Here is a 56174-nt window from a genome sequence, read left to right as displayed (position 1 = left end):
GAGGAGATGATCATGAGTGGCGAGTACGACGACCTCAAGCGGCGCATGGACGGGGCGATCGCGGCCTTCAAGCACGATCTCGCTTCACTGCGCACCGGCCGCGCCTCCAGCAACCTGCTCGACGCCGTCCAGGTCCAGGCCTACGGCACGACGATGCCGATCAACCAGGTGGCCAATGTGACGGTGCCGGAGCCGCGCATGATCTCGGTTTCGGTCTGGGACAAGTCGATGGTCAGCGCCGTCGACCGCGCCATCCGCGAAGCCAATCTCGGCTTCAATCCGATCGTCGACGGCACCAATCTCAGGATTCCGCTGCCCGAGCTCAACGAGCAGCGTCGCAAGGAACTGGTCAAGATCTCGCATGGCTATGCCGAGAACGCCCGCGTCGCGGTTCGCCACGTCCGCCGTGACGGCATGGATTTCCTGAAAAAGGCTGAAAAGGACGGCACGATCAGCGAAGACGATCATCGCAAGCGCTCCGACCAGGTTCAGAAGCTGACCGACGAGATGATCAGCAACATTGATCACCTGCTTTCCGATAAGGAAGCTGAAATTATGCAGGTTTAGGGTCGGTTTCTCACCGGCTCGAAAGCGAGACCATGGCAACGCCCGCGCATGTCGCGATCATCATGGACGGAAATGGACGCTGGGCCAAGGCGCGCGGCCTGCCGCGGCTTGCCGGCCATCGCGCCGGCGTCGAGGCCCTGCGCAAGACGGTGCGCGCCGCGCCTGAGCTCGGCATTTCCTACCTGACGGTCTACGCCTTCTCATCGGAGAATTGGTCGCGGCCGAAATCCGAAGTCAGCGACCTGATGGGCCTCCTGAAGCTCTTCATCCGCCGCGACCTCGCCGAGCTGCACCAGAACGGCGTGCGGGTGCGGGTGATCGGCGACAGGGAAGGGCTGCAGCCCGACATCACGAGCCTGCTGCAGGAGGCTGAATCGCTGACAGCCGGCAACGAGGCGCTGACGCTGGTCATTGCCTTCAACTATGGTGGCCGCGACGAGATCGTGCGCACCGCGCGCAAGCTCGCCACCGCCGTGGCGCGCGGCGAAATGACAAGCGATGCGATCACGATGGAGAGCTTTGCCGGGTCGCTCGACACCGAAGGCATTCCCGATCCCGACCTGGTGATCCGCACCAGCGGCGAGCTCAGGCTGTCGAACTTCCTTCTGTGGCAGGCTGCCTATAGCGAGCTTGTCTTCCTGCCCTGCTACTGGCCGGATTTCAGCCGGGAGCATCTTGCCGATGCCCTGCGGGACTTTGCCGGTCGCGAGCGCCGTTTCGGCGGGCTTGCCGCCCGCGACGTCGCCTCCTAGGCGCCGTCCAAATGAGCAATCTCCAGCAGCGCGTCATCTCGGCCATCGTGATGGCGGCGGTCACGCTCACGCTGACCTGGCTTGGGGCGCTGCCGTTCCGCCTGTTCTGCGCGGCGATCGCGGCAGCGATCTTCTACGAATGGACGCGCATGTGCCGTTCGGCAGCCGGCGCGACGCTCGGCTTTCTGCCGGAAGCGCTGATCGCCACCTTCATTGTCGCGCTGATTGCCGGCCTGCCGGCGCTGTGGCTGCTGCTTCTGGTCGCAGGTCTCGCTGCAATCGTCGCCGTCGCCGCGCGGCTGAAGGGAGCGGCGCAATGGGAGGCATCGGGGCTGGCCTACGCGGCTTTGTCCGGCTTTTCGCTCGCCCATCTGCGCGATGACAACCACGCGGGACTGATCGCCATTCTTTTCCTGTTCGCCGTGGTCTGGGCGACCGACATAGGGGCCTATTTCGTCGGCCGCGCGGTCGGCGGCCCGAAGCTCGCGCCGTCGATCTCGCCCGGCAAGACGCAGAGCGGCGCGCTGGGCGGGGCCGTCGGCGGCGTGGTTGCGGGACTGGCACTGGCAATCGTGGCGGGGGCCGGCAATCTCGCGATGCTTGGCCTTGCCGCTCTGGCGCTCTCGATCGTCTCGCAGATCGGCGACCTCTTCGAATCCTGGGTCAAGCGCCGGCACGGCTGCAAGGATTCGAGCAATCTCATTCCCGGCCATGGCGGCCTCATGGACAGGGTCGACGGGCTTGTCGCGGCGGCTTTCGCCCTGTACGTCATCGGTTGGATCGCGGCGGGCGCCGACCAACCGGCAATGGGGCTGTTTCCGAACTGAATGGCGTCGCCACTGGGCGAAAAACGACGCGTGCCACGGATTCGCCCGGATTGATGCCACAGTCGCGGCAGACCGTCGCGCTGGGCGAATTTGAGGGCATGACTTGAACGAGATTCTTCACGCGCTCTTCAGCACTCAAGGGTTTGTGCTAGGCACCCTGGTGCCGTTCCTGTTCGTGCTCACCGTCGTGGTGTTCGTCCATGAGATGGGCCACTATCTGATCGGCCGCTGGTGCGGCATCGGCGTGAAGGCCTTTGCCATCGGCTTCGGCCCCGAACTCTTCGGCTTCGACGACCGCCACGGCACGCGCTGGAAGCTTTGCGCCATACCGCTTGGCGGCTATGTCAAATTCGTCGGCGACATGAACGCGACATCGAGCCAGCCGAGCGCCGAAGCGATCGAATCGTTGACCGAGGCCGAGCGCGAGGTCGCTTTCCACACACAGCCGATCTGGAAGCGCGCGGCGACCGTGGTCGCTGGACCGCTGTTCAATTTCCTGCTGACGATCGCCGTGTTCGCGGTGCTGTTTACGCTCTACGGCCGCCCGGTCATGGAGCCGACCGTGGCCGAAGTCACCGCCGGCAGCCCGGCGGCGCGGGCAGGCATCCAGCCCGGCGACCGATTCGTCAAAGTCGACGGCAGCAAGGTGGAGACCTTCGCCGACGTTCAGCGCCTGGTCTCGGGCCGAGGCGGCGACGCCATCACTTTCACCATGTTGCGCGATGGCAAGGAGATCACCGTCACGGCGACGCCGGAGCCCATGGAGCAGCAGGATGCGCTGGGCAACAAGGTCAAGGTGGCGATCATCGGCGTCGCCAACAACGCCGAGCTCGGGCAGCCGCGGCTGGTTTCCTACACGCCCGCGGGGGCGCTGGTGGCGGCCGTCGAGGAAACCGGGCACGTCATCGAGCGCACCGGCCAGTTCCTGAAGCGTTTCGTCATCGGACGCGAGGACAGATGTCAGCTGGGCGGGCCGATCAAGATCGCAAAAATGTCGGGTCAGGCGGCCAAACTCGGCTTCGAGTGGCTGGTGCAGCTTGTGGCATTCCTGTCAGTCGGGATAGGGATTCTCAATCTTCTGCCGATTCCCCCTCTCGACGGCGGCCACCTCTTGTTCTACGGCGTGGAGGCCGTCATAAGGCGGCCCGTGTCGGAGTGGATGATGGAGATGGCCTACCGGGCCGGCCTCCTTCTGGTGCTCGGGTTCATGGGCTTCGTTTTTTGGAATGATCTGTTTGGGTGCTGAAATCATGAAGAAATTTGGCTTCGGCCCCGACCATATTGAGACGCCGTTTACCATGCGTGGGGATATGCGTGACGCGAAAGCCACGCATCAGGGTTAAGTAAATACAAATTAACCGGGAGCCTTGCGTGTAGGGAAAATCCGGTTAATACGGTAAGGGAAAATACCGCACGTCCGGTTTTCTCGCCGTGGGGACTACGAGAAAAAGGTACAAAAGCCCGATGAAGGCAGCATCCAAGTTTTTGAGCGCCGCGTCCGCGGCGGCTTTGTCCGCCGCCCTGGTTTTGCCAGGCGCGCTCGCAGTGCAGTTCGTTGCCACATCGGTAGCCGAAGCAGCAGTCGTCAGCAGGGTCGAGGTCAGCGGCAACCAGCGTGTCGATGCCGAAACCATCCGCAATTACATCTCGATCAAGCCTGGCAAGGCGTTTTCAAGCGCCGATATCGACAGCGCCGTGAAGGCTCTGTTCGGCACCGGGCTGTTCTCTGACGTCCAGATCAATCAGGTCGGCTCGACCCTGGTCGTCAAGGTTTCCGAATACAAAGTCGTCAACCAGGTCCTGTTCCAGGGCAACAAGAAGCTGAAGGACAACGCCCTTCAAGTCGCCATTCAGCTGAAGCCGCGCGCGACCTTCTCGCAGCAGGCGCTCGATGCCGACGTCGAGGCGGTCAAGGCTGCCTATCGGCGCATCGGCCGCGACGATGCCGCCGTGACCACGCAGATCATGGACCTCGGCGACAACCGCGTGAACGTGGTCTTCAACATCACGGAAGGCGGCCGCACCCAGATCGCGGCCATCAACTTCGTCGGCAACAGCGCTTTTTCCAGCCGCCGCCTGTCGGACGTGATCAACACGAAGCGTTCGTCGTGGCTTTCGTTCGTGCTGCGCGATGACGTCTATGACGAGGACAAGCTGCGCGCCGACCAGGAGCTGCTGCGCCGCTTCTACTACAACCACGGCTATGCCGACTTCCAGGTCGTTTCCGCCGTCGGTGAGCTCGACGACACCACGAACAAATACACGGTCACGATCACCGTGCAGGAAGGCGAGCGCTACACCTTTGGCGACATCAGCGTCGAGAGCACCATTCCCGAGGTCGACTCGAAGTCGCTGGATTCGGTGGTCGAAACCCACAAGGGCGATGTTTACAACGCCAAGGACGTCGAGGATTCGATCGTCGCTCTGACGGAGAAGGTCGCGGGTTCGGGCTATGCCTTTGCTCAGGTGACGCCGCGCGGCGATCGCAATTTTGAGAATCATACGATCTCGGTCGTCTACACCATCGACCAGGGCACCAAGGCTTATATCGAGCGCATCGAAATCCGCGGCAACGACCGTACGCGCGACTATGTCATCCGTCGCGAATTCGATGTCAGCGAAGGCGACGCCTTTAACCAGGTTCTCATCCAGCGCGCGAAGAAGCGGCTGGAAGCACTGGATTACTTTGAGAAAGTCGACATCTCAACCGTTCCCGGATCGGCACCCGACCAGGTCGTGCTGGTGGTTGACGTGGTCGAGAAGTCGACCGGTGAGTTTTCGATCGGCGCCGGCTATTCGACCGGCGGCGACACGCCCGGTCCGTCCGTCGAAGGTTCGATCACCGAGCGCAACTTCCTCGGCCGCGGCCAGTACATCAAGCTGTCGGCCGGCGGCGGCAGGCACTCGCGCGACTACGCAATTTCCTTCACCGAGCCTTATTTCCTCGGGCGGCGCATCGCGGCGGGCTTCGACATCTACAAGTCGACCCGCGAATATAACCACTACGACACGGACGTCACTGGTGCGACGATTCGCTTCGGCCTGCCGATCACCGACAGCATTTCGACTCAGCTGGCGTACAATATCTCGCAAGAGAAGTACTCGATCGCCGACGGCTGCTTGACCAGCGGGATCTACGATCCGAGCAAGTGCACGATCTCCCCGGCGATCCGTGACGGCGTTGCCGAAAGCCCGTGGGTCAAGTCCTCGGTCAGCCTTGGGCTGGTCTACAACACCATCGACGACATGAAGAATCCGCATGAGGGCCTCTACGTCACTGGTACGACCGAGTTCGCGGGCCTTGGCGGTGATGCCAAGTGGGTGAAGGTTACCGGGCGTGCAAGCGTGTACCAGACCTTGTCCGAGCAGCTCGACCTGGTCGGCCTGGTTTCGGGCGGCGCGGGCTATATCGCAGGCTACGGCAACGGCGATCTGCGCATCTTCGATCACTTCCAGAGCAATGACCGCATGATCCGCGGCTTTGCCTATGGCGGTATCGGCCCGATTGCCAGCGACAACAGTGGTGACCATCTCGGCGGCACGACTTATTTCAATGCCTCGGCCGAAGCCCAGTTCCCGCTGCCGGTCATTCCGGAAAGCTTCGGCTTGCGTGGTGCGGTGTTCGCCGATGCCGCAACGCTCTATGGCAACAAGCTTGATCCAAGCTTGGTAAAGGCGGGCTCGGCTGACATGCATTTGCGTGCTTCGGTCGGTGTCGGCCTGATGTGGGCTTCGCCGTTTGGCCCGATCCGCATCGACTATGCGATCCCGGTCGAGAAGCAGCCGGGTGACGACGTGCAGGAATTCAACTTCGGCATTGCGACCCGTTTCTAATCCGCGGGTCACGATGTTTCCGTGCCGCCTGACGGCCCGGAAGAGACTGATCCGACCTAGCTGGATAATGTTTGTGGAATGACCGACCCGGTGTTCTTCGCGCCTTCGCGCCGGTATACGGCTGGCGAGGTCGCGAATCTGACCGGCGCCAATCTCGTAGATACCTCGCAGGCTGATGTCGCCATCGAAGCGCTGGCGCCCGCCAATGAGGGCGGCGATAGTGCGCTCGTCTTTGTCGACGGCAAGCGCAATTTCGCCCTGATGCAGTCGCTCAAGGCGGCTGCCGTCCTGTGTCCCGCCGACTTCGCCAGCAGAGCCCCGCAGGGGATCGCGGTGCTGGTGCATCCGCGTCCGCAGCAGGCCTTCGCCATGGTCGGGCGGCTGCTCTTTCCGCAAGCCGCCACCCCGGGGCCGATGACCGGCGAAACCGGCATTTCCCCGCAGGCGCATATCGATGCGTCCGCGCATGTCGAAACCGGTGCGATCGTGGAGGCAGGCGCCGTGATCGGTCCCGACGCTTCCATAGGCGCCGGCACGGTCATTGCACCCCACGCCATCATCAGCCGTTCCTGCAAGATAGGCCGCGACGGCTACGTCGGTCCGGGCGCCAGCATCCAATATGCACTGATCGGCAACCGCGTCATCATACATGGCGGCGCAAGGATCGGCCAGGACGGGTTCGGCTTCGTGGGCGGCGCCAAGGGACCCGAGCGCGTGCCGCAAATCGGGCGCGTCATCATCCAGGACGACGTAGAGATCGGTTCCAACTCGACCGTCGATCGCGGCGCGATGTCCGACACCATCATTGGACAAGGCACCAAGATCGACAATCTGGTGCAGATCGCCCACAATGTTCGCATCGGCCGCAATTGCATTATAGCCGGGCTTTCGGGTATTTCCGGTTCCGTCGTCGTGGGCGACAACGTCACCATGGGTGGCGGTGTCGGCCTCGCCGATCATTTGACCATCGGCCCGGGAGCCAAGCTTGCGGCGAGAAGCGGATTCATGAGCAACGTGCCGGCGGGCGAGGTCTGGGGAGGCTATCCGGCGCAGCCGATGGCGGAAGCCATGCGTGAGATCGCGATGCTGCGCAGGCTGGCCAGGACGCGCAAGCAGAGCGACGGAAATGGCTGATATGATTGCGACGACACTCGAGGCGGTTGACATAATGGGGCTCATGAAGCTCCTGCCGCACCGCTATCCGTTCCTGATGATCGATCGCATCGTCGATATCGACGGCAACGACTCGGCCGTCGGCATCAAGAACGTGACCATCAACGAGCCGCATTTCCAGGGTCATTTCCCGGAACAGCCGGTGATGCCGGGCGTCCTGATCATCGAGGCCATGGCTCAGACGGCCGGCGCGATCTGCATCCGCAGCCTCAACACGGAAAAGCCGTCGCTGGTTTACTTTCTCACCATCGACAACGCGAAATTCCGCAAACCGGTCGGCCCAGGCGACCAGTTGAAGATCCATGTCAAGAAAATCAAGATGCGCGGCAACCTGCTCAAATTCGCCTGCGAGGCCATGGTGGACGGCGCGAAGGCGGCGGAAGCCGAGATCTCGGCCATGGTTGCCGGCTGACGGTTCGAAATGCTTATGAAAATCCAGACATCAATCCATCCTTCCGCGGTCGTCGAAGACGGCGCCCAGATCGGCGAGGGCGTCCGCATCGGGCCGTTCTGCCATGTCAGCGCCGACGCGGTTATCGGTGACCGTGTCGAACTGGTCAGCCACGTCGCGGTGATGGGCGCGACCACCATCGGCGCCGCGACCAAGGTCTATCCGATGGCGATCCTGGGTGGCCCGCCGCAGAACACAAAGCACAAGGGCGGCCGCACGACGCTGGTCATCGGCGAGAACTGCACGATCCGCGAAGGCGTCACAATGCATGTCGGCACCGATACCAGCCGCGGCGAGACGACTGTCGGCGACAACGGCAATTTCCTTGCCTATGCTCACATCGCCCATGATTGCGTTGTCGGCAAGAATGCCACCTTCGCGAACGGCGCGACGCTTGGCGGTCACTGCGAGATCGGCGACAACGTCTATATCGGCGGCCTCAGCGCCGTTCATCAATTCGTGCGTGTCGGCGACAACGCCTTTCTCGGCGGGTGCTCGGCTTTTGTCGGTGATGTCATTCCCTATGCGATTGCCGTCGGCAATCGCGCCAGCCTGCGCGGCTTGAACATCATCGGCCTGAAGCGCTCCGGCCTGCAGCGCTCTGAGATCTACCTGCTGCGCAGGGCCTACAGGATGATTTTCGACCGGTCCCGGACCGTTGCCGAGAATGTCGAAATCGCCAAGGTGGAATTCGCCTCGTCGCCAACGGCCATGAAGATCATCGATTTCATCACCAGTCGCGGCAAGCGGCACTATGCCGTCCCGTCGCTCAAGGGCGGTGGTGGCGATGACGATGGCGATGACGAGGGCTGATCCCACCGGATCAGCGCTTGAACTTGCGCCGGGCTCCAGGGTCGGGATTATCGCCGGTGGCGGCAGCCTGCCGGTGGAGGTGGCCGATGGTCTGGCCGCGCACGGCTATCCGCCCTTCATTCTGTTGATGGAGGGGGAGGCTGACCGCGAGCAACAGCTTGGCCGGTACGAGCACGTCACCATGGCGCTCGAGCAGATCGGCTCCCTGGTGTCCACGCTGAAACGCCACGGCGTAACCCATCTGGTCCTTGCCGGCGAAATCAAGCGCAGGCCAAGGCTGAGCAACATGCGTCCCAGTCTCGGGCTGTTGGCGATCGTACCGTCGGTGATCGCTGCATTGGCCCGTGGCGATGACGGACTTTTGAAGGTGTTGACGCGGGGGCTCGAAAAGCGGGGCATCAAGGTGGTCGGCGCGCATGAGGTCGTCCCCGAACTGACGGCCGGTGAAGGCACGTTGACGGCGACCGGGCCAAGCAAGTCCGACTGGCGTGATATCGAGGCGGGCCGTGCGGCTGCCAAGGCCATCGGCGCGCTCGACATAGGCCAGGCGGCGATTGCGATCGCGGGGCGGGCCATCGCGCTGGAAGGCGTCGAAGGCACCAAGGGCCTGCTCGAAAGAACGCGCGAACTGCGCGGACACGGCAGGCTCGCGGGCAAGACGCGCGGCGTGCTGGTCAAATGCGCCAAGCCCGGTCAGGAGTTGCGCGCGGATTTGCCGTCCATCGGTCCCGAGACGATCGAGGCCGCGCATGCCGCCGGCCTGGCCGGGATAGCCGTCGAGGCCGGCCGCTCGCTCATTCTCGAAGGCCCGACGACACTATCACGAGCCAATGCGCTTGGCTTGTTCATCGTCGGATTCCGCGCGATGGAACCGACTGATGACCGGTGAGAAGCCGCTCAAGATCGCCATCGTCGCCGGCGAGGAGTCGGGCGATCTGCTCGGCGCCGACATCGTGCGTGCGCTCGAGAACGCCACCGGTCGCAAGATCCAGCTTGTCGGCATTGGCGGCCGGCATCTGCAGGAATTGGGGCTGACACCGCTCTTCGACGGCAGTGAGATCGCGCTGATGGGCTTCAGCGCCGTCTTGCGCGACCTGCCGCGGCTGATGCGGCGGATCAGCCAGACGGCCGCCACGGTCGCGGCCGAGCGGCCGGATTGCCTGATCACCATCGACAGCCCGGACTTTTCGTTGCGTGTCGCCAAAAAAGTCCGCGCTGGCGCGCCCGCCATCCCGATCGTCCACTATGTCTGCCCGAGCGTTTGGGCATGGCGTCCGGGCAGGGCGGTGGCGATGAAGCCCTATGTCGATCATATCCTTTGCATTCTGCCTTTCGAGGTGAAGGCGCTCGCTCGCCTCGGCGGGCCGCCCGGCACTTACGTCGGCCACCGGCTGACGCAGGATCCGGGCGTGCTTGGCGCGGCCAAGGCGCAGAGCTTGCCTCGCGACCTGTCGGAGGACCGCGTCAAGACGTTACTTGTGCTGCCCGGCTCGCGCCGCGGCGAGGTGCGCAGGCTGATCGAACCGTTCGGCAAGACGGTGTCGGTCTTGCGTCAGCGTGGCCACCGGTTGCGCCTGCTATTGCCGACGGTACCGCATGTCGCCGACCTGGTCAGGATGTCGGTCGCGACGTGGGACGAGAAACCCGAGATCATCACCGATCCGGAGCGCAAATGGCAGGCTTTCGGCAAGGCCGACGCGGCTTTGATCGCGTCGGGAACAGTTTCGCTCGAGCTGGCTCTTTCCCGTGTTCCGATGGTTTCCAGCTATATGCTTGACCCGATCGCCAGACAGTTGGCGCAGCATCTCGTGACGACGTGGTCGGCGCTGCTGCCCAACCTGATCGCCGATCGCGCGCTGGTGCCGGAGTTCTACGACCAGTATGTCAGGCCGGAGAACCTGGCGCGCCAGTTGGAAGCCCTGTTTGCCGATACCGGCCTGCGCGCCTGGCAGATATCGGGCTTCGCCGAGATCGCGAGGCGCATGGCAACCGAGAGACCCTCCGGCGAAATCGCCGCCGGAGTGGTTCTGGGGTGCATCAAGAAGGCAGTAGGCAGTAGTAGGCAGTAGGCGCCTTATTCCCTACTGCCCCACTGCCTATTTCCGATCCCTACCGCTTCGCGATCGGCACGTAGTCCCGTTCCGTGGCGCCTGTGTAGAGCTGGCGCGGGCGGCCGATCTTCTGGTGCGGATCCTCGATCATTTCCTTCCATTGCGCGATCCAGCCGACGGTGCGGGCAACCGCAAACAGCACGGTGAACATTGTGGTGGGGAAGCCCAACGCCTTCAGCGTGATGCCGGAGTAGAAATCGACGTTCGGATAAAGCTTCTTCTCGATGAAATATTCGTCGGTCAGAGCGATCTTCTCCAGCTCCATCGCAATGTCGAGCAGCGGATCGTCCTTGATGCCTAGCTCGCCCAGCACCTCATGCGCGGTCTTCTGCATGATCTTGGCGCGCGGGTCATAGTTCTTGTAGACGCGATGGCCAAAACCCATCAGCCGGAACGGGTCGTTCTTGTCCTTGGCGCGGGCGATGAATTCCGGGATGTGGTCGACATGGCCGATCTCGCCCAGCATGTTGAGGGCCGCCTCGTTGGCGCCGCCATGCGCCGGACCCCACAGGCAGGCGATGCCGGCGGCAATGCAGGCAAACGGATTGGCGCCCGAGGAGCCGGCAAGCCGAACGGTCGATGTCGACGCGTTCTGCTCGTGGTCGGCGTGCAGGATGAAGATGCGCTCCATGGCGCGGGCCAGCACCGGGTTGATCTTGTATTCCTCGCAGGGCACCGCAAAGCACATATGCAGGAAGTTCGCCGCGAAGTTCAGCTCGTTCTTCGGATAAATGAAGGGCTGGCCGATGTGGTATTTGTAGGCCATCGCCGCGATGGTCGGCATCTTGGCGATCAGCCGCATCGAGGCGACCATGCGCTGGTAGGGATCCGAGATGTCGGTCGAGTCGTGATAGAAGGCCGACAGCGCGCCGACCACCCCGCACATCACCGCCATCGGGTGCGCGTCGCGGCGGAAGCCGGTGAAGAAGCGCGACATCTGCTCATGCACCATGGTGTGGCGCGTCACGCGGTAGTCGAAGTCGTCCTTCTGCGCCTTGGTCGGCAATTCGCCGTAGAGCAGGAGGTAGCAGACCTCGAGGAAGTCGCCATGTTCGGCAAGCTGGTCGATCGGATAGCCGCGATGCAACAGGATGCCGGCATCGCCGTCAATGAAGGTGATCGCCGACTCGCAGCTCGCCGTCGACGTGAAGCCGGGATCGTAGGTGAAAGCCCCGGTTGTGCTGTAGAGCGCGCCGATGTCGATGACGTCGGGCCCGGTCGAGCCGCTTCGCACCTTGAATTCATGGGTCTTGCCGGCGAGTTCGAGCCTGGCGGTCGACCCATGCGCCTTGCCGCCCGGTTCCAGTTTTGTCGCAGCTTCGCTCATTGCAAACTCCTTTATGTTTCCTCATGCCGGCAAGGCAATTCCTGCAAACGACACGTCGAAATCACCGGAATGCGCGAACTTACCACCGCATTTTAGGAGGTGCGTGCCAGATTGGGCCAAGGCCTAATGTTGCACTGCGAAACACACCTTTCAATGCCAATCTTCTTGGGCCAGTTCGCTCCTAATCGATTTGGTCTCCGATCCGCGCTAGACTTTCGTCGCGTCCCAACACGGCAAGCACATCGAACACGCCGGGCGAGGTGCTCCGGCCGGTAAGCGCGGCTCTCAGCGGTTGGGCCACGGCGCCGAGCTTGTGGCCGCCTGCCTGCGCAAAGTCGCGGATCGCAGCCTCCGCCGACGCCGCGGTCCATTCGCCGGCGACCGCCGCGAGCGCGGCATTGGCCCCGCGCAGAATTGCGCGCGCCTCACCACCGAGCAACCCCGCGGCCTTCTCATCGAGCTGCAGGGGGCGTTCGGCGAACAGGAAGGCGGCTCCGTCCACGAGCTCGACCAGCGTCTTTGCGCGCTCCTTGAGGCCGGGCATGGCGGCCAGCAGCTGCGCCTTGCGCCTGTCGTCGAGCTTTGCCGCGAGCGCCGGGCCACCTTCGAGATAGCGCAAGGTGGCGACGAAGACGTCGAGGAGGGCGTTGTCGTCCATCTGGCGCATGTGCACGCCGTTCAGCGCCTCGAGCTTGGCGAAGTCGAAGCGCGCGGCGCCCTTGTTGACGTCGCCGATGTCGAACCAGGAGATCATATCGTTGATCGACATCACCTCGTCGTCGCCATGGCTCCAGCCGAGCCTGGCCAGATAGTTGAGCAGGGCCTCTGGCAGATAGCCCATCGCGCGATAGGCCTCGACGCCGAGCGCGCCGTGGCGCTTCGACAGCTTGGCGCCGTCGGCGCCGTGAATCAGCGGGATGTGCGACATCGACGGCACGGCCCAGCCCATGGCGTTGTAGATCACGGTCTGGCGCGCGGCGTTGGTGAGATGGTCGTCGCCACGGATGATGTGGGTCACGCCCATGTCATGGTCGTCGACGACCACGGCATGCATGTAGGTCGGGTTGCCGTCCGAACGCAGGATGATGAAGTCGTCGAGATCCTTGTTCGGAAAGCGCACCTCGCCCTGCACGCGGTCGTGCACGATGGTCTCGCCCTCGATCGGCGCCTTGATGCGGATCGCGCCCTTGACGCCGGGAGGCGCCTCTGACGGATCGCGGTCGCGCCACTGGCCGTTGTAGCGCGGCGGCAGACCCTTGGCCCGCGCTGTCTCGCGCATCGCCTCGAGCTCGGCTGGCGTCTCGTAGCTGTAATAGGCCTTGCCCAGGCGCACGAGCTCCTCGGCCACCTCGCGGTGGCGCGGCGCGCGCTCGAATTGCGAGACGGCCTCGCCGTCCCATGAGAGGCCGAGCCAGGTCAGTCCGTCGAGAATAGCGGCCGTCGCCGCTTCGGTGGAGCGCTCGCGATCGGTGTCCTCGATGCGCAGCAGCATCGTGCCGCCCGTATGCCTGGCATAGAGCCAGTTGAACAGCGCCGTGCGCGCGCCACCGATGTGCAGGTAGCCGGTGGGCGAGGGGGCAAAACGGGTGACGACCTTGTCGGACATGGAACTCTCAGGCTGGCACTGAAGCAGACGTGAATGCGCGGACTTTCGCGCGGTCGGCGTTCATGTAGCATAGGAGGTCTGGGGCGCAAGGGGCAGACCCGATGGCTGGACGTGGCCGGGGCGCGGAGGAGGGCGAGGGGGTGACGGCTGGCGTCAGCGAGCGCCTGCTGTTTGCCGCCACTGTGCCTGACGAAGCGACGCCGGTTTCGCTTCCGGCGCCGCGTCCGGCTACCGAGATTTTGCCGCCGGACGGCGGTGCCGCCCGCCAGCCTTCTCCGCCGGCAGCCGTCGAGCGGATCCGCAGGCAATTCCGCCGTGCCTCGTTTCCCGCGCTTCGCCGGAGCGTCGCCGAAGCCGCAACCACCGAGCTCGACCGAGGCATCGCCTTCCTGCTGGTGCCGGTGTTCCTGGCCGCCGGGGTCATCCTCTATTTTTCCCTGGGCGCCGAGCCGGATCTCTACAGGCCGTTGGCAGCGGCAGCATTGATGGCCGTATGCGCGGCGGTTTCCCGCTCCTGGCCGAAGACGCATCTCGTCTGCATGGCGGCGCTGTTTTGCGCTTTGGGCTTCGTCGCCGCGAAGGTCGAGACCTGGCGGGCCGCAACGCCGATGCTTGGCTCCGAGATCCAGACGCGGCTGACGGGGCGCGTCGTCATCGCCGAGGAAATGGCCAATGGCCGTGTGCGGCTGACCATCGACCTCATCTCGACCGCGCATCCGCAGCTGCGCTACGCGCCGGATCGCGTCAGGCTTTCGGCGCGCAGGATCCCACCCGAAATGAAGGCAGGGTCGCTGGTGACGGGTTATGCACGGCTTTTGCCGCCGACCGGACCGGTCCGCCCCGAAAGTTACGACTTTTCCTTCGACAGCTATTTTTCCGGCATCGGCGGCAGCGGCTTCTTCCTCGGCGATCCGCAGGTCATCCCGACAACCGATCCGCCGGCAGGGACGAGCATCGCTTCGACGATCGAGAACGCGCGCGAAAACATCGCCGATCACATCAGAAGCACCGTTGGCGGACCCGAAGGCGAAATTGCCGCGGCGCTGATCGTCGGCATTCGCGCCGGCATCCCCGAGGACATCAACGAAGCGATGCGGCGGACGGGCATCTACCACATCATCTCGATCTCGGGCCTGCACATGGCGCTGGTCGCCGGCACGGTTATGCTTCTGCTGCGTGGCGCCTTCGCGCTGTTTCCGGATTTCTCCTCACGCCGTCCGGTGAAGAAATATGTCGCTGGCATCGCACTGATATCGATTGCCGGCTACCTCGTGATCTCCGGCGTCGTGGTCGCCGCCGAACGAAGCTTCATCATGCTGGCGGTGATGCTGGTCGCCGTGCTGTTCGACCGGGCGGCGCTGACGATGCGCAACCTGGCGATCTCGGCCATCGCCGTCATCCTGGTATCGCCGCATGAAGTGGTTGGCCCGAGCTTTCAGATGTCGTTCGCGGCGACCGCCGCTCTCGTCGGCGCCTATGCCGGCTGGGCCGACTACCGCGCCGGCAAAATGAGAGCGCCGCCGGCAAAGCGTTCGTTCCTGCGGTTCATGTCGCATAAGTTGGCGGTCGGAGCAGGCGGCGCCGCGATGACGTCGATCATTGCCGGAACCGCCACGGCGCTGTTTGCCATCTGGCATTTCCAGCGCGTCTCACCGCTCAGCCTGCTGGCCAATCTGGCGATCATGCCGATCGTCACCGTCGTGATGTTCCTCGCCGTCGCCAGCGCGGTCATGATGCCGTTCGGCTTCGATTGGCCTTTCCTCTATTTGATGGGCAAAGGCCTGACGGCCATGATCGCGATCTCGGCGTGGATTTCAGAGTGGTCACCGGTCGACGCCGTGGGATTGATCTCGATCCAGTCGGTGCTGCTGGCGACAATCGCGCTCGTCATCGCCACCATGGCCACCACCTGGCTCAGGCTGGCTGCAATTCCTTTCGCAGTTGCTGCCTTGCTGGCCATTCCGCAAGTGCGCACGCCTGATCTGCTGATCTCCGAGGACGCGCATCTGGTGGCGATGCCGATCGGCGGCGGGGAGCTCGCGATCAACCGTGCCAGCTCCAACGAGTTCACCACCGATAACTGGAAACGCGCGCTCAGGGCCGAGACGATCGTGCCGCCGGAGACATTCGCCGAAGGCGCGCTGGGCATCGCCGACCCCGTCGACCTGCCGCCGGGATCGCCCTTTTACTGCACGGGCGATCTCTGCATCGGCCGGCATCCGTCCGGCGCGATCGTCGCGTTGGCGGAAAATCGCAACAGCGCCAGGCCGGCCTGCGGCTTTGCCGACCTCATCGTCATCGACGACGCCACGGCCTACAATCCTTGCCGCGATCCGAGCGTTCTTGTCGTCACCAAGCGCCAGCTTGCTCGCGACGGCAGCGCTGCCGTCTTCTTCGACCCGCAGTCAGCGACAGCGCGGCCCGTCATTCGCTATGCCGTCGAAAAACCCTACCGCCCCTGGCATGAGCAACGAAGATATTCGCGTGAGGCGAGGGGACTGGCCCCTTACGAGAGGCCTGAGAAGGCGGACACTAAGCCGCCTCCAGCTCAGTAACGCCGGATCAGCCCAACCAGCTTGCCCTGAACCTTGACCCTGTCCGGACCGAAGATGCGGGTCTCATAGGCCGGATTGGCGGCCTCGAGCGCGATCGAGGCGCCTTTGCGACGGAAGCGCTTCAGCGTCGCTTCCTCGTCGTCGACCAGCGCCACGACGATCTCGCCAGGGCTTGCGGTGTTGGCGTTGCGGATGATGACCGTGTCGCCATCGAAGATGCCGGCCTCGATCATCGAATCGCCCTTGACCTCCAGCGCGTAATGCTCGCCGCCCGCGATCATATCCGGCGGCACTGTGATCGAATGCGTCTGGTGCTGGATGGCGTCGATCGGCACGCCGGCGGCGATACGACCCATCACCGGAATGGACACAGCCGAAACGACGTCATCGTCATTGCTGGGCGTGGGCGTGCGGGAGAGCGCCGCAGGCTTGATCTGGCGGCCGAGATTGCCTTGGCCGCCCTGGATGACGCTGGGCGAGAATTTCCTCGCCGCATTGAGGCCAGGCGCGATCGAGTCGGGCAGGCGCAGCACCTCCAGCGCGCGCGCCCGGTTCGGCAGCCGGCGAATGAAGCCGCGTTCCTCGAGCGCCGTGATCAGCCGGTGGATGCCCGACTTCGAGGCAAGGTCGAGCGCTTCCTTCATCTCGTCGAAAGACGGCGGGATTCCGCTTTCCTTGAGCCGTTCGTGGATGAACATCAGAAGTTCATGTTGCTTGCGCGTCAGCATGGTAGCCCCCAACGGGTTCCAAAATCAGAATCAGAAAACAAACCCAGAACAAACACTATCTGTTCCAGTTGTGTTCCGCAACCGTTTAAAGTTTAGTGAATGCGTTGACGTTTTGTTCAGCGTAACATCAGAACGCTGCATGCGTCGCCGGCTTCGACCGCGGGGGCGAAGGGCTCGCGCACAATCAGGCCGTTGGCGTCGGCGAGCATCCTCAGCATCGAGGAATCCTGGATGCTGAACGGTGTGGCGATGAGCTGTCCGGCAACCTCGCGCACCGCGGCCCGTACGTAGTCCTGCCTGAGATCGTTGGCGTGCATCGCGGCAGCCAACTGCGCGGTGCGGATGTCGTGCCGGTAATCGCGCCCGCCCAGCCGCGCCAAAAGCGGTTTCAGGAACAATTGCGAGCAGACGAGGCTTGCCACCGGATTGCCGGGCAGGCCGATGCAGCGGATATTGCCAAGCCGGCCAAACATCAGCGGTTTGCCGGGGCGCATGGCAATTTTCCAGAAATCGAGCCGCATGCCTTCGCCGGTCAGCACGTCGTGGATCAGGTCGTGGTCGCCGACCGAGGCGCCGCCGAGGGTGACGATGACATCGGCGCCAGCCTCGACGGCTTTTCCAACCAGGGCGGCGATGGCGTCCTGGCGGTCGGCGGCGATGCCGAGGTCGAGCGCGCGCGCTCCAACCGACTGCGCCGCGGCGGCGACGCCATAGGCGTTGGACGAGATGATCTGGTCGGGGCCCAGCGCGCCGCCGGGCGGCAGCAACTCGTCGCCCGTGGCGATGATGGCGACCAGCGGTCGCCGCACTACAGTGAGGCTCGGATGGTTGGCCGACGCCGCCAGCGAAAGCGCTGCCGGATCGAGCAGCCGGCCTTTTTCCAGCAGAACGTCGCCTTGCAGGAAGTCGAGACCGGCCCGGCGGATGTTGCGTCCCGCGGACGTCGGCTCGATCATCTCGACCTGGCCGCCGCCGAGGTCGCGGACATTCTCCTGGATGACGACCGTGTCGGCGCCTTCGGGAACAGGCGCGCCGGTGAAGATGCGCACGGCCTCGCCCTTGCCGACGATCCCGGTGAAGCCGCGCCCGGCCGGCGCCATGCCGATCACTGAGAGCCGGGCCGGCACAGATGCGACGTCCGCGGAGTGCGCGGCATAGCCGTCCATGGCCGAAGCGTTGAAGGGCGGCTGGGTGCGTAGCGCCACCACCGGTTCGGCCAGCACCCGGCCGGCGGCGTCAGCCAACGGAACGCTTTCGCCAGGCAGCGCAGCCGCGCCGTCCAGCAAGCGCTCCAGCGCCTCGGCGACCGGAACCAACGCCATCTTAAGGACCTGCCTTGTAGTCGCCCGACTTGCCGCCGGTCTTCTCGACCAGCCTGATGCCGGAAATCACCATGGCGCGGTCCGCCGCCTTGGCCATATCGTAGATGGTGAGGCAGGCGACCGACGCCGCGGTCAGTGCCTCCATCTCCACCCCCGTCTTACCGGTGACGCGGGCAAGCGCGGTCACCCTCAGGCCGGGGAGCGCGCGGTCGGGCTCGATATCGACCGCAACCTTGGTCAGCAGCAGCGGGTGGCAGAGCGGAACAAGCTCATGCGTCTTCTTGGCCGCCATGATGCCGGCGATACGCGCTGTGCCCAGCACGTCGCCCTTCTTGGCGTCGCCGGCCAGGATCATCTCCAGCGTTTCCGGCTGCATGGTGACAAAACCTTCGGCGATTGCCGTGCGCGTCGTCTCGGCCTTGTCGCCGACATCTACCATGTTGGCTTCGCCCTTGGCGCCAAGATGGGTGAGAGCGGCCATCTCAGATGGCCTCGGCAGGTGCCTTGCCGGTGAGCAGCAGCGCGGTCGCGGCCGCCACATCGGCCTGCCGCATCAGGCTTTCGCCGACGAGGAAGGTGCCGATCCCGCTCTTCTCCAGCCGGCGACAGTCCTGATGGGTGAAGATGCCGCTCTCGCTGACCAGCAGCCGGTCGGGCGGCACCATGGCGGCAAGCCGCTCGGAAACGGCGAGGCTGGTCTCGAACGTCCTCAAATCGCGGTTGTTGATGCCGATCAGCCGCGACGAGAGTGTGAGCGCACGCTCCATCTCCTTCTCGTCGTGTACCTCGACCAGCGCGTCCATGCCAAGCTCGAAGGCTGTCGCTTCGAGTTCGCTGGCCAAAGCGTCGTCGACGCTTGCCATGATGATGAGTATCGCGTCCGCGCCCCAGGCCCGTGCCTCGTGGACCTGGTACGGGTCGAAGAGGAAATCCTTGCGCAGGGCGGGCAGGCTGACGGCGGCGCGCGCGGCGGTCAGAAAGCCTGGCGCGCCCTGGAACGACGGGGCGTCGGTCAGCACCGAAAGGCAGGCCGCGCCACCTTGCTGGTAGGCTCTGGCGAGCGCCGGCGGATCGAAGTCGGCGCGGATCAAACCCTTGGAAGGACTTGCCTTCTTGATCTCGGCGATCAGCGCGAAGCCGCCAGCCTTCCGCCTGGCCTCGAGCGCCGCAAGGAAGCCGCGCGGCGGTTCCGCATCCTTCGCCTTCGCCTTGACCTCGGGAAGCGGCATACTGAGCTTCGCCGCGGCGATCTCTTCGCGCTTGTAGGCTTCGATCTTGCGCAGGATATCGGACAAGGTTCTAACCGTTCGAAATCTCGATGAGCTTGTCGAGCACCGCGAGCGCCCGGCCGCTGTCGATGGCCTGTGCCGCCGCCGCGATGCCGTCGGCGAGCGTCGTTGCCTTGCCGGCCACAACCAGCCCGGCGCCGGCATTCATCAGCACGGTATCGCGATAGGCGCCGGCAGCGCCGCCCAGCATATCGCGCAATGCCTTGGCGTTATAGGCCGCGTCGCCACCACGCAGCTCTTCCTTGGTGTGCCGCTTCAGCCTCACCGCTTCCGGGGTGAGGGTGAAGCTGCGGATCTCGCCGCCGGCGAGTTCGGCCACTTGAGTCTCGCCGGTGGTGGTGATCTCGTCATAACCGTCGCCATGCACGACCCAGGCGTGATCGGCGCCAAGCGCCTTCAGCGTCTCGGCCACCGGCATGATCCATTCCGGCAGGAAGACACCGACCATCTGCCGACTGACGCCAGCCGGGTTGGACAGCGGTCCGAGCAGGTTGAAGATGGTGCGGGTGCCGAGCTCGCCCCGGATCGGGCCGACATGCTTCATCGCCGGATGATGCGCCGGCGCGAACATGAAGCCGACGCCGGCCTCGTGGATGCAGCGGCCGATCGTCTCCGGCGAAATGTCGATCTTGACGCCGAGCGCCATCAGCACGTCGGCGGAACCGGTCAGCGAGGACAGGCCGCGATTGCCGTGCTTGGCGACCGGAACCCCCGCCGCCGCGATGACGAAGGCCGAGGCGGTCGAGATGTTGACCGAGTGCGAGTTGTCGCCGCCGGTGCCGACGATGTCGATGGCGCCTCGCGGAGCTTCGACGCGCAGCATCTTGGCGCGCATCGTGGCGACCGCGCCGGAAATCTCGCTCACCGCCTCGCCGCGCACGCGCAACGCCATCAGGAAACCGCCGATCTGACCCGGCGTCGCGTCACCCGACATGATGATGTCGAAGGCCTCGCGCGCCTCCTCGAAAGAGAGCTCGCTGCCGGTGGCGACCTTGGCTATGTGTGTCTTGAGAGCGCTCATCGTGTCTGTGCTTGGGAAACGGCGGCCGGATCGATGCGAACGTCATACTGCGACTGCAGCTGCGCCACCAGCTGGTCGAGCAGGTCGTCGGACAGGCCGGCGCTGAAGGATTTCTGCGCGTCGTCTGGCAAAGAGCTGCCGTCCGCGCCGGCCGGTTCGAAGACTTCGGCGACCTTGAACAGGATTTGTCCGTCGCCGGTGGGCGAGGGGATCAGGCCCGTGCCGCCTTCGCCGACGCCGAACATCGCCGCCGCGCCCTCCTTGCCGAAATCGGCATCGTCGGCCTCACGCTTCAGGCCCCGCTTGGTCTGCTTCTCGAGCTTCAGCTCGCCAGCGATAACGTCCAGCGCCGTGCCGGCCTTGAGGCGCTTTTCCAGCCCCTCGGCCTTTGCGTCGAGGCGCTTGTCGGTCTCGGCGGCTGTCCAGTCGGCCGCCACCTTCTGGCGGGCTTCGTCCAGCGTGCGGTCGCGCGCCGGCGTGATCGACTGGACCTCGTAGAACACGAAGCCGTTGTCGGCGGTGGTCAGGCCTTCATTCTCCGTGTTCGGCTCGGCCTCGAAGACCGCCTTGATGAGATCGGCCGATTGCGGCAGGTCGTTGACGATCGAGCCGTCCGGCCGCTGGCCGGTGCGCTCGATGGCGTCGATGGTGACGACCTTGAGCTTCAGCTTGTCGGCCGCTTGGGCAAGCGAGGCGCCCGAGGCGCGGGTGTCCTCGTAGCTGTCATGCACGTCGAGCAGGATGCGGCTTGCCTCGCCGAGCGCCAGGTCCTTGCGGATCTGGTCTGACACTTCCGAAAGCGGTTTCACCACTTGTGGCTTGATCTCGGTGACGCGCAGCAGCACCGGGCCGAAGGCACCCTGGACCACCGGGCTTACCTCATTGGCGTTGAGCGAGAAAGCCGCGTCGGCCACCGCCTTGTCGGCGATCTTGTCTTTGGCCAGCGTGCCGAGCAGCGTGTCGGCCTGGGTCTTGCCCTCGGCGGTGACGATCTTGTCAAAGGTGGCGCCGGTCTTCAGTGAATCGTAGGCCGCCTTGGCCGCGTCCGGTGTCTTGAACACTAGCTGTTCGATGGTGCGCATTTCAGGCGTGGTGTAGCGCGCCTTGTTCTTGTTGTAGTCGTCGGCCACCTGCTGGTCGGTGACCGCCGTCGGGTCCATGATGTCCTGCGGTTCAAGCCGGACATAGGAGAACTTGCGGTATTCCGGCGCGGCGTAGTTTTTCTTGTTGGCTTCGAAATAGGTTTTCAGCGCGCTGTCGGACGGTGCCTCGATGGGCTGCACAAGCGTCTTCGGCAGAACGAGATAGTCGATCGTGCGGTCCTCGCCGCGATAGAGCGCGACCGCCTTCAGGAAGGTCTGCGGCGCCTTGAGGCCGTCGGAAATCGCCTCGACGATCTGCTGGCGCACCGCTACCTGCGAGCGATTCTTGAGATAGTCCTCCGGCCGCATGCCCACCTGACGAAGCAGATATTCGAAAGTCCTGCGGTCGAACTGGCCGCTGGGACCCCTGAAGGCCGGATCCTCGCGCGTCAACTCGGCCAGCCGGTCCTTGGAAAGGCCAAGCCCGAGCTTGCGGGCCTGCTCGTCGAGCACTGCGCCCGAAACGAGCTGCGCCAGCACCTGGTTGTCGATGCCGAGCAGCTTGGCCTGCTCCTGCGTGATGCGCTGGCCGTACTGCTGCGAGAGCAGGTTGATCTGGCGATCGTAGGCAAGGCGGTATTCGTTGATCGAAACCTCCGTGCCGCCGGCGGTGATCACTGCATGATGGCCAGCCAAGCTCCCCGACAGGCGTCCGGAAATGCCCCAGACGGCAAAGCTCACCACCAGCAGGGACAGCAACGCCTTCGCGACCCAGGTGCCCGCCGCGCTTCTCAATAAACCAAGCATGCCTACTTCCGATTTTTGCGCATTTTCGCACGCGCCGAGTCTGAAACAAGCGCAATAGCGTCCTTCCGGGCCACTGTCGATTGCTTTGTGGCCTGATTTTGGTAGTGAGGGCGCTGCCCTATGTCGCCTGGAGAGACCGACCCCATGACCCCTGGAATCCGTCCGCTCGTCGCCGGCAACTGGAAAATGAACGGTACCAGCGCCTCGCTCAACGAACTGAGGATGATCGGCAACGGCTTCATGAGCGGGCTCGATGCGGAGACGGAAGCGCTGGTCTGCGTGCCGGCAACCTTGCTTCACCAGGCTGCCGAGATCCTTTCGCGAACGCCGGTTCGCGCCGGCGGCGAGGATTGCCACCCCAGGGAGAGCGGCGCCTATACGGGACAGATTTCGGCCGAGATGCTGAAGGATGCCGGCGCCAGCCACGTCATCGTCGGCCATTCCGAGCGGCGCGAGCAATGCGGCGACGACGATGCGATCGTCCATGCCAAGGCATCGGCCGCCTGGCGGGCAGGGCTGGTGGCCATCATCTGCATCGGCGAAACGCGCGCCGAACGCGAAGCGGGCGCGACACTCGATATACTATCGCGCCAGCTCGATGGTTCCGTGCCACCGAGCGCCACCGCCGCCAACACCATCATCGCCTATGAGCCTGTCTGGGCGATCGGCACCGGCCTGACGCCGACCGCCGCCGACGTCGCAGAGGCGCATGCGCATATCCGCGGCAAGCTCATTGCGCTGCTCGGCGATGCCGCCGCCAGGATGCGCATCCTCTATGGCGGCTCGGTCAAGCCTTCCAACGCGGTGGAACTGCTTGGGGTCGATAATGTCGACGGCGCGCTGGTTGGCGGCGCGAGCCTGAAAGCGGCCGACTTCCTCGCCATCGCGGAAGCCTATATGAGCATGTCGTAACTGCGGGCTCCGCCGGAGCGGCGGGGACGCGGCGCAAATCGTTGCAATGGCCGCATTGCTCCCCATATTCCCGGCCACGGGCTTGGAAATGCCGTCAAAGCATTGTAAGGAGCCGCCTCCAAATCACCGGTCGTATGCGCGGCCGCGCAAGGCCTCGCCAGGATAAACCATGGAAACCGTACTGATCGTCATCCACCTCATGGTCGTGCTCGCCCTCGTGGGCGTGGTGCTGCTGCAGCGCTCCGAAGGCGGTGGTCTCGGCATCGGCGGCGGTTCCGGTTTCATGACGGCGCGGGGTGCCGCCAATGCGCTTACCCGGGCGACCGCGATCCTGGCTGCGGCGTTCTTCGTGACGTCTCTCGCCTTGTCCATCCTCGCCCGCTACGGCGAGAAGCCGACCGACATCCTCGATCGCGCGCCCGCCGGCAACGGCGTGCTCAACCAGTTGCCCGGCGCCAACGGTCCGGTGGGTGGCTCGCAGCCTGCAGCGCCGGCCAGCGGCACCGCGCCCGCGGTTCCGTCGGGTGGCGCGGCGACCACCACTCCGCTGTCGAATGGCGGCGCGACCACGGCTCCGGCCGCTGCCCCCGCCGCGCCGACGCCCGCGAATCCGACCACGCCGCCGGCCGCAAACGGCGTCACCTTGCCGGTCACCCCACAGGTTCCGAACCAGTAGCCGGACAAGCATTGCCGCCGCGATCTGTTGTTGTTTGAACACAGTCGCGGCAAATGCTGCTCAATCACCAAGATTCAATCGCGCGCAGCGCGTCGCTCAGCTTGAGAGGCCCGCGGCTAATCGATTATAGATTGCTCGCGGCACTTTTCGGCGTCCTTGGGGGGCGCCGGGCAACGCCGTGGGCAACAAGCATTTCACGATCGGATCTTCGCCATGCAGCTTCGCAGCTTCATCATTTTGGGATTCTGTGCCGTGTTCGGCATGGGTTCCGCGGCCTTCGCCTCGCCGGCAAACCTGGCCGCCACGCCGTCGGTAGAGAAGACCGACGCCATCCCCGTCGTCGCCAAGAGCGATGCATCTCAGCTGAAGCTTCTCAAGAAGAAGAAAAGCCCGACCTCGGACGACCTCGCGCAGATCAAGAAGCTCGAGGGCAAGATCGCGGCCGACAAGGAAGCCGCCAAGGAAAAGGCGCTCGAAGCCCGCAAGACGGCGATGCGCGAGGCGGCAAAGGCCAAGGCCGACGCGGCTCGCCAGGAATGGCTGGCCAAGAAGGGTTCAGCAGCCGAAGTGGCCGACGCCAGGCCGGCGAAGAAGACCGTCAAGATCATCGCACCGCTCGAGTCCCTGGCCCCGATCGCTCCGCTTCAGACCGAGGAGCCTATCCCGGCCGAGGCGATGAACATCGCGGCAACCGGCAACAATGGTGAGCTGCGCAGTGAGCAGCCGGGGCAGAAGCAGAGCAGCGGTGGGCTGTTCGCGGGGTTGTTCGGCGGTCGGTCGGTGACGTCGATCAACTATCTGCCCGAGACCCGCGCGCTCGATTCGGCGCTCGCCAAGAAGGACGCCAAGAGGCCGTTCAAGGTGAAGCCGGAATTCGTGCCGCAGGACGTCACCTTCACCGGTTATGAGCCGGGCACCATCGTCATCGACACCAGCGCTCGTCGCCTCTACCTCGTCGAGTCGTTTTCCACTGCACGTCGCTATGCCATCGCGGTCGGCCGCGAAGGCTTGCAGTTCAAAGGTACCGTCGCCGTTGGCGACAAGCAGGAATGGCCGCGCTGGATCCCGACGCTCGATATGCAGAAGCGCGAGCCCAAGCACTATGGCCAGTACAAGGACGGCATGCCCGGCGGCGGCGAGAATCCGCTCGGCGCGCGCGCCATCTACCTCTATGACGGCAAGAAGGACACGCATCTGCGCATCCACGGCACCATTGCGCCGCAGTCGATCGGAACGAGCGCCTCCAATGGCTGCTTCCGCATGATCAACGAGCACGTCATGGATCTCTACAGCCGCGTCAAGATCGGCACCAAAGTCGTTATTATCTGACGCGTTCTCGCAAACTGCCGAAAGGGCCGGCACCGCCGGCCCTTTTGTTTTGAGTCCTTGTTTTGACGCATGTCGTTCTCTCAGAACCGCTCGGCACTTTGGGCGACATGCTTCGCAAACGCCCCTCGCGGGCACCGGCGCCATTTTGGGAAAAAGCCTTCGCGGCGGTTTTTTCTCTGGCGGAATCAATCAGGCCGCGTTAAGCGATGACTCCCATGGCGCGATATGTATTCATCACAGGCGGCGTGGTTTCCTCCCTCGGAAAAGGCATAGCCGCAGCAGCTCTTGGGGCTCTTCTGCAGGCGCGAGGCTATCGCGCGAGGATCAAAAAGCTCGACCCCTATCTCAATGTCGACCCCGGGACGATGTCGCCGTACCAGCATGGCGAAGTGTTCGTCACCGATGACGGCGCCGAGACCGATCTCGACCTCGGCCACTACGAGCGCTTCACCGGGCGCTCGGCGAACCAGCAGGACAACATCACCACCGGCCGCATCTACAAGAACATCATCGAGCGCGAGCGGCGCGGCGACTATCTCGGCGCCACCGTGCAGGTGATCCCGCACGTCACCGACGAGATCAAGCATTTCGTCCTCGACGGCAATGACGACTACGACTTCGTGCTGTGCGAGATCGGCGGCACGGTCGGCGATATCGAGGCCATGCCGTTCCTGGAAGCGATCCGCCAGCTGGGCAACGACCTGCCGCGCAACAACGCGGTCTATGTGCATCTGACGCTGATGCCCTACATCCCGACCGCGGGCGAGCTGAAGACCAAGCCGACGCAGCATTCGGTCAAGGAACTGCGCGGCATCGGCATCGCGCCCGACATCCTCTTGGTGCGCGCCGACAGGCCGATCCCCAAGGAAGAGCGCCGCAAGCTGTCGCTGTTCTGCAATGTGCGCGAAAGCGCCGTCATCCAGGCGCTCGATGTGCCTCATATCTATGACGTGCCGATGGCCTATCACAAGGAAGGGCTCGATTCGGAAGTGCTTGCCGCCTTCGGCATCGACCCGGCGCCGAAGCCGCGCATGGAGCCCTGGCAGGCGCTCTCCAGCCGCATCCACAATCCGGAAGGCGAGGTCACGATTGCCGTCGTCGGCAAATACACCGGCCTCAAGGATGCCTATAAATCGCTGATAGAGGCGCTCTCGCATGGCGGCCTCGCCAACCGCGTCAAGGTCAAGCTCGACTGGATCGAGAGCGAGATCTTCGAGAAGGAAGATCCGGCGCCGTGGCTTGAAAAGGTGCACGGCATCCTCGTTCCCGGCGGGTTTGGCGAACGCGGTTCCGAGGGCAAGATTCTTGCCGCGAAATTCGCGCGCGAGCGCAAGGTGCCTTACTTCGGCATCTGCTTCGGTATGCAGATGGCCTGCATCGAGGCGGCGCGGTCGCTCGCCGGCGTCGAGCATGCCTCGTCGACCGAGTTCGGCCCGACCGAGGAGCCGGTCGTCGGCCTGATGACCGAATGGCTCAAGGGCAACATGCTGGAGAAGCGCAGGGCCACCGGCGATCTTGGCGGCACCATGCGGCTCGGCGCCTACCAGGCCGATCTCGCCAAGGGATCGAAGATCGCCGAGATCTATGGTGACACCCAGATTTCCGAACGCCACCGGCATCGCTACGAGGTCAATATCGACTACAAGCAGCGACTTGAGGACTGCGGCCTGGTCTTTGCCGGCATGTCGCCGGACGGCGTGCTGCCGGAGACGGTCGAATACCCTGACCATCCGTGGTTCATCGGCGTGCAGTATCACCCTGAACTGAAGAGCCGGCCGCTCGAGCCGCACCCGCTGTTCGCGAGCTTTATCTCAGCTGCGGTGGAACAGTCGCGGCTCGTTTGACCGGTCGACTGGCGAACCGGTCATGCAGACCTACGTCGCGCTGCTCTACAGCATCATCCTCGGCGAGGGGCGGCGCGTCGTCATGTCGGACCTCAAGGCGATGGCCGAGGGCCTCGGGCTGAAGAATGTCCGCACCTTGGTGGCGACAGGCAATCTGGTCTTCGAAGCGCGGACGGCCAGGATTTCCGATCTCGAACAGCGGCTGGAGAAGGCTTTCGAAGAGAGATTCGGCCGGCATGTCGACATCCTCGTGCGGGGCGCGGAGGACTGGCTGAAGCTCGCGGCCGGCAATCCGTTTCCGGCCGAATCCGCCGATACGGGCGATCAGGTCGCGGTGCGCGTGATGCGCCAGCCTATCGGCGCGGATGCCATACCAGCGCTTCAGGCCCGTGCCGCCGAGGATGAAAAGGTGCTTTTGGTCGGCGGCGACATCTGGCTCTTCTTTTCGCGCGAGCGGCCGAGCTCGCGGCTGCTTGCGGCCGCCAACCACAAACGCTTCGGCATCGGCACGTCGCGCAACTGGAACACCGTTCGTCGGCTCGCGGAGATGGTAGGCAGTAGGCAGTAGGCAGTAGGCAGTAGGCAGTAGTAGGTGGCATTCTCTAGTGCCTAATCCCTACTGCCTACTGCCTTGTTTCAGGCCTTCGCCGTCCGCGCCCCGGCGCCGAGCGCCATGGTGCGCAGCACGTAGTAGACGGCGCCCGCGATCGCCACGCCGAAGAACCAGCCGTAGACACCCCACCAGGACGGCAGCCAGCTGGTGAAGTTGGGCAGGATCGAGGAGAAGATCGCGCCGATGCCCGCGGCGATGAAGGCGTTGACGTGCCAGCCGCCCTGGAAGCGGAACTCGCCGTCTTCGCGATAGAGCGCGTTGACGTCGACCTCGCCCTTACGGATCAGATAATAGTCGACCATCATCACGCCGAAGATCGGCCCCATCGTCGCGCCGATGATGTTGACGAAGGAAGCCGCGCTGCCTTCCCACGGCGCGAACGGATAGAGCACCAGCGCGATCAGCGCGGCGATGTAGCCGCCCTTCTTGAAGTCGATCTGGCGCGGGAAGACGTTGGAGAAGTCGAAGGCCGGCGAGACGAAATTCGCCACCACGTTGATGCCGAGCGTCGCCACCGCGAAGGTCAGTGCCGCAAGTGCCGCCAGGAACCAGCTGTCGAACTTGGCCGAGATCTGGTCGGGGTGGAGTAGCACCTCGTGGTAGACGTCATAGGCGGCGATCGTGGTGACGCCGGCGACCAGCGAGAACAGGATCAGGTTGACCGGCAGGCCCCAGATGTTGCCCTTGCGCAGCGCCGCGTTGTCCGGCGCGTAGCGGGCGAAGTCGCAGAAGTTGAGGTAGAGCGCCGAGAAATAGGTCACCCAGATCGCCGCGACCGCGAACAGCGCGGTCCACGATCCCGGTTCTCCGGGCACGCCGGCATCCTTGGTCTTGTCGAGCAGCACGTCCATCGGGATGTCGCTGGTGAAGGCGAAGGTGCCCGACTTCACGCAGAGATAGATCGCCAGGATCAGCATCATCACCCACACGGCGGGGCCGGCCCAGTCCTGGAAGCGGCGCACCGTTTCCATGCCCTTTTGGATGATCAGCAGCTGCAGCGCCCAGATGACGACGAAGCAGATCACCTCAAGGGTGGAATGGCCGAGGAGGTGCGATGTCTGGTTGAATTCGTTGAACCATTGCAGGCGGGTCAGCAGCGCGACGATCGCGCCCGATGCCGCTGCCGTCTGCGCGCCGTACCAGAAGCAGGCGACGACGGCGCGCACCAGCGCCGGGATGTTGGCGCCCCAGATGCCGAACGAGGCGCGGGCAAGCACGGGGTAGGGCACACCGGTCTTCACGCCGGCATAGCCGACCAGGTTCATCAGCGCGTAGATGATCAGCGAGCCGATGCCTATTGCGATGATGAAGTTGACGAAACCGCCGCAGAACAGAAACAGACTGGCGGCAAGATAGTAGCCCCAGAGGCTGTGGACGTCGGACGTCCAGACGTTGAAGATCGAAAACGGCCCCCAGTTCCTGACCGTTGCCGGAGCCAGATCCTCATTGTAGAGGCCGGGCGATGCGCCTTGTATGGTCATTGCGAGTGTTCCCCTTTTTGCAAAAACGCGCCCTCACGCGTTGACCGTCGAGGTTAAGCCTGACGCTGGGGAACCGGCAAGCAACCCATTTGCCGGCTTTCGCCTTAAAGACATTCAATGAGAATCGCCATTATCGCCCGCACCGGGCCTTGCATCGCGGGTGAGTCGGCGCGACTTTTCATGCAATGCCGGGCCGCGCCGAACGGCCGGTTGCAAACTTTTTCGAACCGCAACCAAATTTGTTTGGAACCAAACCGCCGAACGTGCGTTTAATGCAGTTCGGCTGCTTGCAGCCGACCGGGAGGATAACGATGGATCGCTTGCATTTCTTTACCCCAGTGCGTATCGCGCGTGGGCAGGGATACCCTTTGGAGGAAGTCGACAGCGTCTCCGAAGCGATGGTGTTCCTGCGGAAGTGGCCAACGGGAAGGCGCGGCCCAGTCTACCAGTGTGCCCTGAAATGCTGCTCGGCGGCGATGTCGGGCACCATGTCGGCCGAAGAGGCGAGAAAAGCCTTTGTCGGCTTTGCCCGCATCACCCGGATTCTCGACGACGACATGGCGCTGCCGCTTGGTGGTGCGTCCATGGACAATGTCTACGCTCTGAGGCGATAGCTTCGCCGCGCCCCCGCGGCTGTTGCTGACATGCGATGATGAGACGTTGGCTTTACGGCCGACGGCAGGTCGTTTGTCGTCTTCATCGCGACCGCCCGTTGTTTCAATTCTCCCTGAAGGTGCGCGTAAGCGAGGCTTGGACCGGGGCCAGCATATAGTCGAGCAGGGTGTGTTCCCCGGTCAGGATCATGACCTCCGCCGGCATTCCGGGCGACAGACGGACGTCGTGCAGTTGTCCGAGATCGGCCGTGTCGACCTTGACCTTGGCGAGGAAATAGGGCTCGCCGGTCTTCTCGTCCGTCAAACGGTCGGCCGACACCGAGGTGAGCAGGCCATGGATCTGCGGCAGGTGCCGGCTCGGATAGGCCGTCAGCACCACGCGGGCGGGCATGTCCGGATGCACCACGTCGATATCCGCCGGCTTGATGCGTGAATCGATGACCAGATTGGGCTCGTTCGGAACGATGTCGAGCAACGCCTGGCCGCTGGAGATTACGCCCGATTCCGTCGTCACCCGCAGGTTCATTACCGTTCCGGCGATCGGCGCGACGATGTCGGTCCTCGCCAGCACGTCCTGGCGCGAAGGCAACTGGCTGCGCAACTCGGCGAGGTCCGCGCGCGCCTTGGCAAGATCCTCATTGGCGCTTTCCATGTCCTGCTGGCGCAGATTGAGCAGCTGCAGCTTGGTCTCGCCGATCTGCTGATCGTTCTTCGCCACCTCCGCCCGGTTCGATGCCTGGTTGGCGCGGATGTCGGCTTGAGCCCGCTGGAGCGCCAAAATCCGGGGCAGGCGCTCCAACCCCTTCTTGTAGAGTTCCTGCGCGGAAGCGATCTCCTGATCGATCAGCGTGAGCTGCTCGGCCTCGGCGGCCATCACGTCCCGGGCTCCTGTGCTTTGCTCTTCGATCTGCGCAATTCGCCTATCGAGGATCTGCGTGCGCCCCTCACGGGTTGCCAGGCGGCTGTCGAGCAGCGCCTGCTCCTCGACGACAACCTTTCGCGCGATTTCGCTGTCGATCGACGTCAGCTCCTTTGGAAAGGTGATGCGCCGCTGACCGGCAAGCTCCGCGACGAGGCGCGCCTCGGTTGCCAGCAGGCGGATATAGTGCCCCTGCAACTCGTCGTAGCGACCTTGGGCCTCGGTTGTCTTCAAGCTGATGAGAACCTGGCCGGCGGCGACCTTATCGCCTTCCTTCACATGGATCGCCCCGATGATACCGCCTTCCAGATGCTGGATGGTCTTGCGATAGCCTTCCGGACTGACGACGCCATTGGCGACGACGGCGCTTGCCAGAAGGGCGACGCTCGACCAGGCAACGATGCCGCCGACGAAGACGATCGCCGAGACGTAGCCCAGCAGGCGCGCGGGCCGCGTCCGTTGATTGAGGTCACGCTTGCTGGCCCGCAATGTATCCGACCGCCGGCGGACAAGCCGTGCAATCAAGAGCAGGAAGAGCGCGCCCACGGCCGCCGCCAGAGCGACGCGCTCCGGCTGGTCGGGGCCGTCGAACCAGACCGACACTGAGGCTATGAGTTGCCCCCAGGAGATGGCCAGCCTGCCGGCCAACTGGTGTAGGCCATCGGCGAGCCCGTTCAGCATCGTCGAGAAGTCGCCAAATCGCTCGGCCATGGCTCACTCCACCGCCTTAAGGTTTGCGGCCGCATTGGCGGCAATCTTGTCCCGTATTGCCGCCGGCACCGGAATGCGCTTGGGCTGGCCCGCCAGCGCGCCGAGCACCTCTTCGCGCGAGCCGAACATCGCGACGGACCCATCGCGGAGGAAGACGACATGTTCGGCCGTGTGCAGGAGACTGGTCTGATGGCAGACGAGAATGACGGTCCGGCCCCGCCGCTTGAGCTGCTGGAGCACGTTGAACAACGCCACCTCGCCTTCGCTGTCGAGGCCGGTGTTCGGCTCGTCGAGAACGACCAGAGGCGGATCGCCGAACAGCGCCCGGGCCAGCGCGATGCGCTGGCGCTGACCGCGCGAGATCCGGACGCCGTGCGGTCCGACCTCGGTCCGATATCCGTTCGGCAGGCGCAGGATCATCTCGTGAATGCCGGCGAGCTGCGCTGCGGCGATGACGGCCTCGCTGTCGACGTCGCGAAGGCGAGCGATGTTCTCGGCGATGGTTCCGGGAAACAGTTCGATCTGTTGCGGGAGATAGCCGATATGCTGGCCCAGTTCATGCGAAGGCCAGTTCCAGACGTCCGCCCCATCCAGCCTGACGTGGCCGAGCGAAGGCCGCAGCGCCCCGACGATGAGGCGGCACAGCGTGGTCTTGCCGGAGCCGGACGAGCCGATCACACCGCAGGTCTGGCCGGGCTCGACACCGAAGCTTATCGCGTTCAGCAGGGCCTGTGAGGTTCCCGGCACGTAGTAGTGCAGGCCTTCGAGCCTCAGCCGACCTTGCGGGCGCGGCAGGGTGACGCCGGCGTTCTGCGTCGATGCGCTGTCGAAGAGGGCGACCAGGTTGCGGCGCGCGGTTCGCGCGTTGAACAGGCTGCGCCAGGCACCGATCGAGCGCTCGATTGGCGCCAGCGCGCGGCTGAGCAGGATGGAAGCCGCGATCATCGACCCGCCCGTCAGTTCGCGGCGCAGGACGAAATAGGCGCCAAGTCCCAGCACCGCCACCTGGAGGGCAAGGCGCAGCGAGCGCGACAGGCTGCCGATGACGGTGGTGCGCTGCATAATCCGGGACTGAAGTCCCGTCAGCGACTGCTGATTTTGCTCCCAGCGCAACAGCGCCGGCTCCGACATGCCGAGCGAGCGCAACGTCTCGGCGCCATCGATGAATTGACCGACGGCGGCCTGGCTGCGGCGCAGCCCCGCCGCCGCCTCCTGGTTTTTTCGGCGGGTGAGGAAGTCATTGGCGAGCGCACAGCAGAACAGGAGCACGGCGCCGGCGAGGCCGAGCACGCCCAATGCCGGATGCAGAAGCCACATGAATGCCAGGAAGACCGGCGTCCATGGCGCGTCGAGAAAGGTCAGTATGCCGTCGCCGGCAATGAAGCTGCGCAGGTCCCCAACGTCCTTGAGGCCTGCCTCGATGTTGCTGCCGGCCAGGCGCGCCTCCATGGCACGTTCGATCACTGGCACGCTCAGCTGGTCGTCCAGCCACTGGCTTATATGGCCGAGCATCATCCGGCGGGCGTGTTCCAGCAGGCCATAGACGGCGATGGCGCCGATGACGGCCAGAGTGAGCCACAGCAGCGTGTCCATCGAGCCGCTCGACAGCACCCTGTCATAGATCTGCAGCATGTAGACTGTGCTGGCGAGCAGGAGGATGTTGGTAAGCAGGCTGAAAAGGAAAAGGGCTGGCGCCTGGTGGCGCGCCAGGCGCATCACCTCCTGGAATTGCGGTCTTGGCTGCATCACGGAACCCCCCGTTTCGAAGCTTTTGCGAGTGCTCGGCCGGGCGCCTGCAATAAGGCGCCCGGCCGGTACCGGGTCAGACAATGCCATCACGCCACGTCAACGTGGACCGAGAACGTGTCCGGGCTACTGTCGTTGTCGCCGTCGATGAGATTGGCTGTGAAAGTCATGTCGAGCGGTGCCGGATTGGACTCCTGCTCGATGGTGAATTGGATCACCGGGATCTTGACGGTGCCCACACCCATGGTGAGTTGGACCGCCTCGATCTGCTTCGTTCCGCCGTCGATCTCGAAGTACTTGCCGCCCTCAGCAACGTCAGGAATGAGCGGGTCGTGGCGTGGCGCATTGTGGAGCATGCCCGCCGTCACGTCCGTGATGGCGCTGACTGTCCCGTCCGTATAGTAGACAATGTAGTAGAGGTCTTCCGTCGCCGGATTGTAGCCACCTACGGAATTGTCGATGTAGACCGTGACCTTGTCGACGTCCTCCTCGGGGTTGACAACGAAGCTCTCGTCGCCCGAGGTGATCGTGGTGCCGGCGAATGCTCCGGTTCCGGCGCCTTGGTTCGCGCCGTCCAGGTTGTTGTTGTTGATGCCGATGCCTGAGGTCGACACGTTCATCTTGAACCCACTGTTGATCAAGCTTGTCGCGTTGAGTGCCTCAAGCTGGGCTTCGGTTGGATCATTCTTGACTAGGTCCTCGATGTCGTTCGGGTCGCTGCCTACGCTCCCGTTTTCCAGAGGAGCAGTCGGAACGGCGCCGAAGAAGATGACGTCATTGTCGGGACCGGTTGGCGCGAATAGCAGCGTCTGCACCGCGTCCGGACCGCCCGCCTTCAGTGACCCCTGTGAAGTATCGAAGGTCGTGATCGTTCCGGGCGGGGTGTCGACCTGGAGGTCGTAAGTATCCGCGAGCGGATCGAAGGTCAGCGTGAAATCCACATCTTCAGGCGTGCCGTCGCCGTTGAAGTCATCGTGGATCGACCCTGTGAAGGTGTAAGGGTCTTGTCCCGGCGTCAGGGAAAGGTCTGCCGTTACCGTCCCGTTGGAGTCGATCGTATAATCGTCCAGCGTCACGCTCAATGACTTGAACCCGTCAGCGCTGTTGTCATGAGTCCACGTGCCCTGGGCACCACTGTCGTAGTCACCGGTTGCATCCCCGACCGTGATTGTTGGCCCGGTGTCTTCGAAGTTGAAGGCTCCGCCGATGTCGACCGAGGTGCTATTGCTGTCGCCGTCACCGTCGGTGGCGGTTGCGATCAGCGTTACCAGATTGGCGGCAAGCACCACGGGTGTGTCAGCCTCGACGGGATCAGTCGGGTCTCCATGCACAACCGCCCGGGACTGGTCGAGCGTCACGTTGCCGTCGGCATCGACCGAGATGCGGAACACCTCATCGGTGCCTACTCGACCAACCACGTCACCGCCTTCAACGTTGAGAAGCACCTCCTGGCCGGTTAGCGTATCGAACACACCGCTTTGGACGTTGGTGCCGCTGTTGAGAACGTCGAGCGCGTAGGTCACATCGTCGGTGGCCGCTGGTCCGTCGGCACCAAAGTTCGGTGTGAACAGCGTCGAGAAGTCAGCCGAGGCATTGGTGTTGAAATCCGAATCGCCGACCACCAGCGTCGGTAAGTCATTGCTGGACGGCGCGATCGATGGGCCGTCATCGTCGAAGTTGATTAAGGAGCCGACCTCCTCATTGGCGACGTTGGTCTGATCTGTGCCGAAGTGCACTTCCTTGATATCGAAATAGTCTTTCTCCTGGTCGATGTTCTTGATGGTGAAGCGGTCAAAGTGATCGTCTGCCGTGAAATCGACCGTGACGCCTTCACTGACATTGTGAAGGACCAATCCGTTGCCAGTGAAATCGACCGTAATGCCCAGATCTGCGGCGGTCTTCGTGACGCCGTTCAATTTGAAGGTCACATCGGAGATATTGACCTCGGTCTCGGCGTTGTCAGTGAGGAACGAAGCGCCTTCCGCGTTGTTAGTGACGTTGTAGGCGTGGATCTCGATGTCGGCCACGGTGTTGGTTGGCGTGGACTGCGAGACCGAGAAACCGGCGCTGGAGACGGTCTCGATGTGGGTGTCGTAGTCAGGCGCAGTTGGCGTGTTGGTGAAGTTCTTGCCCGCGCTCTGAGTGCCACCATTGATCAGATCGATCTGAAGCTCGCGGCCAAACCGCACGTCTTGGGATGAGACACCCAAGCCCTGCGTGCTGACGTTGACCTCAGCCTGCACGCCATTGTCGTGAGCGGTGACCAGAATTTTCTGGGTGCTCGCCACGTCGGCGTCGAGAATATACCACTTGTTGTGTCCGGGAGGGGCGTCACCGAGCTGACTGAAATTAAGGACGCTAGTCCCGGTGACCGAGGCGTATACCAAGCCGGTCAAATCGATTTCGTCATCGGGGTCGCCCGTATCCGGGTGGAGCAACGCCACATACTGGACCAGGTACAGGTCCGCGTCGGTGGTGCTGGTATGGTCGAGCCCAAACGCGAAGGCGAGGGGAGCGGTTGTTGGGTCGGGCTCGGTGGTCTGGTCATCAGTACCAATGACGCCGATCACGACATCTGCATTGTTCGGGTCCTGGAACAGCCAGACATAATTGCCATCGACCGTCCGGATGTCGGTCACCACGCCAATGCTGGTGGAAAACGCAGTTCCCGAGGAGTCCTGGGCGAGGATGACCGAGGTGATGGTCTCCCCCGATGCGGCCGTGGCCGTCACGAAGTCGGCCTGGTAGGCAGTTTCCAGTGGGGTGCCGAGGCCCAGGAGATGTAACAATGTGGAGTTGCTGTTGCCGGTCGGGTCTATATCACTGGGTTGCTGGAGACCGGTGGTTTCGTCAATGATGATGTCTTGAGCTGTTATGTCGACCATTGCAAATTCTCCCTGGTTTCAATGCGACCGGCGCGAAATCAGCCCCAACGCTGGCAGCCGGTCGCATGGGCGCGCATCCGCTGGCCGAGGCCAGCGCTACGCGCCATCGTTAATGGAAACTGGAGCAGTGAGTTGACTTACTGGGGTAGAGGGTGTTGGGAGGAGCCGCCGCTTCCCCTCCGTTCCATGCCCCGTCAGGCATTTCTCGGGGGATGCGTCCTGTGCGCATCGGTTACCCACCAACGGCGGGCACCAAGGATCAATGATGAGGGCATACTCAACCCCGCCCCTCTTCAACAGGCTATTGACTGCCTGTACGCCTCCCGCTCAGAACATTGAGCACGAAAAGTTTACGCTTATTTGTGGAAATTTCAAATCGGACTATTGCTTTTTAACAAAAGTGTGACTCAGAAATAGTCCCGCCGCGCGTGGGACCTTTGTCCCCAGTCAATTTGAACTGTTTGAAAATAAAAGAGAATTCGGATGGTGCTTGCTATCCGATTTGCACTGCGAGGCGGTCAGGAGTACTAAAAAGGGCAATGCAATCCAGACTTGCAGTAGCACCAATGATGGATTGGACGGACCGGCACTGCCGGTTCTTCCACCGCCAACTGACGAGTCGCGCACTACTCTACACCGAGATGGTGGTGGCCGACGCGGTCATCCATGGCGCGCGCGAGCGCCTGCTCGGATTCGACGATGCCGAGCATCCAATTGCGCTGCAGCTCGGCGGTTCAGACCCGCGAAAGCTCGCCGAAGCGGCCGCTATCGGCGAGGCGTTCGGCTATGACGAAATCAACCTCAATGTCGGCTGCCCGTCCGACCGCGTCCAGTCGGGCACCTTCGGCGCCTGCCTGATGAAGACGCCGGTGCTGGTGGCAGAATGCGTCGCGGCGATGAAGGCCGCGGTGAAAATCCCCGTCACCGTCAAATGCCGGATCGGTGTCGACGACCAGGATCCCGAACCGGCGCTCGACACGTTGGCCGACGGCGTATTCGCTGCCGGCGCCGATGCGCTCTGGGTGCACGCCCGCAAGGCGTGGCTGGAGGGGCTTAGCCCCAAGGAAAACCGGGACGTCCCGCCGCTCGACTACCAGCGCGTCTATCGGCTGAAGGCCAGAAAACCGAACCAATTCATCGGCATCAATGGCGGTATTCAATCGCTGGACGAGCTATCGGAACATCTCGCCCATGTCGACGGCGCAATGCTTGGCCGCGCGGCCTATCATACGCCGGGCATCCTTACCGGTGTCGACGCCGCATTCTATGGCGAGCCGCGGGTCGCCTTCGACTACGCGGCGCTCATGGATCAAATGGCTGCCTATGCCGCGCGCCATATTGAGAAGGGCGGAAGGCTCGGCCACGTCACCCGCCACATGGTCGGCCTGTTCCACGGATTGCCGGGCGCGCGGCGCTACCGGCAGATCCTGTCCACCGATGCCAACAAACCGGGCGCCGGGCCTGAGGTGCTGAAAACGGCCTTCGCGGCAATAGATTTCGCGGCGGTGGAAGCCGAGGCAGCGTGAGCCTGCGGCAGGTTAATCCCGAAGGATCATGCGGTCGCCGCGCACGTCGAAGCCCGACAGCGAGCTGATGAAGTTCATGCCGAGCAGGCTCTGCTCGAGCATACCCGGCGCGGCGACCATCACCGGCATGTCCTTGCGCACGATGCCGCCGATCGCCACCTCGTTGGTCCTGACCGTCGCCGCGCGAGCCATGCCGTTGGCGGTCGAAACATCCACGGTGTAGCTGAGCGCTGCCGGATTGAAGCCGGCTGCCTGGGCGTCCTCAGCCGTCAGCACCGTGCTGGTCGCGCCGGTGTCGACAACCGTCCGCACCGGCGTGCCATTGACCAGGATCCGCGCTTCGAAATGGCCGTTGTCGGCCTTGTCGAGCGTCACGGTGGCGCGGCCATTGTCGACGCCGAGGGCCAGCGGGCTTCCCGGAACAAGGCCGGCCGTCACGCGGCTGACAACATCCTGAAGCTCGTAGCGGTACTGGTAGCCGGCGATCAGCGCTAGCACGATCGCCGCCCAGACGCCGAGATTGCGCGCCATGTCGCCGAGCGGCCGGCCCGAGCGGACGAGGCTGGCGCCGATCACCGCCACCAGGACGCCGACCCAGATCAGCCGGCTGAAATCGTGGTTCTCGATGCCGAAGGTGCGGCCGGCGGAATCATTCGTCACCAGCAGGATCAGCCCGGCGCCGATCACCAGCATGACGATCCAGAACAGGCGGTTCATGGCCAGCCTTCCTCAGAGTGTGCCGCGCTCGCGCGCCATGCGGGCGCGCCGCGTCTCGCGGCGTGGCCGGCGTTCGACCGTCTCCAGCCGCGCCGGCAGCTCGGCCATGACCGTCCGCCGGACGTCCGGCGTCATCGCGATCCAGCCGGCGATTTCATCGCGCGTGCGGCCGCAGCCGAAGCAGAAGCCGGTCTTCATGTCGATCGAGCAGACGAGTATGCAGGGAGACTCGATGGCGGTCATGCTGTTCTCTTGCCTTCACTCCACATGGTGCAACCGCAAAGCCAATGCAAGCCCTCCGCGATGCGCCGCCGGCCGGCGCTTTCGCGGCATCACCGGGCGGTTGTGCCGGGCAGAGAAGGCGGCTATGCCGCTGCCTCCTCCTGCAAGAAGACCGCATCCGACATGACCACAAAGCCCTTCGATGATTTCCGCACCCTCCTGGCGACGCTGCCTCCAGCGGACGCCGCCGCCGAAACCCGCGTCCGCACGCTGTTTGCCAGGGCCGACAAGCCAAAAGCCTCGCTTGGCCGCATCGAGGACGTTGCTGCCTGGCTCTCCGCCTGGAGCGGGCGGGCGCCGCCGGCCGTGAACCGGCCGCTTGTCGCGATCTTTGCCGGCAACCACGGCGTGGTGCGGCATGCCATCTCGCCGCGGCCGGTTTCGGCGACTGCCAATGCGGTCGAGCTTTGCGCCGCCGGGGGCGCGGCAATCAACCAGGTCTGCATCGCCAACGACTTGGGGCTGAAAGTTTTCGACCTGGCGCTGGACATTCCGACCGGGGACATCACGCAGGAAGCGGCGCTCGACGAGCGCGCCTGCGCTGCCACCATGGCCTTCGGCATGGAAGCCGTCGCGGGCGGCGCCGACCTTCTTTGCCTGGGCGATCTCGGCGTCGGCAATTCAACCGTCGCGGCTGCGCTCGGCGCGGCGCTGTTCGGGGGCAGGGGCGCCGACTGGGTCGGGCCGGGATCGGGCGCGGATCCGGCAATGATGGCGCGCAAGGCCGAAACGATCGATCGGGCACTGGCCTTCCACGCCGCCAGCCTTGGCGATCCGTTCGAAGCGTTGCGCCGGGTCGGCGGCCGCGAGTTCGCGGCGATCTGCGGCGCCATTCTTGCTGCCCGCATGCAGAAGATTCCCGTGCTGCTCGACGGTTTTGTCGCGACCGCTGCCGCCGCGGTCCTGCACAGGGTCAATCCCTCGGCGCTCGGCCATTGCCTGCTCGCCAGCCTGTCGCCCGAGCCCGGCCATGCCAAGGTCGCAGCGCGGCTTGGGCTCGAACCACTGCTCGATCTCGGCCTCAATCATGGCGAAGGGGTGGGAGCAGGACTTGCCGCCGGGCTCGTCAAGGCGGCGGCGCTCACCAGCTCCGGCATGGCGGCGGCGGTTCGGCGCTAAAGCGCCTTGGAGCTAACGCCGGCGCGCCGCCACGGCCTTAGTCGGCAGCGCCGGCAATTCCTCCATCACCCGGCTCAGCGGGAAGATGGCGATGGCCTCGGTGCCTTCGCGCAGCTTGGAGTGAAGCTCGAACTCGCCGCCATGCATGTCGAGCAGGCCCTGGACGATCGGCAGGCCGAGGCCGGTTCCCTGTTCTGCGCTCTTGATCGCGATCGTGCCCTGGCCAAAAGCGGAAAGCACCACAGGGATTTCCTCCTCCGGAATGCCGGGGCCGTTGTCCTTGACCGAGATGTACTGGCCGCCGCCAGCCGTCCAGCCGACGCGCACTCGCACCTCGCCGCCCGACGGCGTGAATTTTATGGCATTGGACAACAGGTTGAGCGTGATCTGCCGGATGGCGCGCTCGTCGCCAAACAGGCGCGGCAAGGTGGTCTCGAACTCCTGGATGACGCGGATGTCCTTGTTGCGGGCCCTCAGCTCCATCATGTGGCAGCAATCCTCTACGATCGTCACCAGCACCACCGGCTCCTCGTTGAGCTGATAGCGGCCGGCCTCGATGCGCGACAGGTCGAGGATCTCGTTGATCAGGTCGAGCAAGTGCTGGCCGGATTCGTGCACATCGTGCGCGTAGTCGCGATAGGTCGGGTTGTTCATCGGCCCGAGCACCTCGTTGGCCATCACCTCAGAGAAACCGAGGATGGCGTTGAGCGGCGTGCGGAGCTCATGGCTCATCGAGGCGAGGAAGCGCGACTTCGCCAGGTTGGCGTCCTCGGCGCGACGCCGGGCCTCGTCGGACATCGATTTCGCCGTCTCCACCTCGGCGATCAGCGCATCCTTCTCGGAGCGAAAGGAAAGCACCATCCACGAGGCCTGGTTGAGATGGCGCGCGACATAGCCGAAGAAGGGCAGGGCGGCGACAAGCAGCGCCGCCATGATCCCCTCGATCGGCATCCACAGGCGCAGGACAGTATAGACGTAGATCGTCACGGGAATGGCGAAGGTCGCGAGCAGGGCGCCGCCCAGCGACGACGCCATGACCGCCGTCGTCGCCATGGCGATCAGAAGCACCATGGCCTTGACGACCTGGAACTGGTCGACCTGGCATGTTTCGCAGCCCAGCCATGCGAACCAGGCCCAGCCGAGGCCGCAAAGCGAATGGCCGATCAGGAAATCGCGGCGCGTTCGCACCGGGTCGAGCTCGGTCGCTTCCGTGCGCTCGACGCGCCGCGCCATGAAGGCGACGATGGTGTAGCAGAGCAACGTGAAGAGCGCCCAGATGGCGACCTGGTTTCCCAGGCCTGCGAACAGGCCTATGGCTGCTACCGCAAGCCCAAGCAGCGGAATCGCTGCAGCGCTGACCACCATGGCGCGTGCATGCAGCTTGAGCAGGTCGCGGTCGAAATCGAGGCTGCCGGCCTGCTGCGAAAGGCGGTCACGCGTCCTGCGCACCGCACGCGCCACATCGCTGTTGCGATGCGGTTTCCTGCGGTCCACAATGAATTTGTCCGCTGTGTCCGAGCGTAGCAAAGGCATGCAAGTTCAATTTCCGCGCGCAGCGATTTTTCAGTTCGTTAAGCTACGTTCGAATGATTAAGAGACTGTTTGCCATATGAGCCGTTCCTGGCCGCGAGGACCGCGCCGGCAATATGCTACGCGGCCGCCGCGAAGCCTCTGGCGCAGGCTGCTGGATTACGGGCTGACTGTGGTTCTGCTCGGCCTGTTCGTCCTGGTCGCGGCGCGGCTCGACCGTTTCGAGACGCGCAAGGAGCAAGGCACGGCCATCGTCAATGACGGCGATTCGATCAGGCTCGGTGCCGAGCGCATCCGGATGCGCGGCATCGACGCTCCGGAATACACGCAGACATGTCGCAAGGACGGCGCCGACTACGCTTGCGGCAAGCTCGCGCGGCAGTCGCTGGTGCGGCTGATCGCCAAAAGGCCGGTCTCCTGCAGCGGCTGGCAGCGCGACCGCTATGGGCGGCTGCTCGGCGACTGCACGGCAGGCGACACTGACCTCAGCCGTGCCCAGGTGCAGGCGGGATGGGCCGTCGCCTTCGGCGACTTCGAAACCGAAGAGGCCGTCGCGCGGGCCGCCAAGGTCGGCATCTGGGCCGGGACCTTCGACGAGCCGCAGGACTGGCGCGACAGCCACCATGATCAGCCGGTCGAAAAGAAGCATGGCACGCTGGCTTCGCTCGGCGATGCGCTGCGCGAGCTCTTGCGCTTCTGGTGATACCCCGAAGCGCGCCCTATGATCGAGCGTGAGATTGGGAGAATGGAATGAAGCTGTTCGACGGCGGCCGCGCGCCCAACCCCAGGCGGGTCCGGGTTTTCCTGGCGGAAAAAGGGCTGAGCGTTCCGCTGGTGCCGGTCGACATGGGGGCGCTGGAGCATCGCGAGCAGCCGGTGGCGTCGCGCAACGCGCTGCGGCGGCTGCCGGTGCTGGAGCTCGACGACGGTACCGTCATCACCGAATCCATCGCCATCTGCCGCTATTTCGAGGAACTGCATCCCGAGCCCGCCTTGTTCGGGAAGGGAGCGCTCGGCAAGGCCAAGGTCGAGATGTGGCAGAGGCGCATGGAGTTCAATCTCCTGAGCTGCGTGGCTGCCGCGTTCCGGCACATCCATCCGGCGATGAAGGATTGGGAGGTGCCGCAGATTCCCGAATGGGGCGAGGCCAACAAGCCGAAGGCCATCGAATTCCTGCGTCTCCTGGACCGCGAACTGGCCGACAGGGAATTCGCCGCCGGCGACACCTATTCGGTCGCCGACATCACCGGGCTGATCGCCATCGATTTCATGAAGCCGGCGCGCATCAAGGTGCCCGAGGACTGTGCGAACGTGCTGCGCTGGCACTCGGCGCTCTCCAGCCGGCCAAGTGCCGCCGCCTGAGGCCGATTTTGGACAATTTGCCGGATATGAGCGAAGCGCTGGAAAGCCTCACTGTCAGGGTGCGGGCCTGCCGCATATGCGTCGAGCACCCGCGCGGCAAACCCCTGCCACACGAGCCGCGACCGGTGCTGAGGCCATCCTCCCGCGCCCGCATCCTGCTTGCCAGCCAGGCGCCGGGCACGAAGGTCCATGTATCGGGCATGCCGTTCACCGATGCCTCCGGGGACCGCCTGCGGAACTGGCTCGGCGTCAGCAGCGAAGAGTTCTACGATACAAAGAATTTCGCCATCGTTCCGATGGGGTTCTGCTTTCCCGGCCAGGACGCCAAGGGCGCCGACCTGCCGCCGCGCCGCGAATGCGCGCCGGCCTGGCGCACTGAGCTGATGGCGCTCATGCCGCAAATCGATCTGGTGCTGACGATCGGCGGCTATGCGCAGTCCTGGCATATGGGCACGGCGCGCGCGGCATCGCTGACGGAAACGGTGAGGAACTGGCGCGCCATCTGGAATGCGGCGGCCGGGCCGAAGGTGCTGCCGCTGCCGCATCCATCCTGGCGAAACACCGGCTGGCTGAAGAAGAATCCGTGGTTTGAAATGGATTTGCTGCCTTTCCTGCGGTCGGAAATCCGCTATCGCATCGATTAGGCACCTCGCAAGAAATCACTCGCTTTTGCTGCTGTCGGCAGAATTTCTTTCTTGTGAAAGGCCTTGATAAAAGGGAATATGGCGAAACTATTCCCCTTGGAGTCTCCCGATGGATCGCCTTGACCGAAAAATTCTCCGCCTTTTGCAGGAGGACGCGACACTTGCGGTCGCCGATGTCGCCAAGAAAGTCGGCCTGTCGACCACGCCGTGCTGGCGGCGCATTCAGAAGCTCGAGGAAGAGGGCGTCATCAAGCGGCGCGTGGCCATTCTCGACCACGAGAAGGTCAATGTGCGCGTCACCGTCTTCGTCTCGATCCGCACCAATTCGCACAGCCATGAATGGCTGCGGCGCTTCTCCGAGGTCATCCAGGAATTTCCTGAGGTGGTCGAGTTCTACCGCATGAGCGGCGACGTCGACTATCTGCTGCGCGTGGTGGTGCCCGACATTGCCGCGTACGACGCCTTCTACAAGCGGCTGATCGCCAAGATCGAGATCCGCGACGTGTCGTCGTCCTTCGCCATGGAGCAGATCAAATACACGACCGAGATCCCGCTCGACTACATGGTGCTGGACAAGGAATCGGGCGCGAACGCGGCCTGACATAGGCGCGCCCGCCGCTTTCCATTGTGCGCGAAGCGGCGGGAATTAATTCTTCTTTTTGTTGAGGAAATTCCACGGCGAGTTGACCGGCAGCGTAACCGCGTCCGGGACAGTGTCTACATTGGCCACCTCCGCCTTGCGCACGGTGTAGCCGGACTGGACGATCAACACGCCGTCGAGGATGAAGAGCTGGCTCTTCTCCATACCGGGCTTCAGCACGCCGGTGACCGAAACCGGCTGATAGGCTTCCGCCATCTTGAAGGGATGGGCCGGCGTGACCAGCACGATCTGGTTCGGCGGCGGCGTCGGCATGTGGCTGCAGGCGCCGGTCCAAGGCACCAGCAGGAACTGGTAGACGAGGTCGCCATCGCGATCGACCGGCAGTGCATAGCCGGCTATTTGAACCTCCTTGTCCTGAAGATTGGTGGACAGCGTCTCGCCATGATCGGGCAGTTTCGCCGCGATCATCGGCAGGTTGGCGTCTTCGGCGACTGCCTGCGTCGCCGGGCGCAGATCCTTCCAGAAGATATGCGCGATATCGGCCGCGGCATCGGCTCCAGTGGCGGCGAGCGCGAGCACGGCTGCCACCAGCATCGTGCGTGATTTGAAATGCTTGCTCATGGTCGCTCCATCCTCCGCCGGTCCATCTTCGGAATCGAGTAAAAGCGTTGTGACTGTTTCAGCTCAACGCTCCAGCCGCATCACATGCCGCCGTGTGCCGGCCGTGCCGACCTCATGAAAACCGCGCGCGACGAACATGTCGCGAAAACCCATGAAGCGATAGCTAGGCGCTGCCTCATCGACTGGATAGGCCTCGATCACACGCGCGCCCTTGGCAAAGGCCTGCTTGATAGCGGCGTCGAGCAAGGCCGAGGCAAGGCCGCCGCCGCGCAAGGCCTTCGGCACATAGAAGCAGACGATCGACCAGATGCCGGTTTCGCTGTCGTCCTGCTGCTTCGAAAGCCTGCGATAGGTCTCGCGCGGCGCGACGGAGCACCAGCCGACCATCTTGCCGCCAAGCTCAGCGACAATGCCGACCGGCGTGCCTTGATCGATGAGTGTCGTCATCATGCGCTTCTTCTCGTCGTTTTGGATGTGCTCGCGGCTGGAGCGGCGCCAGGCCATGCACCAGCAATACTTCGGCGCGCCGGGCTGCTCGAACAGGTCCTCGAAGCGACCGCGCGTTTCCCGCGTCACTTCGATGAAGCGGATACGGCCGTGATCAAGCCTTTCCGACTGCGAGCCGTTCGAGCTGCTTGGCATCGGTCAGTTCCTTGATGGCGTCCTTGCCGATCCAGCGGGCCGTCTTGTCGGACGACGCCGCAAGCTTCTCGGCAAGCGCAAGGGCAGAGGCGTGCAGTGCCATCGAGCGCTTGCCGATCTGCCGCAGCGCCCAATTCACGGCCTTGCGGACGAAGTTGCGCGGGTCGCCGGCATGCTTCTCGATCAGCGGCAGATAGGCAAGGAGGGTCGCGTCGGATTCCGTCTTCAGATGCACCGCGCCCCAGGCCAGCATGGCAAAGGCGGTGCGGCGCACGAATTCGCGCTCGTCCTTTGCGAACTCCTCGATCAGCTCGCGCCAGAACGGCGTTTCGGCGAACAGGTCTGCGACGGTGTCGACGATCTCCCAGCTGTCGAAATCGGCGGCCCAGCGCCGGCATTGGCCGATATCGAGCCTCTTTGGCTCGCCGGTGAAGGCCGCCATCAATCGCGCCTCACGGATGCCGGTGTCCCACAGGAGCAACGACCGCTCGTGGTTCCTCTTCAGCTTGCGCGCCAGCGGCCGCAGGTCGGAATTGCCGACGCCGAGCGCGGTTCTCGTGTTGATGCCGAACCGTGCCATGCCGGCGCGGTTCTCCTCGGTGCCGATCGAACGCAGATGAGCGACGATGTCGTCGGCGCTCCAGCTCGGATCGGGCAGGGCCATCGCCGTCTATTTTTCCAAGCGCGCGAGCAGCGAAGACGTGTCCCAGCGCCGGCCGCCCATGTCCTGCACGTCCTTGTAGAACTGGTCGACCAGCGCCGTCACCGGCAGCTTGGCGCCGTTGCGGTTGGCTTCGGCGAGGCAGATGCCGAGATCCTTGCGCATCCAGTCGACGGCAAAGCCGAAATCATATTTTCCGGCGTTCATCGTCTTGTGGCGGTTTTCCATCTGCCAGGAACCGGCGGCGCCCTTGGAGATCACGTCGATGACCTTCTCGATGTCGAGCCCGGCCTTCTTGCCGAAATGGATGCCTTCGGCCAGCCCCTGGACGAGGCCGGCAATGGCGATCTGGTTGATCATCTTGGTGAGCTGGCCGGCGCCCGCCGGACCCATCAGCCCCACCATGCGGGCAAAGGCGTCGATCACGGGCCTGGCTCTGTCGAAGGCGGTCTGCTCGCCGCCGACCATCACCGTCAGCACTCCGTTCTCGGCGCCCGCCTGGCCGCCCGACACTGGCGCGTCGAGGAAGGAAAAGCCGACCTTTTCAGCGGCTTCAGCGAGTTCACGCGCAACCTCGGCGGAGGCAGTGGTGTTGTCGATGAAGACGGCGCCCTTCTTCATCGCGGCGAAGGCACCCTTGGCGCCGGTCGTCACCGAGCGCAGGTCGTCGTCATTGCCGACACAGGAGAAAACGAAATCCTTGCCCTCAGCAGCCTCGGCCGGCGTCAGCACCAGCTTGCCGCCATGCTGGGCGACCCATTGCTCGGCCTTGGCGGTGGTGCGGTTGTAGACGGTGACGTCGTGGCCGCCCTTGTTCCTGAGGTGCCCGGCCATCGGATATCCCATGACGCCAAGACCGAGAAATGCAACCGATGCCATAAGCCTGCCTTCCAACAAAAGAGAGATTTCAGTGGCGGAAGGTCTAGGCCATGCGAAAAATTCGTCAAGGCGCGGAGAGCCGCATCGGCTGGTGCAGGCTGGAATGCGGCGCGCTATCGCTTGAGGTGGATGGTGATGCGGCGCTCGATCCATTCGACGCCGTGGCGCAGGATCTCGACCAATACCAGATAGACAATCGCCACCCAGATATAGGCCTGGATGTCGAAGGATCTTGCATAGGCGAGCTTCGCATTGCCCATGAGGTCGTAGACGGTGATGATGGCGACGATGGCCGAAGCCTTGATCATCAGGATGAGCTCGTTGCCGTAAGGCCGCAGCGCCACCACGATCGCCTGCGGCATGATGACCTTGCGAAGCGTCTGCAACTTGTGCAGGCCGAGCGATGCGGCGCCTTCCCACTGGCCCCTGGGTACGCTCTCGATGGCTCCGCGCAGGATTTCGGCCTGGTAGGCAGCGGTGTTGAGCGAGAAGGCAAAGACGCCGCAGTAGAAGGCTTCGCGGAAGAACCACCACAACCCGACCGTCTCGAGCTCGGGCCGGAACGAGCCGACGCCGTAATAGACCAGATAGGTCTGCACGAGCAGCGGGGTGCCGCGGAAGAAATAGACGTAGCAATAGGCGAGGGCGGACAGGATCCGGTTCTTGGACATGCGTCCGTAGGCGACGGGTAACGACAGGATCGCGCCTGTCACCATTGAAATCGCCACCAGCGACAGGGTGGTTCCCAGGCCCTGCAGATAGGCCGGTGCGTATCTGGCGAAGAATTCGGCATTCCAGGCGTGGACGAGATAGGCCACGATGCCGAGGCCGAAGAGTATCCACACACCGACCAGCGCGTAGCCGACGATGCGGGCGCGCGGCCAGCCGCGCGCCTGGGGCGGCGGCCTGTCGACGGCAATGGCCTGGCTGACGCTCATCGTGCCTCCCTCCGCCCAAGCGAGCGCAGAATATAGCCGGTGGCGATCGACGACAGGATGGCCAGCACGAGGAAGACCAGCGCCGCCACACTATAGAAGAGGAACGAATGCTTGGTGACGCGCGCCGCGACGCCGGCATTGCGCAAGGTTTCGGCAAGGTTGACGACCGAGACCAGCGATGTGTCCTTAAGCAGGCTGAGCCAGCAGTTTTCCAGACCCGGGAAAGCGATGCGCAGCAATTGCGGCAGGATCACCAGGCGCATCGTCTGCCATTTCGCAAGGCCGATGGCGTAGCCGCCCTCATACTGGCCCTTGGGAATGGCGCGAAAAGCCGAAAGAAAAACCTCGCTGGCGTAGGACGAGAAGATCAGCGACAGCACGATCATGCCGGCGATGAAGCTGTTGACGTCGACCGTCGCATCCGGATTGAACAGCCGGACAAGGTACTGCAGCAGCAGCGGCATGCCGAAGAAGAACAGAAACAGCGTGACCAGTTCGGGCAGGCCGCGAAAAACCGTCGTGTAGATGTTGGCCGCAAGCCGCAGTGATGGTTCCTGGGACTGCTTGGCGAAGGCGACGAAAAAGCCGATCGTCAGGCCGATCGGCAGCGTGGCGAGCGCCAACACAATCGTGACCAGCACACCAGACGCAATGTCGTCACTCCAGCCATCCGGTCCCCAACTGAGAAGTGTCCAAATGCTTTGGGCTGGCATTGACGGGTCTGATCTCCGTGGCGATACCTTTATGAAAGAAGGGCGGCGAGGTTTTCCTCACCGCCCCGAGCGCAATGATCAGGACTCGGCGCCGTAGACGTCGAACTTGAAGTACTTGTCGTTGATTTCCTTGTATTTTCCGTTCTTGCGGATGGCGTCGATGGCGGAATTCAGCTTGTTGACCAGATCGGTCTCGCCCTTGCGAACGGCAATGCCGGCCCCCGGTCCGAAGATCTCGACCGGCTGCGGCGAGGGCTGGCCGAGGATCTTGCAGCAGGCGCCGTCGGGCGAATCCAGCCACTGCTGCAGCACGACGATATCGTCCTCGATGGCGTCGAGGCGGCCATTGGCGAGGTCGGCCTGCTCTTCGGGGCTGCTCGGATAACCCTTGATGGTGCTGTCGGTATAGGTCTTGGAGGCATAGTTGAAATGCGTGGTCGTGGTGGCGACGCCGATATTCTTGCCGGCAAGATCTTCCTTGGTGACGCCCTTGAGCGGCGAATCCTTCGGCACGGCGATCGCCGAGGGTGTGTTGTAGTATTTGTGGGTGAAGTCGACCTTTTCCTGGCGTTCGGGTGTGATCGACATCGAGGCGACGATGGCGTCGAACTTGCCGGCCTGCAGCGCCGGGATGATGCCGTCCCAGTCTTGCGCGACGAAGGTGCACTTCACCTTCATTTCGTCACACAGCGCCTTGGCGATATCGATGTCGAAACCGACGAGCTGGCCGTCCGAGGTGAGGTTGTTGAAGGGCGGATACGCGCCTTCGGTGCCGATCCTCAGGGTCTTTTCCTGAGCCTGGGCAACGCCAAGTGTCAGCAGCGCGGCCGAAGCGGCGAGCGCGATACGCAGTGCAATACGCATGATAATCCTCTCATATTGTCATGGCCGCTGTCCCGTGCGGCTCTTGTGGACGGCGCTTTTTGACCGCCCGCTGCGCGGGATACTCCCACTCTTTCGAAGAAAAAAGCAACTGCAAAACAACTGCAAACGACAATCGCCGTCTGCCGCTGCGTTACTTGCCCCGAGCCTTGCCTTGCGTGACGAGGCCGGTCGCGCGCTCGACAAAGTCGGCTATCGATTTCGTGTCGTCGAGGTCGAAAACCGGCAGGCTCTCGCCTTCGACTTTGAAATCCGCTGCGATGGCGACGATGTTCGGATCGCCGGCCGAAAGCGGCGTCCGGTCCTTGGCCTCCATCCGCCGCGTCTCGATCTTCTTGTGCGCCTCGCGCTTGTAGCCTTCGACGAGCACGATGTCCGAGGGCGTCAGCCGCGCCAGGATCGCGTCCAGCGACGGCTCGTCTTCGCTGCGCAGCTCGTGCATCAGCGCCCAGCGCCGGCCGGAGACGATCGCGACCTCGGTGGCGCCTGCCTGACGGTGGCGAAAGGAGTCCGCGCCCGGCTTGTCGATGTCGAAGTCATGATGGGCATGCTTGACCGTCGAGACCGTCCAGCCGCGCCGGACGAGTTCGGCGAGCAGCTTCTCGGTCAGCGTCGTCTTGCCGGAATTCTTCCAGCCGGTGATGCCGAACACGCGTCTCATGGCTGCAGGCTTTGCAACAGACGTTGGGCCTCCGCAAGATCGTCCGGCGTGTTGATGTTGAAGAACGGGTCGATCCGTTTGCCTTCGGCCTCGATCATCGGAAACTCCACCTGGACGAAATCGTGCCACTGCATGAAGGCCGAAACCCGGCGGTTGTCCTCGTCGACCAGGAAATGGTGCAAGGCATCGCGAAGGTCGATCGGCCAGAGTGCGAAGGTCGGATGCCATCTGCCGTCGGAACTGGCGACGGCGATCGCGCCTGGCCGTTCGCGGGCCGCCGCGGCCAATCGTTCGACGAGGTCGCCGGGGAAGAATGGTGTGTCACCGGCCGCGCTGACCAGCGACCGGCAAGCCGTGCTGTCCGCCGCCCATTCGAGACCGGTCAGGATTCCTGCCAATGGGCCGGCATAGCCCAGCACCGTATCGGCAAGCACCGGCAGATTCATGCCGGCAAACCGTGCGGGGTCGCTGTTGGCGTTGAGCGCCAGCGTGCCCACCTGTGGCTTCAGACGCGCGGCGACGTGCTCGATCAGCCTGCCCTTGCCCAGCGACAGAAGAGGCTTGTCGCCGCCGCCCATCCGGCGCGACTGGCCTCCCGCCAGGATGATGCCCGCAATGCTCCGGTCCATCGCGCCTATATGCCGTCCGGCGCCATGTCGGGTCCAGCGCTTTCAGCGGCAGGCTGGCGCCGGCCGACGATGCGCTCGCGGTAGAGCGCATAAAGGCCGGAGCCGATGATGATGGTGGCGCCCACGATCATCGGCAGATCAGGGATGTCGCCGAAGATGACGAGCCCGAGCAGGATCGACCACAACAATGCGGTGTAGCGGAAGGGCGCGATGAAGGAGATGTCGCCCGAGCGCATCGCCATGATGATGAACTGGTAGCCGATGAGCACCAGCACGGCCGCCAGCGCCAGCAGCGCTGTGGCCTCGCCGCTCATCGGCGTCCAGCCGCCCATCGGCGGCAAGAGCAGCGCGCCAAGCACCGTCATGGCCAGCGCGGTCGCCGTCGACACCAGCATGGTCGGGATCGCCTGCGGGATTCGCTTGGTGGCCAGGTCACGCACAGCGCAGCAGACCACGCTGGTCAGCGCCAGCAGCGAATAGACGCTGAAGCCCTCGAACCCCGGCCGCACGATGATCAGAACGCCGGCAAAACCAAGGGCAATTGCCAGCCAACGACGCCAGCCGACGCCTTCGCCGAAGAAAAGGGCGGCGCCCATCGTCACGGCAAGCGGCAGGGCCTGCAGCACGGCCGAGACATTGGCGATCGGCAGATGGGCGAGGGCGATGAGGAAGGACACGGTGGCGCCGGCTTCGCCGGCGACACGCACCGCCACCATCGGCTGCAGCATGGCGCCGGGATTGGCCAGCGCGCCGCGCTGCCAGGCGAGCAGGCCGACGAACAGCGAGGCGAAGGCACCCCGCACCAGCATCACCTGCGACATGTTCATCGATTCGGAGGAGAATTTGGTGATGGCGTCGTTCAGGGTGAAGCCAACCATGGCCACGACCATGAACAGCGCGCCGCGAAGATTGGGCGAAAGAGGCAAGGGCGTTTCCGGTTTCTATTTTTGGACCAAGCCTGTAGCAGGCAGCCGGAAGACAGCAACGCCAAAGAAATGGGCCACAGCATCTGCCGTGGCCCGGCTTGCTGGAAAGCAGTTGGTCTTATTTCTTGGGCGCCAGCCTCTCGGTGCCGTTGCCATCCTTGCCTGCGATGGTCCAGAGCCCATGCAGCGAGCCGTCATCCTCTACCTTGTAGGCGACGAGGCCGATTTCCTTGCCCATCACATAGCCTGCGGAAAAGGCATTGTCGTTGCGCATGCAGATGCCGTCCGAGGACGAGCCGCCGGTTTCCCAATGGATCGTGCAGGTCGTCTCGCTGGTCAGCGTGATGGTTGCCTCGCCGCCGTAAGACGACCCGTCGAAATTCGTGCCGGAAACCGTGTAGGTGCCGCCGATCGACTGGGCCGCCGCCGGCATGGAAACAATTCCAAGCATTGCAAGTGAAAGCATGAATTTGCGCATGTGCACTTCCCCCTTGAGCGAAAATCGCTTGTGAAGGCTAGGCTGGAACGGACCGGCGGTAAATCGGGTGGAGGATAGCGCGACAGGTTTATTTTGCTGTGAATCGCGCTTGCCTCAAGGGCCGCGCAGGCTGGTCGCGATAGCGCCGGTCAGCGGATCGTATTTCGCCTTGAGCGACGAAGGATATTCGATCCAGACGCTGCGAACGACGCCGTCCTTTCCGAACAGGCGCCGCTCATAGAAGACCTTGTCGCCTTTGATGCCGGACAACACCGCCCAATTCTTGCCGGTCTTGCTATAGGTGATCTTGTAGCCCGGTCCGGTGTTTGCCTTCTCGGCGGCGACGAAGCCCCTCGGTGTATCGTTGTCGATGTTGTAGATGCCGGAGCAGGTCAGGCTGGCGCCGTCGGGCGCGCTCCATTGCTGCCCGTCGCCATTCTCGGGCTCGGCTTCGGCGATGCTGAATATCTCGTCCGGGAATGTGCAGGAAGTGCCGAAGCGCGCGTTGACGTAGGTGAACGGCTTCGCGATCGCCGCTGTGACGACGACCGCCAATGAGGACGACAAGGCTATCGCCAAAGGCGCGCCCTGGATGAGAGGAAAACGTTTCATGGTGCCCCCAAGGTCAGTGACCAAAGGTGATCCTGCACCAATCCTTGGGAAAAATCAGCCGCCGGTGACGCTCATATGGCGCGACACCGAGGGACGGCTGGTGCGGCGGTCGATGACGAAATCATGGCCCTTCGGCTTGCGCCCGATTGCCTCGTCTATGGCCTCGCCAACCAACTCGTTGCCTTCGGACGCACGCAACGGCGCCCTGAGGTCGGCAGCGTCCTCCTGGCCGAGGCACATATAGAGCGTGCCTGTGCAGGTCAGCCTCACGCGGTTGCAGCTCTCGCAGAAATTATGCGTCATCGGCGTGATGAAGCCGAGCCGGCCGCCGGTCTCCGAGACCTGGACGTAGCGCGCAGGGCCGCCGGTCTTGTAGGGGATGTCGGTCAAGGTGAACTGGCGCTCGAGCGAGGCGCGCAGCAGCGACAGCGGCAGGTATTGGTCGGTGCGGTCGGCGTCGATCTCGCCCATCGGCATGGTCTCGATGACGGTGAGGTCCATGCCGCGGCCATGTGCCCAGCGCAGCATCTCGGGGATCTCGGCGTCGTTGAAGTCGCGCAGCGCCACGGCGTTGAGCTTGACCTTCAACCCTGCGGCCTGCGCGGCGTCGATGCCTTCCATCACCTTGCCGAGATTGCCCCAGCGGGTGATCTGGCGGAATTTGTCGGCGTCAAGCGTGTCGAGCGAGACGTTGATGCGCTTCACCCCACAATCGGCAAGCTCAGCGGCAAAGCGCGAGAGCTGCGAGCCGTTGGTGGTAAGTGTCAGCTCCTCCAGCGCGCCGCTCTCCAGATGGCGCGACAGCTGGCGCACCAGATGCATGATGTTCTTGCGCACCAGCGGCTCGCCGCCGGTCAGCCTGAGCTTCCTCACTCCCTTTTCGATGAACACGCTGCAGAGCCGGTCGAGTTCCTCGAGCGACAACAGGTCCTTCTTCGGCAGGAAGGTCATGTCCTCGGCCATGCAATAGGTGCAGCGGAAGTCGCAGCGGTCGGTGACCGACACGCGAAGGTAGGTGATCGTGCGACCGAATGGGTCGATCATGTTCATGTTCAAGCGCTTCCGTGGCCGTGAACGGGCTCGTTATATACGGCTATGTGATACGATCCGGCCCAGCATTCAAGATAGAAGGTCCTGATCTTTGGTAACATTCCGCGACCGACATTGCGTGTCGGCTACTTCGTATGACCTTCCCGCATCTCACGAAGCGGCGTAGGGAAGGGCGCCATCTCACGCAGGACCGAACATGACAGCGCCAAAGGAACTGAGGGTCTCGAAAGACCGCAAGCTGCTCACCGTGACCTTCCCGGATCACCAGCCTTTCGAGCTGCCGGCGGAGTTGTTGCGCGTTGCCTCGCCTTCGGCGGAAGTGCAGGGACATTCGCCTGAACAGCGGGTGACCGTGCCCGGCAAGCGCAATGTCGCGATCCTCAAGATCGAGCCGGTCGGCAATTACGCCGTGCGCATCACCTTCGACGATTTCCACGACACCGGCATCTTCACCTGGAATTATCTTCACACGCTCGGGCATGAGAAGGAGGAACGCTGGAACGCCTATCTCGCCGAGCTTGCCGAAAAGGGGCTGAGCCGCGATCGCTAGCCTGGCGTTCGGAAATCCAGTCTCGGCAATCGGCTGTCAAAGCGTCATGGACTTAGCGTAGCGCCGGCAAAAGGTCAGGAGGCGAAAAAGATGTCGCTCATCACATCGATCGAACAGCTCGAGGCCCTCTACGGCCAGCCTGGCGAGGCCTCGATCGTCAAGGAACTCGACCATGTGATTCCCGAATATGCCGCCTTCATCGAGGCCTCGCCCTTCGTGGCGCTGGCGACCAGCGGGCCGGAAGGGCTGGACTGCTCTCCGCGCGGCGATCTCGCCGGTTTTGTGCGCCTCACCGATGAGAAGACGCTGATGATGCCCGACAGGCGCGGCAACAATCGCGCCGATTCGCTGAAGAACATCATTCGCGATCCGCGCGTAGGGCTGCTGTTCCTGGTGCCAGGCTCCGGCACCACGCTGCGTATCAACGGCCGTGCTCACATCACCACCGATGCCGAGCTTTGCGCCTCCTTCACGGTCGACGGTAAGCCGGCGCGGTCGGTCACCGTGATCGCCGTCGACACGGTCTATTTCCAGTGCGCCCGCACCATCGAGCGCTCGGAGCTGTGGAGCCCGGCAAGGCATGTCGATCCGAAGTCGCTGCCGACGCCAGGCCAGATCCTCGAGATCACCAGCCGCAAGACTATCGACGGCGTCACCTACGATAAGGAATGGCCTGAGCGGGCGAAGAAAACCATGTGGTGACCCGGGCTCAGGCTTCCTTGAGCACGTCCGCGATCTTGCGCATCTGCTCGCCGATCATGTCGCACTGTTCGGGCGTCGACTGGCTCATCGCCTTCTCGATCAGCGCCATGTGAACCTTCAGCGCCCGCATCAGCAGGGCCTCGCCGGCCTCGGTGAGGTTGAGCCGCAGCACCCGCTTGTCCTTCTCGTCGCCCTCGCGACGCAGCAGGCCGCGCGCCTCCAGCTGCGGCAAAAGCATAGTGATGTTGGAGCGGCCTACCAGCAGCCTGCGGGCAAGGTCGTGCTGCGACATGCCCGGATGGCGGTAAAGGTTCATCAGCACGTCGAGCTGCGCAGGCTTGAGGTCGAGCGGCGCGAGCTTTGTCGCCAGCGTGCGCTCCAGCACATGGCAGGCGCGCGCCACCGCAACCCAGTTGCGAAAGCGCGGATTGTCCCAGGGCAGCTCTTGCTTAATGTTCATGTTTGAACTATTATGTTCATGCTTGAACGAATGGATGGACCGCCAATATGGCATCATTTGGATTGAAGGTCATCCGGGGCGTCTTCGGCGCGGCCGAGCATGTCGCTCCGCGTCTCAGCGGCCGCGCCGCGTTCGAATTGTTCTGCCGCACGCCGAACGTCAAGTCCCTGAGCGATGGCGAGCGCCGCGCCGTCGAGCGCGCTGCCGGCTTCATGGCCGAGGCACGCCATCACCGTCTGAAAACCAGGACCGACTGCGTTGCGGTGCATGAGTTCCGGCCCGAGCCGGACAGGGGCTTTCGCGGCACGGTGCTCGTCATCCATGGCTGGCGCTCGCGCACCGAATATATGCGCGCGCTGATCGAGGGATTTCGTGGGGCCGGCTACAAGGTCGTCTCGCTCGACCTGCCGGGGCACGGCCATTCGCTCGGCCGGCATCTCAACATGGTGACCGCGGTCGACGCGGCACGGGTCGCCGGCGAATGGTTCGGCCCGTTTGCCGCTGCCATCGGCCATTCCTTTGGCGGCGCAATCGCCGCCAACGCGGTTGCGGCGTCAGTCAGGGGCATGCCGCCGCTTGGCGTCGAAAGTCTGGTGCTGATCGCCGCGCCCAGCTCGCTGCCGGCGATCTTCGACGATTTCAGCCACAAGCTCAATGTCGGGCCGCGCTCCCGGATCGCCATGGCGGATCGGGTGAAGCATCTGTCGGGGCGGCCGCTCAGCGAATTCACCGGCGACCGTCAGCTTGCCGAGGCGCCGGTGCCGACGCTGATCATCCATGCGCCGGACGATCGCGAAGTCCATGCCGATCATGCCAAGCGCTATGCGGGCGCCGGCGATCATGTCAGCCTGCACTGGGCAGATGGGCTTGGCCACCGCCGCATCCTTGCCGACAAGGATGTCGTCGCGCGCGCCGTCCGCTTCGTCGCCGAGGAACACGAATCGACGCTGCACTGAAACAGGTGCAGGAAAGACGTGTCGCGGTCCGTTCGGAA

General features: G+C 63.8%; 54 protein-coding genes and 1 pseudogene. 26 read left to right on the top strand and 29 right to left on the bottom strand.

Annotated elements, in window-relative coordinates; genetic code table 11:
* Positions 1-12 precede the first annotated feature (12 nt).
* The 10 genes and pseudogenes from frr (at position 13) to lpxB (ending at position 10486) form a co-directional block, all read left to right on the top strand.
* Positions 13-567, top strand: a complete 555-nt coding sequence (gene frr, locus EN853_RS05370; protein ID WP_127858051.1) for a ribosome recycling factor — start codon at positions 13-15, stop codon at positions 565-567.
* Between the two features lie 20 nt (positions 568-587).
* Positions 588-1319, top strand: a pseudogene (locus EN853_RS05365) (isoprenyl transferase); the annotation flags it as partial.
* A gap of 11 nt (positions 1320-1330) precedes the next feature.
* Positions 1331-2146: a phosphatidate cytidylyltransferase gene (locus EN853_RS05360; RefSeq protein ID WP_127858053.1), complete on the top strand. Its 816-nt coding sequence runs from the start codon at positions 1331-1333 to the stop codon at positions 2144-2146.
* Positions 2147-2249: 103 nt separating this feature from the next.
* On the top strand, positions 2250-3392 hold the full coding sequence (gene rseP, locus EN853_RS05355) for an RIP metalloprotease RseP (protein ID WP_127858054.1): 1143 nt from the start codon (positions 2250-2252) through the stop codon (positions 3390-3392).
* Positions 3393-3610: 218 nt separating this feature from the next.
* A complete protein-coding gene (bamA, locus tag EN853_RS05350; protein ID WP_127858055.1) occupies positions 3611-5980 on the top strand; it encodes an outer membrane protein assembly factor BamA in 2370 nt (789 codons plus the stop codon).
* A 78-nt stretch (positions 5981-6058) separates the two neighbouring features.
* Positions 6059-7114, top strand: coding sequence for a UDP-3-O-(3-hydroxymyristoyl)glucosamine N-acyltransferase (gene lpxD / locus EN853_RS05345; RefSeq protein ID WP_127858056.1), 1056 nt, complete (start codon positions 6059-6061; stop codon positions 7112-7114).
* Positions 7107-7565, top strand: coding sequence for a 3-hydroxyacyl-ACP dehydratase FabZ (fabZ, locus tag EN853_RS05340; protein WP_127858057.1), 459 nt, complete (start codon positions 7107-7109; stop codon positions 7563-7565). The genes lpxD and fabZ overlap by 8 nt, the downstream gene beginning before the upstream one ends.
* Before the next feature lie 15 nt (positions 7566-7580).
* Positions 7581-8417, top strand: a complete 837-nt coding sequence (gene lpxA, locus EN853_RS05335; RefSeq protein ID WP_127858058.1) for an acyl-ACP--UDP-N-acetylglucosamine O-acyltransferase — start codon at positions 7581-7583, stop codon at positions 8415-8417.
* Entirely contained in the window at positions 8398-9306 is a 909-nt protein-coding gene (gene lpxI / locus EN853_RS05330; RefSeq protein WP_245516832.1) for a UDP-2,3-diacylglucosamine diphosphatase LpxI, read from the top strand. Before lpxA ends, lpxI begins: the two co-directional genes overlap by 20 nt.
* Positions 9296-10486, top strand: a complete 1191-nt coding sequence (lpxB, locus tag EN853_RS05325) for a lipid-A-disaccharide synthase (protein ID WP_127858059.1) — start codon at positions 9296-9298, stop codon at positions 10484-10486. Before lpxI ends, lpxB begins: the two co-directional genes overlap by 11 nt.
* A gap of 40 nt (positions 10487-10526) precedes the next feature.
* Here lpxB and gltA read toward each other — a convergent pair whose 3' ends face one another.
* Together gltA and gltX are read right to left on the bottom strand one after the other, a co-directional pair.
* Positions 10527-11855: a citrate synthase gene (gene gltA / locus EN853_RS05320; RefSeq protein WP_127858060.1), complete on the bottom strand. Its 1329-nt coding sequence runs from the start codon at positions 11853-11855 to the stop codon at positions 10527-10529.
* 181 nt (positions 11856-12036) lie between these two features.
* Positions 12037-13461, bottom strand: a complete 1425-nt coding sequence (gene gltX, locus EN853_RS05315) for a glutamate--tRNA ligase (RefSeq protein WP_127858061.1) — start codon at positions 13459-13461, stop codon at positions 12037-12039.
* A gap of 101 nt (positions 13462-13562) precedes the next feature.
* Between gltX and EN853_RS05310 the strand changes: the two genes are divergently transcribed.
* Positions 13563-16016, top strand: coding sequence for a ComEC/Rec2 family competence protein (locus EN853_RS05310; RefSeq protein ID WP_127858062.1), 2454 nt, complete (start codon positions 13563-13565; stop codon positions 16014-16016).
* Here the strand turns inward: EN853_RS05310 and lexA are convergent.
* The 6 genes from lexA to EN853_RS05280 form a co-directional block, all read right to left on the bottom strand.
* Positions 16010-16744 carry a transcriptional repressor LexA gene (lexA, locus tag EN853_RS05305; protein ID WP_127858063.1) on the bottom strand — a complete coding sequence of 245 codons (735 nt, stop codon included), beginning with the start codon at positions 16742-16744 and terminating at the stop codon, positions 16010-16012. The two genes, EN853_RS05310 and lexA, sit on opposite strands and share 7 nt — an antisense overlap.
* Before the next feature lie 116 nt (positions 16745-16860).
* Positions 16861-18066, bottom strand: coding sequence for a gephyrin-like molybdotransferase Glp (gene glp, locus EN853_RS05300; RefSeq protein WP_127858064.1), 1206 nt, complete (start codon positions 18064-18066; stop codon positions 16861-16863).
* A gap of 1 nt (position 18067) precedes the next feature.
* A complete protein-coding gene (gene moaC, locus EN853_RS05295) occupies positions 18068-18547 on the bottom strand; it encodes a cyclic pyranopterin monophosphate synthase MoaC (RefSeq protein ID WP_127858065.1) in 480 nt (159 codons plus the stop codon).
* 1 nt (position 18548) lies between these two features.
* The gene (gene trpC, locus EN853_RS05290; protein ID WP_127858066.1) at positions 18549-19361 is read right to left on the bottom strand and encodes an indole-3-glycerol phosphate synthase TrpC; all 813 of its coding nucleotides are present in this window, start codon (positions 19359-19361) and stop codon (positions 18549-18551) included.
* 4 nt (positions 19362-19365) lie between these two features.
* A complete protein-coding gene (trpD, locus tag EN853_RS05285; protein ID WP_127858067.1) occupies positions 19366-20376 on the bottom strand; it encodes an anthranilate phosphoribosyltransferase in 1011 nt (336 codons plus the stop codon).
* Positions 20373-22265, bottom strand: a complete 1893-nt coding sequence (locus tag EN853_RS05280) for a peptidyl-prolyl cis-trans isomerase (protein ID WP_127858068.1) — start codon at positions 22263-22265, stop codon at positions 20373-20375. Before EN853_RS05280 ends, trpD begins: the two co-directional genes overlap by 4 nt.
* 144 nt (positions 22266-22409) lie before the next feature.
* Here EN853_RS05280 and tpiA point away from each other — a divergent pair, with 144 nt between their 5' ends.
* The 5 genes from tpiA to EN853_RS05255 all read left to right on the top strand — a co-directional run bounded on the left by tpiA (position 22410) and on the right by EN853_RS05255 (position 27594).
* Entirely contained in the window at positions 22410-23177 is a 768-nt protein-coding gene (gene tpiA / locus EN853_RS05275; protein WP_127858069.1) for a triose-phosphate isomerase, read from the top strand.
* 169 nt (positions 23178-23346) lie between these two features.
* A complete protein-coding gene (gene secG, locus EN853_RS05270) occupies positions 23347-23853 on the top strand; it encodes a preprotein translocase subunit SecG (RefSeq protein WP_127858070.1) in 507 nt (168 codons plus the stop codon).
* Positions 23854-24066: 213 nt separating this feature from the next.
* Complete coding sequence (locus EN853_RS05265) at positions 24067-25182, top strand: L,D-transpeptidase (protein WP_127858071.1); 1116 nt, start codon at positions 24067-24069, stop codon at positions 25180-25182.
* Between the two features lie 206 nt (positions 25183-25388).
* Positions 25389-27026: a CTP synthase gene (locus tag EN853_RS05260; protein WP_127858072.1), complete on the top strand. Its 1638-nt coding sequence runs from the start codon at positions 25389-25391 to the stop codon at positions 27024-27026.
* A gap of 22 nt (positions 27027-27048) precedes the next feature.
* Positions 27049-27594: a DUF1697 domain-containing protein gene (locus EN853_RS05255; RefSeq protein WP_127858073.1), complete on the top strand. Its 546-nt coding sequence runs from the start codon at positions 27049-27051 to the stop codon at positions 27592-27594.
* 68 nt (positions 27595-27662) lie between these two features.
* Here EN853_RS05255 and EN853_RS05250 read toward each other — a convergent pair whose 3' ends face one another.
* Positions 27663-29120, bottom strand: coding sequence for an NCS1 family nucleobase:cation symporter-1 (locus EN853_RS05250; protein ID WP_127858074.1), 1458 nt, complete (start codon positions 29118-29120; stop codon positions 27663-27665).
* A 311-nt stretch (positions 29121-29431) separates the two neighbouring features.
* Between EN853_RS05250 and EN853_RS05245 the strand changes: the two genes are divergently transcribed.
* Entirely contained in the window at positions 29432-29734 is a 303-nt protein-coding gene (locus tag EN853_RS05245) for a DUF982 domain-containing protein (protein WP_127858075.1), read from the top strand.
* A 103-nt stretch (positions 29735-29837) separates the two neighbouring features.
* Here the strand turns inward: EN853_RS05245 and EN853_RS05240 are convergent, their stop codons facing one another.
* The 3 genes from EN853_RS05240 to EN853_RS05230 form a co-directional block, all read right to left on the bottom strand.
* Positions 29838-31364, bottom strand: coding sequence for an HlyD family type I secretion periplasmic adaptor subunit (locus EN853_RS05240; protein ID WP_127858076.1), 1527 nt, complete (start codon positions 31362-31364; stop codon positions 29838-29840).
* A gap of 3 nt (positions 31365-31367) precedes the next feature.
* Positions 31368-33110, bottom strand: a complete 1743-nt coding sequence (locus EN853_RS05235) for a type I secretion system permease/ATPase (RefSeq protein ID WP_245516831.1) — start codon at positions 33108-33110, stop codon at positions 31368-31370.
* Positions 33111-33199: 89 nt separating this feature from the next.
* Positions 33200-35995: a DUF5801 repeats-in-toxin domain-containing protein gene (locus EN853_RS05230; protein ID WP_127858077.1), complete on the bottom strand. Its 2796-nt coding sequence runs from the start codon at positions 35993-35995 to the stop codon at positions 33200-33202.
* 539 nt (positions 35996-36534) lie between these two features.
* Between EN853_RS05230 and dusA the strand changes: the two genes are divergently transcribed.
* On the top strand, positions 36535-37521 hold the full coding sequence (gene dusA / locus EN853_RS05225; RefSeq protein WP_127858078.1) for a tRNA dihydrouridine(20/20a) synthase DusA: 987 nt from the start codon (positions 36535-36537) through the stop codon (positions 37519-37521).
* A 12-nt stretch (positions 37522-37533) separates the two neighbouring features.
* On the opposite strand, the gene EN853_RS05220 is transcribed toward dusA, so the two are convergent.
* Entirely contained in the window at positions 37534-38238 is a 705-nt protein-coding gene (locus tag EN853_RS05220; RefSeq protein ID WP_127858079.1) for a TIGR02281 family clan AA aspartic protease, read from the bottom strand.
* Positions 38239-38250: 12 nt separating this feature from the next.
* The gene (locus EN853_RS05215) at positions 38251-38481 is read right to left on the bottom strand and encodes a DUF1289 domain-containing protein (protein WP_127858080.1); all 231 of its coding nucleotides are present in this window, start codon (positions 38479-38481) and stop codon (positions 38251-38253) included.
* A 162-nt stretch (positions 38482-38643) separates the two neighbouring features.
* On the opposite strand from EN853_RS05215, the gene EN853_RS05210 reads away from it, so the two are divergent.
* On the top strand, positions 38644-39639 hold the full coding sequence (locus EN853_RS05210) for a nicotinate-nucleotide--dimethylbenzimidazole phosphoribosyltransferase (RefSeq protein ID WP_127858081.1): 996 nt from the start codon (positions 38644-38646) through the stop codon (positions 39637-39639).
* A 12-nt stretch (positions 39640-39651) separates the two neighbouring features.
* Here EN853_RS05210 and EN853_RS05205 read toward each other — a convergent pair whose 3' ends face one another.
* Positions 39652-41172 (bottom strand): HAMP domain-containing sensor histidine kinase, encoded by a 1521-nt coding sequence (locus tag EN853_RS05205; RefSeq protein WP_127858082.1) that lies wholly within the window; start codon positions 41170-41172, stop codon positions 39652-39654.
* 76 nt (positions 41173-41248) lie between these two features.
* Between EN853_RS05205 and EN853_RS05200 the strand changes: the two genes are divergently transcribed.
* From EN853_RS05200 to EN853_RS05185, 4 genes are all read left to right on the top strand, one after another.
* Positions 41249-41872 carry a thermonuclease family protein gene (locus tag EN853_RS05200; RefSeq protein WP_127858083.1) on the top strand — a complete coding sequence of 208 codons (624 nt, stop codon included), beginning with the start codon at positions 41249-41251 and terminating at the stop codon, positions 41870-41872.
* Positions 41873-41919: 47 nt separating this feature from the next.
* A complete protein-coding gene (locus EN853_RS05195) occupies positions 41920-42531 on the top strand; it encodes a glutathione S-transferase (RefSeq protein WP_127858084.1) in 612 nt (203 codons plus the stop codon).
* Between the two features lie 26 nt (positions 42532-42557).
* Positions 42558-43175, top strand: coding sequence for a uracil-DNA glycosylase family protein (locus EN853_RS05190; protein ID WP_127858085.1), 618 nt, complete (start codon positions 42558-42560; stop codon positions 43173-43175).
* 109 nt (positions 43176-43284) lie between these two features.
* Entirely contained in the window at positions 43285-43776 is a 492-nt protein-coding gene (locus tag EN853_RS05185; protein WP_006205209.1) for an Lrp/AsnC family transcriptional regulator, read from the top strand.
* 45 nt (positions 43777-43821) lie between these two features.
* Here EN853_RS05185 and EN853_RS05180 read toward each other — a convergent pair whose 3' ends face one another.
* The 13 genes from EN853_RS05180 to moaA form a co-directional block, all read right to left on the bottom strand.
* Positions 43822-44397 carry a DUF3299 domain-containing protein gene (locus tag EN853_RS05180; protein ID WP_127858086.1) on the bottom strand — a complete coding sequence of 192 codons (576 nt, stop codon included), beginning with the start codon at positions 44395-44397 and terminating at the stop codon, positions 43822-43824.
* Between the two features lie 63 nt (positions 44398-44460).
* Complete coding sequence (locus EN853_RS05175; RefSeq protein WP_127858087.1) at positions 44461-45039, bottom strand: GNAT family N-acetyltransferase; 579 nt, start codon at positions 45037-45039, stop codon at positions 44461-44463.
* Positions 44999-45703, bottom strand: a complete 705-nt coding sequence (locus EN853_RS05170) for a DNA alkylation repair protein (RefSeq protein ID WP_127858088.1) — start codon at positions 45701-45703, stop codon at positions 44999-45001. Before EN853_RS05170 ends, EN853_RS05175 begins: the two co-directional genes overlap by 41 nt.
* A gap of 6 nt (positions 45704-45709) precedes the next feature.
* Positions 45710-46579: an NAD(P)-dependent oxidoreductase gene (locus tag EN853_RS05165; protein WP_127858089.1), complete on the bottom strand. Its 870-nt coding sequence runs from the start codon at positions 46577-46579 to the stop codon at positions 45710-45712.
* A gap of 113 nt (positions 46580-46692) precedes the next feature.
* Positions 46693-47517 (bottom strand): ABC transporter permease, encoded by an 825-nt coding sequence (locus EN853_RS05160; protein WP_127858090.1) that lies wholly within the window; start codon positions 47515-47517, stop codon positions 46693-46695.
* Positions 47514-48230 carry an ABC transporter permease gene (locus EN853_RS05155; protein WP_127858091.1) on the bottom strand — a complete coding sequence of 239 codons (717 nt, stop codon included), beginning with the start codon at positions 48228-48230 and terminating at the stop codon, positions 47514-47516. Before EN853_RS05155 ends, EN853_RS05160 begins: the two co-directional genes overlap by 4 nt.
* Before the next feature lie 78 nt (positions 48231-48308).
* Positions 48309-49094 carry an ABC transporter substrate-binding protein gene (locus EN853_RS05150; protein ID WP_127858092.1) on the bottom strand — a complete coding sequence of 262 codons (786 nt, stop codon included), beginning with the start codon at positions 49092-49094 and terminating at the stop codon, positions 48309-48311.
* Between the two features lie 151 nt (positions 49095-49245).
* Positions 49246-49773: a molybdopterin-guanine dinucleotide biosynthesis protein B gene (gene mobB, locus EN853_RS05145; protein WP_127858093.1), complete on the bottom strand. Its 528-nt coding sequence runs from the start codon at positions 49771-49773 to the stop codon at positions 49246-49248.
* On the bottom strand, positions 49770-50402 hold the full coding sequence (gene mobA / locus EN853_RS05140; protein ID WP_127858094.1) for a molybdenum cofactor guanylyltransferase MobA: 633 nt from the start codon (positions 50400-50402) through the stop codon (positions 49770-49772). The genes mobB and mobA overlap by 4 nt, the downstream gene beginning before the upstream one ends.
* A 5-nt stretch (positions 50403-50407) precedes the next feature.
* Positions 50408-51328, bottom strand: coding sequence for a DMT family transporter (locus EN853_RS05135; protein WP_127858095.1), 921 nt, complete (start codon positions 51326-51328; stop codon positions 50408-50410).
* Between the two features lie 118 nt (positions 51329-51446).
* The gene (locus EN853_RS05130; RefSeq protein WP_127858096.1) at positions 51447-51806 is read right to left on the bottom strand and encodes a hypothetical protein; all 360 of its coding nucleotides are present in this window, start codon (positions 51804-51806) and stop codon (positions 51447-51449) included.
* 114 nt (positions 51807-51920) lie between these two features.
* Positions 51921-52418: a hypothetical protein gene (locus EN853_RS05125; RefSeq protein ID WP_245516821.1), complete on the bottom strand. Its 498-nt coding sequence runs from the start codon at positions 52416-52418 to the stop codon at positions 51921-51923.
* 54 nt (positions 52419-52472) lie between these two features.
* Entirely contained in the window at positions 52473-53468 is a 996-nt protein-coding gene (moaA, locus tag EN853_RS05120; RefSeq protein ID WP_127858097.1) for a GTP 3',8-cyclase MoaA, read from the bottom strand.
* Between the two features lie 196 nt (positions 53469-53664).
* Between moaA and EN853_RS05115 the strand changes: the two genes are divergently transcribed.
* Complete coding sequence (locus tag EN853_RS05115) at positions 53665-54018, top strand: DUF971 domain-containing protein (protein ID WP_059188601.1); 354 nt, start codon at positions 53665-53667, stop codon at positions 54016-54018.
* A 90-nt stretch (positions 54019-54108) separates the two neighbouring features.
* Positions 54109-54720: a pyridoxamine 5'-phosphate oxidase family protein gene (locus EN853_RS05110; RefSeq protein WP_127858098.1), complete on the top strand. Its 612-nt coding sequence runs from the start codon at positions 54109-54111 to the stop codon at positions 54718-54720.
* Between the two features lie 7 nt (positions 54721-54727).
* Here the strand turns inward: EN853_RS05110 and EN853_RS05105 are convergent, their stop codons facing one another.
* Complete coding sequence (locus EN853_RS05105) at positions 54728-55180, bottom strand: MarR family transcriptional regulator (protein ID WP_127858099.1); 453 nt, start codon at positions 55178-55180, stop codon at positions 54728-54730.
* A 47-nt stretch (positions 55181-55227) separates the two neighbouring features.
* Here EN853_RS05105 and EN853_RS05100 point away from each other — a divergent pair, with 47 nt between their 5' ends.
* Positions 55228-56136, top strand: coding sequence for an alpha/beta hydrolase (locus tag EN853_RS05100; protein WP_127858100.1), 909 nt, complete (start codon positions 55228-55230; stop codon positions 56134-56136).
* The last annotated feature ends 38 nt before the right edge of the window (positions 56137-56174 follow it).

Source organism: Mesorhizobium sp. M1C.F.Ca.ET.210.01.1.1 (genome assembly GCF_004791585.1).
Classification (GTDB): Bacteria; Pseudomonadota; Alphaproteobacteria; order Rhizobiales; family Rhizobiaceae; genus Mesorhizobium.
The sequence above is the reverse complement of the archived record's forward strand: the minus strand, read 5'-3'. Positions and strand labels throughout refer to the sequence as shown.

Coding starts and splice junctions, on each gene's coding strand:
- dusA (WP_127858078.1), top strand. CDS start 36,535: ATGCAATCCAGACTTGCAGTAGCACCAATGATGGATTGGACGGACCGG.
- EN853_RS05195 (WP_127858084.1), top strand. CDS start 41,920: ATGAAGCTGTTCGACGGCGGCCGCGCGCCCAACCCCAGGCGGGTCCGG.
- lpxA (WP_127858058.1), top strand. CDS start 7,581: ATGAAAATCCAGACATCAATCCATCCTTCCGCGGTCGTCGAAGACGGC.
- EN853_RS05170 (WP_127858088.1), bottom strand. CDS start 45,703: ATGGCCCTGCCCGATCCGAGCTGGAGCGCCGACGACATCGTCGCTCAT.
- gltA (WP_127858060.1), bottom strand. CDS start 11,855: ATGAGCGAAGCTGCGACAAAACTGGAACCGGGCGGCAAGGCGCATGGG.
- glp (WP_127858064.1), bottom strand. CDS start 18,066: ATGGCGTTGGTTCCGGTCGCCGAGGCGCTGGAGCGCTTGCTGGACGGC.
- EN853_RS05250 (WP_127858074.1), bottom strand. CDS start 29,120: ATGACCATACAAGGCGCATCGCCCGGCCTCTACAATGAGGATCTGGCT.
- EN853_RS05105 (WP_127858099.1), bottom strand. CDS start 55,180: ATGAACATTAAGCAAGAGCTGCCCTGGGACAATCCGCGCTTTCGCAAC.
- EN853_RS05240 (WP_127858076.1), bottom strand. CDS start 31,364: ATGGCCGAGCGATTTGGCGACTTCTCGACGATGCTGAACGGGCTCGCC.
- EN853_RS05255 (WP_127858073.1), top strand. CDS start 27,049: ATGCAGACCTACGTCGCGCTGCTCTACAGCATCATCCTCGGCGAGGGG.
- EN853_RS05190 (WP_127858085.1), top strand. CDS start 42,558: ATGAGCGAAGCGCTGGAAAGCCTCACTGTCAGGGTGCGGGCCTGCCGC.
- EN853_RS05215 (WP_127858080.1), bottom strand. CDS start 38,481: ATGACCGCCATCGAGTCTCCCTGCATACTCGTCTGCTCGATCGACATG.
- EN853_RS05245 (WP_127858075.1), top strand. CDS start 29,432: ATGGATCGCTTGCATTTCTTTACCCCAGTGCGTATCGCGCGTGGGCAG.
- EN853_RS05155 (WP_127858091.1), bottom strand. CDS start 48,230: ATGCCAGCCCAAAGCATTTGGACACTTCTCAGTTGGGGACCGGATGGC.
- EN853_RS05180 (WP_127858086.1), bottom strand. CDS start 44,397: ATGAGCAAGCATTTCAAATCACGCACGATGCTGGTGGCAGCCGTGCTC.
- EN853_RS05130 (WP_127858096.1), bottom strand. CDS start 51,806: ATGCGCAAATTCATGCTTTCACTTGCAATGCTTGGAATTGTTTCCATG.
- EN853_RS05220 (WP_127858079.1), bottom strand. CDS start 38,238: ATGAACCGCCTGTTCTGGATCGTCATGCTGGTGATCGGCGCCGGGCTG.
- EN853_RS05175 (WP_127858087.1), bottom strand. CDS start 45,039: ATGCCAAGCAGCTCGAACGGCTCGCAGTCGGAAAGGCTTGATCACGGC.
- EN853_RS05100 (WP_127858100.1), top strand. CDS start 55,228: ATGGCATCATTTGGATTGAAGGTCATCCGGGGCGTCTTCGGCGCGGCC.
- EN853_RS05260 (WP_127858072.1), top strand. CDS start 25,389: ATGACTCCCATGGCGCGATATGTATTCATCACAGGCGGCGTGGTTTCC.
- EN853_RS05165 (WP_127858089.1), bottom strand. CDS start 46,579: ATGGCATCGGTTGCATTTCTCGGTCTTGGCGTCATGGGATATCCGATG.
- EN853_RS05125 (WP_245516821.1), bottom strand. CDS start 52,418: ATGAAACGTTTTCCTCTCATCCAGGGCGCGCCTTTGGCGATAGCCTTG.
- lexA (WP_127858063.1), bottom strand. CDS start 16,744: ATGCTGACGCGCAAGCAACATGAACTTCTGATGTTCATCCACGAACGG.
- EN853_RS05265 (WP_127858071.1), top strand. CDS start 24,067: ATGCAGCTTCGCAGCTTCATCATTTTGGGATTCTGTGCCGTGTTCGGC.
- trpD (WP_127858067.1), bottom strand. CDS start 20,376: ATGAGCGCTCTCAAGACACACATAGCCAAGGTCGCCACCGGCAGCGAG.
- bamA (WP_127858055.1), top strand. CDS start 3,611: ATGAAGGCAGCATCCAAGTTTTTGAGCGCCGCGTCCGCGGCGGCTTTG.
- EN853_RS05115 (WP_059188601.1), top strand. CDS start 53,665: ATGACAGCGCCAAAGGAACTGAGGGTCTCGAAAGACCGCAAGCTGCTC.
- fabZ (WP_127858057.1), top strand. CDS start 7,107: ATGGCTGATATGATTGCGACGACACTCGAGGCGGTTGACATAATGGGG.
- secG (WP_127858070.1), top strand. CDS start 23,347: ATGGAAACCGTACTGATCGTCATCCACCTCATGGTCGTGCTCGCCCTC.
- EN853_RS05185 (WP_006205209.1), top strand. CDS start 43,285: ATGGATCGCCTTGACCGAAAAATTCTCCGCCTTTTGCAGGAGGACGCG.
- EN853_RS05210 (WP_127858081.1), top strand. CDS start 38,644: ATGACCACAAAGCCCTTCGATGATTTCCGCACCCTCCTGGCGACGCTG.
- tpiA (WP_127858069.1), top strand. CDS start 22,410: ATGACCCCTGGAATCCGTCCGCTCGTCGCCGGCAACTGGAAAATGAAC.
- EN853_RS05110 (WP_127858098.1), top strand. CDS start 54,109: ATGTCGCTCATCACATCGATCGAACAGCTCGAGGCCCTCTACGGCCAG.
- EN853_RS05235 (WP_245516831.1), bottom strand. CDS start 33,110: ATGCAGCCAAGACCGCAATTCCAGGAGGTGATGCGCCTGGCGCGCCAC.
- EN853_RS05160 (WP_127858090.1), bottom strand. CDS start 47,517: ATGAGCGTCAGCCAGGCCATTGCCGTCGACAGGCCGCCGCCCCAGGCG.
- EN853_RS05280 (WP_127858068.1), bottom strand. CDS start 22,265: ATGCTTGGTTTATTGAGAAGCGCGGCGGGCACCTGGGTCGCGAAGGCG.
- EN853_RS05200 (WP_127858083.1), top strand. CDS start 41,249: ATGAGCCGTTCCTGGCCGCGAGGACCGCGCCGGCAATATGCTACGCGG.
- frr (WP_127858051.1), top strand. CDS start 13: ATGAGTGGCGAGTACGACGACCTCAAGCGGCGCATGGACGGGGCGATC.
- mobA (WP_127858094.1), bottom strand. CDS start 50,402: ATGGACCGGAGCATTGCGGGCATCATCCTGGCGGGAGGCCAGTCGCGC.
- EN853_RS05230 (WP_127858077.1), bottom strand. CDS start 35,995: ATGGTCGACATAACAGCTCAAGACATCATCATTGACGAAACCACCGGT.
- moaA (WP_127858097.1), bottom strand. CDS start 53,468: ATGAACATGATCGACCCATTCGGTCGCACGATCACCTACCTTCGCGTG.
- mobB (WP_127858093.1), bottom strand. CDS start 49,773: ATGAGACGCGTGTTCGGCATCACCGGCTGGAAGAATTCCGGCAAGACG.
- moaC (WP_127858065.1), bottom strand. CDS start 18,547: ATGGCCGCTCTCACCCATCTTGGCGCCAAGGGCGAAGCCAACATGGTA.
- EN853_RS05360 (WP_127858053.1), top strand. CDS start 1,331: ATGAGCAATCTCCAGCAGCGCGTCATCTCGGCCATCGTGATGGCGGCG.
- EN853_RS05310 (WP_127858062.1), top strand. CDS start 13,563: ATGGCTGGACGTGGCCGGGGCGCGGAGGAGGGCGAGGGGGTGACGGCT.
- EN853_RS05205 (WP_127858082.1), bottom strand. CDS start 41,172: ATGCCTTTGCTACGCTCGGACACAGCGGACAAATTCATTGTGGACCGC.
- lpxI (WP_245516832.1), top strand. CDS start 8,398: ATGGCGATGACGAGGGCTGATCCCACCGGATCAGCGCTTGAACTTGCG.
- gltX (WP_127858061.1), bottom strand. CDS start 13,461: ATGTCCGACAAGGTCGTCACCCGTTTTGCCCCCTCGCCCACCGGCTAC.
- lpxB (WP_127858059.1), top strand. CDS start 9,296: ATGACCGGTGAGAAGCCGCTCAAGATCGCCATCGTCGCCGGCGAGGAG.
- lpxD (WP_127858056.1), top strand. CDS start 6,059: ATGACCGACCCGGTGTTCTTCGCGCCTTCGCGCCGGTATACGGCTGGC.
- EN853_RS05150 (WP_127858092.1), bottom strand. CDS start 49,094: ATGCGTATTGCACTGCGTATCGCGCTCGCCGCTTCGGCCGCGCTGCTG.